The sequence below is a fragment of the Seonamhaeicola sp. genome, from assembly GCF_028281565.1.
Lineage (GTDB): Bacteria > Bacteroidota > Bacteroidia > Flavobacteriales > Flavobacteriaceae > Seonamhaeicola.
Genome location: NZ_JANQJQ010000020.1, coordinates 1 through 43,000, shown reverse-complemented (window position 1 = coordinate 43,000; position 43,000 = coordinate 1). Strand labels below are relative to the sequence as shown.

The 43,000-nt window shown below is 36.1% G+C and carries 41 protein-coding genes and 5 tRNA genes; 14 read left to right on the top strand and 32 right to left on the bottom strand.

Annotated features, from left to right (window positions below):
- Positions 1-87: 87 nt before the first annotated feature.
- From Q0983_RS09955 to recR, 9 genes are all read right to left on the bottom strand, one after another.
- Positions 88-1,341, bottom strand: coding sequence for a competence/damage-inducible protein A (locus Q0983_RS09955; protein WP_299552167.1), 1,254 nt, complete (start codon positions 1,339-1,341; stop codon positions 88-90).
- Positions 1,341-1,682 (bottom strand): Hpt domain-containing protein, encoded by a 342-nt coding sequence (locus Q0983_RS09950; RefSeq protein WP_299552164.1) that lies wholly within the window; start codon positions 1,680-1,682, stop codon positions 1,341-1,343. Before Q0983_RS09950 ends, Q0983_RS09955 begins: the two co-directional genes overlap by 1 nt.
- Positions 1,682-2,293, bottom strand: coding sequence for a fumarylacetoacetate hydrolase family protein (locus Q0983_RS09945; RefSeq protein WP_299552161.1), 612 nt, complete (start codon positions 2,291-2,293; stop codon positions 1,682-1,684). The genes Q0983_RS09950 and Q0983_RS09945 overlap by 1 nt, the downstream gene beginning before the upstream one ends.
- A gap of 92 nt (positions 2,294-2,385) precedes the next feature.
- The gene (locus Q0983_RS09940) at positions 2,386-3,162 is read right to left on the bottom strand and encodes a 3'-5' exonuclease (RefSeq protein WP_299552158.1); all 777 of its coding nucleotides are present in this window, start codon (positions 3,160-3,162) and stop codon (positions 2,386-2,388) included.
- A gap of 68 nt (positions 3,163-3,230) precedes the next feature.
- Positions 3,231-3,374: a hypothetical protein gene (locus tag Q0983_RS09935; RefSeq protein WP_299552155.1), complete on the bottom strand. Its 144-nt coding sequence runs from the start codon at positions 3,372-3,374 to the stop codon at positions 3,231-3,233.
- Between the two features lie 9 nt (positions 3,375-3,383).
- Positions 3,384-4,706, bottom strand: coding sequence for a dihydrolipoamide acetyltransferase family protein (locus Q0983_RS09930; RefSeq protein WP_299552152.1), 1,323 nt, complete (start codon positions 4,704-4,706; stop codon positions 3,384-3,386).
- 115 nt (positions 4,707-4,821) lie between these two features.
- Positions 4,822-5,433 (bottom strand): HAD family hydrolase, encoded by a 612-nt coding sequence (locus Q0983_RS09925; protein ID WP_299552148.1) that lies wholly within the window; start codon positions 5,431-5,433, stop codon positions 4,822-4,824.
- Entirely contained in the window at positions 5,408-6,010 is a 603-nt protein-coding gene (locus tag Q0983_RS09920) for a phosphoribosyltransferase family protein (RefSeq protein WP_299552145.1), read from the bottom strand. Before Q0983_RS09920 ends, Q0983_RS09925 begins: the two co-directional genes overlap by 26 nt.
- Positions 6,011-6,022: 12 nt before the next feature.
- Positions 6,023-6,640, bottom strand: coding sequence for a recombination mediator RecR (gene recR, locus Q0983_RS09915; RefSeq protein ID WP_299552142.1), 618 nt, complete (start codon positions 6,638-6,640; stop codon positions 6,023-6,025).
- A gap of 114 nt (positions 6,641-6,754) precedes the next feature.
- Here recR and Q0983_RS09910 point away from each other — a divergent pair, with 114 nt between their 5' ends.
- Positions 6,755-8,212 (top strand): sodium:solute symporter, encoded by a 1,458-nt coding sequence (locus Q0983_RS09910; protein ID WP_299552139.1) that lies wholly within the window; start codon positions 6,755-6,757, stop codon positions 8,210-8,212.
- On the opposite strand, the gene Q0983_RS09905 is transcribed toward Q0983_RS09910, so the two are convergent.
- Positions 8,189-8,551, bottom strand: a complete 363-nt coding sequence (locus Q0983_RS09905; RefSeq protein ID WP_299552137.1) for a CoA-binding protein — start codon at positions 8,549-8,551, stop codon at positions 8,189-8,191. The genes Q0983_RS09910 and Q0983_RS09905 overlap by 24 nt on opposite strands.
- 107 nt (positions 8,552-8,658) lie before the next feature.
- Here Q0983_RS09905 and Q0983_RS09900 point away from each other — a divergent pair, with 107 nt between their 5' ends.
- Positions 8,659-11,130 carry a TonB-dependent receptor gene (locus Q0983_RS09900; protein ID WP_299552133.1) on the top strand — a complete coding sequence of 824 codons (2,472 nt, stop codon included), beginning with the start codon at positions 8,659-8,661 and terminating at the stop codon, positions 11,128-11,130.
- A gap of 449 nt (positions 11,131-11,579) precedes the next feature.
- On the opposite strand, the gene Q0983_RS09895 is transcribed toward Q0983_RS09900, so the two are convergent.
- The gene (locus tag Q0983_RS09895; RefSeq protein ID WP_299552130.1) at positions 11,580-12,587 is read right to left on the bottom strand and encodes a beta-ketoacyl-ACP synthase III; all 1,008 of its coding nucleotides are present in this window, start codon (positions 12,585-12,587) and stop codon (positions 11,580-11,582) included.
- A 294-nt stretch (positions 12,588-12,881) separates the two neighbouring features.
- Here Q0983_RS09895 and htpG point away from each other — a divergent pair, with 294 nt between their 5' ends.
- From htpG to Q0983_RS09860, 7 genes are all read left to right on the top strand, one after another.
- Positions 12,882-14,795, top strand: a complete 1,914-nt coding sequence (gene htpG, locus Q0983_RS09890; RefSeq protein WP_299552127.1) for a molecular chaperone HtpG — start codon at positions 12,882-12,884, stop codon at positions 14,793-14,795.
- A gap of 183 nt (positions 14,796-14,978) precedes the next feature.
- Entirely contained in the window at positions 14,979-15,563 is a 585-nt protein-coding gene (locus tag Q0983_RS09885) for a Crp/Fnr family transcriptional regulator (protein ID WP_299552123.1), read from the top strand.
- A 471-nt stretch (positions 15,564-16,034) separates the two neighbouring features.
- The gene (locus tag Q0983_RS09880; RefSeq protein WP_299552120.1) at positions 16,035-16,412 is read left to right on the top strand and encodes a VOC family protein; all 378 of its coding nucleotides are present in this window, start codon (positions 16,035-16,037) and stop codon (positions 16,410-16,412) included.
- A 57-nt stretch (positions 16,413-16,469) separates the two neighbouring features.
- Positions 16,470-17,162 carry a YafY family protein gene (locus Q0983_RS09875; protein WP_299552117.1) on the top strand — a complete coding sequence of 231 codons (693 nt, stop codon included), beginning with the start codon at positions 16,470-16,472 and terminating at the stop codon, positions 17,160-17,162.
- A gap of 113 nt (positions 17,163-17,275) precedes the next feature.
- Positions 17,276-17,914: an MOSC domain-containing protein gene (locus Q0983_RS09870; protein WP_299552114.1), complete on the top strand. Its 639-nt coding sequence runs from the start codon at positions 17,276-17,278 to the stop codon at positions 17,912-17,914.
- A gap of 83 nt (positions 17,915-17,997) precedes the next feature.
- On the top strand, positions 17,998-19,716 hold the full coding sequence (locus Q0983_RS09865) for an OmpA family protein (RefSeq protein WP_299552111.1): 1,719 nt from the start codon (positions 17,998-18,000) through the stop codon (positions 19,714-19,716).
- A 92-nt stretch (positions 19,717-19,808) separates the two neighbouring features.
- A complete protein-coding gene (locus Q0983_RS09860; protein ID WP_299552108.1) occupies positions 19,809-20,312 on the top strand; it encodes a cupin domain-containing protein in 504 nt (167 codons plus the stop codon).
- Between the two features lie 2 nt (positions 20,313-20,314).
- Here the strand turns inward: Q0983_RS09860 and Q0983_RS09855 are convergent, their stop codons facing one another.
- Both Q0983_RS09855 and Q0983_RS09850 read right to left on the bottom strand, forming a co-directional pair.
- On the bottom strand, positions 20,315-20,725 hold the full coding sequence (locus Q0983_RS09855; RefSeq protein WP_299552105.1) for a hypothetical protein: 411 nt from the start codon (positions 20,723-20,725) through the stop codon (positions 20,315-20,317).
- A complete protein-coding gene (locus Q0983_RS09850) occupies positions 20,718-21,293 on the bottom strand; it encodes a sigma-70 family RNA polymerase sigma factor (RefSeq protein ID WP_299552102.1) in 576 nt (191 codons plus the stop codon). Before Q0983_RS09850 ends, Q0983_RS09855 begins: the two co-directional genes overlap by 8 nt.
- Before the next feature lie 134 nt (positions 21,294-21,427).
- Here Q0983_RS09850 and Q0983_RS09845 point away from each other — a divergent pair, with 134 nt between their 5' ends.
- Positions 21,428-21,772, top strand: a complete 345-nt coding sequence (locus Q0983_RS09845) for a DUF6249 domain-containing protein (protein WP_299552099.1) — start codon at positions 21,428-21,430, stop codon at positions 21,770-21,772.
- Between the two features lie 57 nt (positions 21,773-21,829).
- Here the strand turns inward: Q0983_RS09845 and Q0983_RS09840 are convergent, their stop codons facing one another.
- Positions 21,830-22,498 (bottom strand): M15 family metallopeptidase, encoded by a 669-nt coding sequence (locus Q0983_RS09840; RefSeq protein ID WP_299552096.1) that lies wholly within the window; start codon positions 22,496-22,498, stop codon positions 21,830-21,832.
- Between the two features lie 538 nt (positions 22,499-23,036).
- On the opposite strand from Q0983_RS09840, the gene Q0983_RS09835 reads away from it, so the two are divergent.
- Together Q0983_RS09835 and Q0983_RS09830 are read left to right on the top strand one after the other, a co-directional pair.
- Positions 23,037-24,305 (top strand): DUF819 family protein, encoded by a 1,269-nt coding sequence (locus tag Q0983_RS09835; protein ID WP_299552093.1) that lies wholly within the window; start codon positions 23,037-23,039, stop codon positions 24,303-24,305.
- 143 nt (positions 24,306-24,448) lie between these two features.
- A complete protein-coding gene (locus Q0983_RS09830) occupies positions 24,449-25,156 on the top strand; it encodes a DUF4369 domain-containing protein (RefSeq protein WP_299552090.1) in 708 nt (235 codons plus the stop codon).
- 162 nt (positions 25,157-25,318) lie between these two features.
- Here the strand turns inward: Q0983_RS09830 and Q0983_RS09825 are convergent.
- From Q0983_RS09825 to idi, 4 genes are all read right to left on the bottom strand, one after another.
- Positions 25,319-25,392: transfer RNA gene (locus Q0983_RS09825), tRNA-Thr, on the bottom strand.
- A 57-nt stretch (positions 25,393-25,449) separates the two neighbouring features.
- The gene (locus Q0983_RS09820) at positions 25,450-25,719 is read right to left on the bottom strand and encodes a hypothetical protein (RefSeq protein WP_299552087.1); all 270 of its coding nucleotides are present in this window, start codon (positions 25,717-25,719) and stop codon (positions 25,450-25,452) included.
- A 53-nt stretch (positions 25,720-25,772) separates the two neighbouring features.
- Positions 25,773-26,183: a 6-carboxytetrahydropterin synthase gene (locus tag Q0983_RS09815; RefSeq protein ID WP_299552085.1), complete on the bottom strand. Its 411-nt coding sequence runs from the start codon at positions 26,181-26,183 to the stop codon at positions 25,773-25,775.
- Positions 26,180-26,704 carry an isopentenyl-diphosphate Delta-isomerase gene (gene idi, locus Q0983_RS09810; protein WP_299552170.1) on the bottom strand — a complete coding sequence of 175 codons (525 nt, stop codon included), beginning with the start codon at positions 26,702-26,704 and terminating at the stop codon, positions 26,180-26,182. Before idi ends, Q0983_RS09815 begins: the two co-directional genes overlap by 4 nt.
- Positions 26,705-26,919: 215 nt before the next feature.
- On the opposite strand from idi, the gene Q0983_RS09805 reads away from it, so the two are divergent.
- Positions 26,920-28,509 carry a peptide chain release factor 3 gene (locus Q0983_RS09805; RefSeq protein ID WP_299552082.1) on the top strand — a complete coding sequence of 530 codons (1,590 nt, stop codon included), beginning with the start codon at positions 26,920-26,922 and terminating at the stop codon, positions 28,507-28,509.
- 111 nt (positions 28,510-28,620) lie between these two features.
- Entirely contained in the window at positions 28,621-28,854 is a 234-nt protein-coding gene (locus tag Q0983_RS09800) for a (4Fe-4S)-binding protein (protein ID WP_299552079.1), read from the top strand.
- 374 nt (positions 28,855-29,228) lie between these two features.
- Here Q0983_RS09800 and Q0983_RS09795 read toward each other — a convergent pair whose 3' ends face one another.
- The 14 genes from Q0983_RS09795 to Q0983_RS09730 form a co-directional block, all read right to left on the bottom strand.
- A complete protein-coding gene (locus tag Q0983_RS09795; RefSeq protein WP_299552076.1) occupies positions 29,229-29,546 on the bottom strand; it encodes a DUF3467 domain-containing protein in 318 nt (105 codons plus the stop codon).
- 95 nt (positions 29,547-29,641) lie between these two features.
- Complete coding sequence (gene rpoC, locus Q0983_RS09790) at positions 29,642-33,943, bottom strand: DNA-directed RNA polymerase subunit beta' (RefSeq protein ID WP_299552073.1); 4,302 nt, start codon at positions 33,941-33,943, stop codon at positions 29,642-29,644.
- Between the two features lie 31 nt (positions 33,944-33,974).
- Positions 33,975-37,787: a DNA-directed RNA polymerase subunit beta gene (gene rpoB / locus Q0983_RS09785; protein WP_299552070.1), complete on the bottom strand. Its 3,813-nt coding sequence runs from the start codon at positions 37,785-37,787 to the stop codon at positions 33,975-33,977.
- Positions 37,788-37,915: 128 nt separating this feature from the next.
- Positions 37,916-38,296 (bottom strand): 50S ribosomal protein L7/L12, encoded by a 381-nt coding sequence (gene rplL / locus Q0983_RS09780; protein WP_299552067.1) that lies wholly within the window; start codon positions 38,294-38,296, stop codon positions 37,916-37,918.
- A gap of 64 nt (positions 38,297-38,360) precedes the next feature.
- Complete coding sequence (gene rplJ, locus Q0983_RS09775) at positions 38,361-38,882, bottom strand: 50S ribosomal protein L10 (RefSeq protein ID WP_299552064.1); 522 nt, start codon at positions 38,880-38,882, stop codon at positions 38,361-38,363.
- A 24-nt stretch (positions 38,883-38,906) separates the two neighbouring features.
- Complete coding sequence (rplA, locus tag Q0983_RS09770; RefSeq protein ID WP_299552061.1) at positions 38,907-39,596, bottom strand: 50S ribosomal protein L1; 690 nt, start codon at positions 39,594-39,596, stop codon at positions 38,907-38,909.
- An 18-nt stretch (positions 39,597-39,614) separates the two neighbouring features.
- Entirely contained in the window at positions 39,615-40,052 is a 438-nt protein-coding gene (gene rplK, locus Q0983_RS09765) for a 50S ribosomal protein L11 (RefSeq protein WP_299552058.1), read from the bottom strand.
- Positions 40,053-40,128: 76 nt separating this feature from the next.
- The gene (gene nusG, locus Q0983_RS09760) at positions 40,129-40,683 is read right to left on the bottom strand and encodes a transcription termination/antitermination protein NusG (protein ID WP_299552055.1); all 555 of its coding nucleotides are present in this window, start codon (positions 40,681-40,683) and stop codon (positions 40,129-40,131) included.
- A gap of 9 nt (positions 40,684-40,692) precedes the next feature.
- Positions 40,693-40,887 carry a preprotein translocase subunit SecE gene (gene secE / locus Q0983_RS09755; protein ID WP_299552052.1) on the bottom strand — a complete coding sequence of 65 codons (195 nt, stop codon included), beginning with the start codon at positions 40,885-40,887 and terminating at the stop codon, positions 40,693-40,695.
- A gap of 80 nt (positions 40,888-40,967) precedes the next feature.
- Positions 40,968-41,040, bottom strand: a tRNA-Trp gene (locus Q0983_RS09750).
- A 63-nt stretch (positions 41,041-41,103) separates the two neighbouring features.
- The gene (tuf, locus tag Q0983_RS09745) at positions 41,104-42,291 is read right to left on the bottom strand and encodes an elongation factor Tu (RefSeq protein WP_299552049.1); all 1,188 of its coding nucleotides are present in this window, start codon (positions 42,289-42,291) and stop codon (positions 41,104-41,106) included.
- Between the two features lie 64 nt (positions 42,292-42,355).
- Positions 42,356-42,427 (bottom strand) — tRNA-Thr (locus Q0983_RS09740).
- A gap of 96 nt (positions 42,428-42,523) precedes the next feature.
- Positions 42,524-42,596: transfer RNA gene (locus Q0983_RS09735), tRNA-Gly, on the bottom strand.
- A 91-nt stretch (positions 42,597-42,687) separates the two neighbouring features.
- A tRNA-Tyr gene (locus Q0983_RS09730) sits at positions 42,688-42,770 on the bottom strand.
- Between the last annotated feature and the right edge of the window lie 230 nt (positions 42,771-43,000).

The window sequence follows — 43,000 nt, the reverse complement described above, 5'->3', positions numbered from 1 at the left end:
TCTTGACATTATATATAACTTTAAATTTTTGTTGCTTAAAATCGAGGTGCAAATATACAAATTCTTTAGATTATGACAATCTAATTTTTATCTATTTTTAAAAATTTCTTTTAGCAACATTTCCAGGGCTTTATTAACGCCTCTGTTAATTACTTTAATGCGATGGTTCCCTAAAGCGAATTTTTCTGAATACACGCCATATTTACTGGCAATGGCAATGAAAACGGTACCAATTTCCGCTTCGGATTCTCCTTTGGTTGGCCCCGCATTTCCAGTGGTAGCTACTGCGAAATCCGATTTGAATAATTTTAAGGCGTTGCTTGCCATAGCCTCAGCTACCGGACCACTTACAACCGAATTCGTTTCGATGACTTCTTTAGGTACGCCCAAAACATTCATTTTTGATTCCGTTGAATAGGTTACTACGCCCCCATTGAAATAGGCTGATGCTCCGGAGTGTTTTGTGAATTGCTCTGCCAAATTACCTCCGGTACAACTTTCGGCTATTGCTAAGGTTTTTCCTATTTTAGTTAACTGCTTTGCTATAATAATTTCGGCTGAACCTTCTTCATCTTCAAAACCAAAAAACTCGTCTTTTATTAAGGGTAATACTTTATCAATTTCAGCATCTACTCTATTTTTAAGTTCAGCTTCATCAAACCCTTTGGTAGACAACCGCAAGCGCATTTTACCTAAATTGGGCAAATAGGCCAATTTCATATCCTCCGGCAAGGCATCTTCCCAGGGTTCTATCCTGGCTGCCAAAGCACTTTCTCCTAAACCGTAAATCAATAAGGTTTTATGAATTATAAACGGGCAATTATACTTTTCTTTTAACTTAGGTATCACCTTATTTTCCATTAGGGTGACCATTTCATAAGGTACACCGGGAAGCGAAATAAAGGTTTTATCATCCTTGTCAAACCACATACCCGGAGCCGTACCTAGTTTATTCATGAGTACCGTAGCTTTTGAAGGCACCAAAGCCTGGTCTCTATTTACCTGAAGTATTTTATCGCTTATATGCTTCCGCCAAAGATGTTCTATATTTTCTAAAACTTCCTGGTCTCTAACAATGTTGTCGTTAAAATATTCGGCAATGGTCTTTTTGGTAATATCATCTTTTGTAGGACCTAAACCACCAGTTAAAATAATGATATCGGCATTGGCTTCGGCTTCTCTTAAAGCTTTAAGAATGTGACTTCTATCATCCTGAACGGAGGTTACCTGGTAAATGGAAACCCCAATTTTATTAAGTTGTCTTGCTATAAACGCAGAATTGGTATCAATTACCTGTCCGATTAAAAGTTCATCTCCAATGGTAATTATTTCTGCCTGCATTACAAATTAAAATCAGTCTTTATTTCAACCAAAGCATTTTCAACAGCCTCTGCAACTATGGCTAACTGAGGTTTGATATCTTCTCCCGTTTTAGTAAACTTACCCCAGTCCTGTACCTCAATTAAAGTATCTAAAACCCCAAGTTCAAACAGGTCGACTGTTGGTTTCATCTTATGAGCAGCCTGATAGGTATTGTGATAATCTTCTTCAGCCACGGCTTTTTTCAAGCGCTCCAAATCGGGTGCCATTTCTTCTATAAAAGCTTCTGCTAACGTTGCAATAAAATCTTCATCGTTATCTGCTAACTCACGTACGCGAAATAATTTGTAATGTTGTTCCATTATTTAACTGTTATTGAAAACATCTCAGTGTTTTCTATGTAACCTTTTAATTTATCATTAGCATTTACCCTGCCAACTCCTGCCGGAGTTCCGGTAAATATAATATCTCCAATCTTTAATGTAAAATATTTTGAAACATATTCTATGATTTCATCAATTTTCCATAACATGTGGCTTGTATTTCCTTTTTGAACAATTTTATCGTTCTTTTTTAAGGAAAACTCAACGGCATTAACATCATTTACTTGTGCTTTTGGTATCCATTTACCCACCACTGCAGATCCATCAAAGGCTTTTGCTTTTTCCCAGGGCAACCCTTTAGCTTTTAATTTGCTTTGCAGGTCTCTGGCTGTAAAGTCTATTCCCAAGCCAATTTCATTGTAATATTTATGGGCGAATTTTTTATCGATATACTTACCTATTCTATTGATCTTCACCAAAACCTCCACTTCATAATGAATATCATCTGAGAAATCGGGAATAAAAAACGGTTGTTTTTTCAGCAATATGGCAGAATCGGGTTTTTGAAAAATCACCGGTTCCGATGGCCTTTCATTTTCCAGTTCTTCTATGTGTTCGGTATAATTACGACCAATACAGATTAATTTCATTTTCTTTCCTGATAAAAGAGCAAAGACCGTTTCACTACAAGAAACAAGACACAAAATTTAGTCTCCTCCTCTTTATTCTTAACCCTTAAAAATTAAAACAATTTATTATTAAAGCCTCTAAGCTTTATATTGGTTAGTACCTTTTTAGTATACAATGGGAAATCTGCATTTAATACCCAGCCAAAATAGCCCGGTTCATCAGCTAAAACATCTTCAACCTTTTTTCCTTTGTGCTTGCCGAATGAAAAACACTCTTCACCTTTTTTATTATATGCTATGAACCCTGCAAAATCTGCAAATTGTTTTCGGGAGCTGAACTCTGCTAAAAACTTGGTATTGTTCTCAATGGTGTCGTACTTTTCTATCTGCGCCTTTAAAACTTCATAAGTAGCTTTGGTGTCAGCTTCCGCACTGTGGGCATCCTCCAAATTTTTATCGCAATAAAACTTATAAGCAGCGCTTAAGGTACGCTGTTCCATTTTATGAAAAATAGTTTGTACATCGATTGCTAACCTGTTTTTCATATCGAAATCTATATCCGCCCGTAACATTTCTTCGGCCAACAAAGGAATATCAAATCGGTTCGAGTTAAACCCACCTAAATCTGAATCCTTTATCATATTATAGATATCCTTTGCCAACACTTTGAATATGGGTTTATCAGCCACATCCTCATCAGAAATACCATGGATAGCTGTAACTTCTTTTGGAATTGGTATTTCCGGATTCACCAACCAGGTTTTACTTTCTTCCTTTCCGTTAGGATGAATTTTAAGTATGGATATTTCTACTATTCTGTCTTTTGAAATATTGACCCCCGTAGTTTCAAGGTCGAAAAAACAAATAGGTTTCGTGAGATTAAGTTGCATGCAATTATTTTTTAAACATCAAATATACTAAATTGATAAGGGGAGTTAATGAAATGACATATCAGAATTTAAATTATAGCCATTACTATTACAAAGATGATATAAAAGAATAGAAGAATAAGCAAAATACCAACGGTATGATAAAGTGCAATCTCTCCTAATTCCCTAAAAAAGGACACTATTTTGTCAATAACAGATTTATCCTTATCCATTGATAAACATTAAATTTCTCTGTTAACATCCCAGGCCTCCAGGTAATCTTTAACAGCTTTAACAAACATACCTCCCAAAGCGCCGTTTACCACTCTGTGGTCATAGGAATGAGATAAGAACATCTTATAACGAATGCCAATAAAATCACCTTCATCAGTTTCAATAACTGCCGGTACTTTTCTGATGGCTCCCAAAGCCAGAATACCTACCTGCGGTTGATTGATTATAGGGGTTCCCATGATACTTCCAAAAGAGCCTACGTTAGTTACGGTATACGTTCCATCCTGGATATCGTCCGGTTTTAACTGGTTATTACGGGCTCTGGCCGCTAAATCGTTAACCTGTTTCGCCATACCAACCAAATTAAGCTGGTCCGCATTTTTAATGACCGGCACTATTAAATTGCCGTCGGCTAAGGCTGTAGCCATACCTAGGTTGATATTTTTCTTTTTAATGATAGAGTCGCCCTGAACAGAAATGTTAATCATGGGAAAATCACGAATAGCTTTGGCCACTACTTCCATGAAAATAGGCGTGAACGTTAATTTTTCACCTTCACGCTTTTGGAAATCATTCTTAACTTTATTACGCCAATTCCATATTTTGGTAACATCAGCTTCAATAAAACTCTGAACATGGGCCGATGTCTGAATGGATTCTGTCATATGATGGGCAATGAGTTTACCCATGCGTGTCATTTCTATAATTTCGTCTTCTCCACTTGGAATTACAGGCGGAGCTGTCACGACTTTTGGAGTGTCTTCAACTTTATGTTGAACTACAGGAGCCGTTTCTTCTTTAACTTCCTGAGGTTGTGGTTTGCTACCTCTGTTCTCAACATAATTTAAAATATCATTTTTGGTAACTCTGCCATCTTTTCCTGTGCCAGAAATAGCATCTAATTCCTGCTGGGAAATACCTTCTTGCTTTGCTATATTCTTAACCAGGGGAGAATAAAACCGATTGCCACCAGAAATAATGGGAGCCACTGTTTCTTTAGCAACAGCAACGGTTTCTTCTACTTGCTCAATGACCTTTTCTTCTACCTCAACCTGATTATTTTCCGGTTCTGTATTTGGTTCGTCATCTCCTTCAGTTTCAATAACTGCAATAACCTGTCCAACCTGAACTACGTCATCAACATTAAAAAACCTTTCAACCAAAACACCATCAACTTCACTAGGCACTTCGCTATCTACCTTATCTGTAGCAATTTCTACTATGGGTTCATCCAACTCAATAGTTTCTCCAACTTCCTTTAACCAGGATGTTATGGTTGCTTCCGCAACACTTTCTCCCATTTTAGGTAATTTAAGCTCAAATTTTGCCATATCAATAACGTAATTGTTCTTTTCTAATTTGCGTTTGCAAAATTAATGAAAAAACAGGGATTTTTATTAATTATTCACATTAATTTAATTAAGATGGCATCACTTCTTAAAAAAGCTATTTAAGTATCTCAAAAGCAATTTGATTGTACTTCAATTCGTCCAATAATTTTGAATCAGGAGCAACAATAATAGTTTTTCTGGATTGCTTCATTAGGGGTAAATCGTCAATATGGTCTGTAACCAAGACATCTATTTCTCTAATACCCTTACTCAGCAGATAAGACATAACATGCTTCTTTTTAACTTCTCTAAAATTTTCAAAATCTTCACTAAACATTTCAGGAAGTTGTGTTGCAAAACAAACGTCAAACTGTTCGTTTTTGGCAATAATATCCGCATAGCATATGGGTGCTGCGGTAGCTAAAATTTTTATATCAAAAAATGTATCTAATACGGGGATTCTATTTCTTTTGAAAGCCAAAGAGTCAACAAACTTTTCAAAATCAATATCCTCTCTTTTTGAAATTAATTTAAGTATGACATACTTCATTTTAGCATGGGAACTAACTTTCAGTATTCTAAAAAAAAGGATGAAACCAAAACGCAAAAGAAAAACTAGTTTGAACTTCTTTACACCATTAAGGAAAAGAAACTTTAAAAAGTAATGAAACGTGTTAATTGAAAACAACGTACCGTCTAAATCAACTACTAAAACTGTTTTTTTCAAAATCTTTTCCTTTATAATCTTTAGACCATGGAAATCTTACAAGAATATTTTTATAAAGGTAATAATCTGGTTTTATAATAGAAGCGTCGATAGTCCATGAAATAACAGCCGTTTCTATTTTTGCCTTTGGAAAAAGTTTACTCAAGCTGTTTTTCGTTATATACATGGCTTTGCCGGTATCAATGGCATCATCAACAATTAAGACATATTTTGGTTCTATTATACCGGAAGCAGTATTTAAATCTAATGATATATCAGATAAATCTTTTAAATTGATTTTGTTTATAGTTTTTTTTGCATTTTCAGATTCAAAAACCCTGATACTATTGGAAATTCTATAAGGTAAACGCTTTAAAATAGACTTGACAATGATGTTATTTTTAAATTTACTGTCTCTTTGCTGTTTTACAGAATTAAAGGCAACCCCATTTAAATCGTTATGACCTTTTATGGCATTAAGAATATAACCTCCGCCGTTGAGGACTCCAACAATCAAATCCGGTTGTGTTTCAATTTTAGAAACCAACTCAGCACACTTCAGCTTAAAATCCTTATGATTTAAGGTTACGACCTCCATTCAGATAAAATATTATAATTTTAAAGAGGTTTCAAACGGAATCCTGTTAACAATACTTCTTCCGAGAGTAATTTCATCTGCATATTCAAGTTCGTCGCCAACCGAAATTCCTCTGGCTATAGTTGAAGTAATGACATCACAATCCTGAATTTGCTTAAAAATATAAAAATTAGTAGTATCTCCTTCCATGGTGGAGCTTAAAGCAAAAATGAGTTCTTTTACTTTTCCTTCTTTCACCTTTTTCACCAAAGAATCAATGTTTAGATCATGTGGCCCAATACCATCCATAGGCGATATTTTTCCCCCTAAAACATGATACAAACCTTTAAAAGAACTGGTATTTTCAATAGCCATCACATCTCTGATATCTTCAACCACACAGACAATTTCGGTATTTCTATTATGGCTTGAGCAAATTTCGCAAAGGGTATCATCACTAATATTGTGGCAGGATTCACAAAACTTCACCTCATTGCGCATGTTCAGTAAAGCTTCCGATAATGCTAACGTTTGCTCCTTGGGCTGGCGCAACATATGTAACACCAAACGCAATGCGGTACGTTTACCAACTCCGGGTAATTGTGACATCTCATTTACAGCGCGCTCCAGCAATTTTGAAGAAAATTCCATAACTGCAAATTTACTATATAATATTAATTTGGCTGGTATAGTTTCAGCTTCTTTTTTAGCCGAGTTAGCTTCTAAAGCTTTTTATTTGTATTTTGAAAACCAAACAAAATCTATATGAGCGCCACTCAAATCCTTCTGCTTATTGCTGCCTACTTTGGTGTGCTTTTAGTCATATCATATTTTACAGGAAAGAACGATAATAACGATGATTTCTTTAAAGCGGGGAAACAATCGCCCTGGTATTTGGTGGCCTTTGGAATGGTAGGAGCGTCTCTCTCCGGTGTAACATTTATTTCTGTTCCGGGATGGATTGAAGGCTCGCAATTCAGCTATTTTCAAGTGGTTTTAGGCTATATGTTTGGCTACTTTATAGTAGCTTATATTTTATTACCTATTTATTATAAACTGAATGTGACATCTATCTATGAGTATTTACTGGAACGCTTTGGGGTTGTAAGCCATAAAACAGGCGCTTTTTTCTTTTTTATTTCCAGGGTTTTAGGTGCTGCATTCAGGCTATTTTTAGTGGCTATTGTGCTACAACAATTTGTTTTTAATGCATGGGATGTGCCGTTTGAAATCACTGTTGTTATCTCCATATTACTTATTTGGATCTACACCAATAAAGGGGGGATTAAAACGATTGTCTGGACTGATACACTTCAAACATTATTTATGATCTTAGCCGTTATACTTTCCATTTATTTTATCAATGAGAGTTTAGGTTGGAGCTTTGGTGAATTTCTGGCTTCAAATGAACTAAAAACCTACAGTAAAGTATTTGTTACGGATAGTTTTTTAGAGCGAAGCCATTTTGTCAAATCGTTCTTAGGCGGTATGTTTATTACAATTTGTATGACCGGTTTAGACCAGGATATGATGCAAAAGAATTTAACCTGTAAATCGTTAAAGGATGCACAGAAAAACATGGTATCATTTAGCATTGTACTTGTTTTTGTAACCTTATTATTTATGTTCTTAGGCGCGCTTCTTTTCATTTATGCCAATAAGCATAATATAGCCATTCCATTGATGGATGGTAAACCCAAAACCGATTTATTATTTCCCGAAATTGCACTAAACAGCGGCTTGGGGATCACTTTAGCCATAACTTTTATGCTTGGCTTGATCGCTGCCGCTTATAGTAGTGCGGACAGTGCCTTAACGTCACTAACCACCTCATTTTGTGTAGACTTTTTGAGCATTGACAAAAAACCAAAAGAGCAGCAAAAAAGTGTTAGAAAAAAGGCGCATGTTGGCATGAGTGTTTTACTGGTGATAGTCATCATCATTTTTAAATATGTACTTAACAGTAATGTTATTGATAGTTTATTAACCGTTGCCGGTTATACCTACGGGCCTTTACTTGGATTATTTGCTTTTGGGATATTTACAAATTATCAGGTTAAGGACAAATACGTTTGGATTGTAGCTTTATGTTCAGTAATTCTCATAACCATTATTGGAAATATTCCGCCTGATAAATTAGGTGGTTATGTATTAGGTTATGAGTTACTCCCCATTAATGGTCTACTGACCTTCATTGGCTTAATACTGATTCGTAGCAAGTAACACCAGAGTACAAGCAGCTTCAAAAAAAATGTTGTTCGCCTTTAATATGGCGAACAGTTCCGGGTTCTCCGTTCCGGGATTAAAAATGACACGTTTCGGGTTTAGAGATACGATATAATCATAATAGCTTTTTTGCTTTTTAGGGCTTAGATACAACGTAACGGTATGAATACCTTTATAAGGCACTAATTCGGTGTCAATTTTTACGCCCGATATAGTTCCGCTCTTTAATCCAAATGCCACCGTATCAACATGGTTAGCTACCAATCGTTGAATAGCATAATTGGAATATCTGTTAGGTTTTAATGAGGCTCCAAGCACTAGGGTCTTTTTGTTCATTTGTTAAAATGGTGTTAAGTTTTAAAAAATCAGTAACATATTACATTTTTAGGCGTCTTAATCATAACTAAAACAGAAAAATCAATCAAAAAACAATCGAGAACAAAATGAAAAAACTTTTCTTTTTGTGCATTCTTTTATGTACTACAATTTCACAAGCAACCAATACTGATCCTGAAAATGCCGACGCCAAAGGTACCATATTCGGTAAGGTATTGGACGCTAAACTAAACCAGCCCTTACCATACGTAAATGTTGTTATTACAAATGCTAAAGGCGAAACACTAACCGGAGGTATTACTTCGGATGATGGTTCCTTCAAAATTGCCAAAATTTCAGAAGGCAATATAACTGTTAATATTCAATATATAGGATATAAAACTTACACCAAAAATATTACCATTGGCAAAGGCAGCTACAGAGTTAATCTAGGAAATATTTTATTAGAAGAAGAGGCCGAAAGCCTGGAGGCCGTTACCGTCGTTGCCGAAGTCTCCACCATACAGCAAAAGGTTGACCGAAAAGTAGTTAATGTTGGTAAAGATTTGGCAAATATGGGTACAGCAACAGATATTATGACGGCTGTACCGTCAATAAATGTGGATGCTCAGACCGGAGACATAAGCTTGCGAGGAAACCAAAACGTTACTGTGATGGTTGATGGAAAATTATCAAACATTCCAACAGCACAATTATTAAGGCAATTACCGTCAACATCCATAAAACAAATAGAATTGATAACTAATCCTTCAGCTAAATACAATCCTGAAGGTATGAGTGGACTTATAAATATCATTCTTCATAAAAACACCAATATTGGATTTAATGGTGGTTTAAGTACCGGCTTGCAATACCAAAGGGAAGCCAAATTCAATAGCTCTTTAAACATGAACTACCGCAACGGAAAGGTAAACGTATACGGAAGTTATGGGAATAACATCAGAAAAGGTGTGAATTTTGGTGAGATAAAACAAATTGAGAATAATTCCTTTCAAGCGATAGACCTGCGCAATAACAACAAGTCTCACCTATATAAAATTGGTATTGACTTTTATTTAAATGATAAAAACACGATCTCATTTTTCACAAACCAAAATACATTTGATGGAAAAAATGATGCCACCTCAGAGTTTATTTTTAATGATTTAATGGGAAATGATCAAAAGCAAGTGACTAACTCATTTAGTGAAAATAGTTCGTCTCAATACAACTTCAACTACAAACTGGATTTTAATAAAAGCGGACAACACCTGGAGTTGGAGGTTGATCATAATGATTTTGATAATACAACAGATACGGATAACGGTCAGATTGGGAACAGTTTGAGGCCCGACTTTATAGAGCTTACTGAAACAGATAGAAACAGAACCACTATAAATCTTGATTACGTTGACCCATTGTCTGAAAATGCAAAGTTAGAATTAGGTCTGCAAGCCAGGCTATTTGACAATAACATCTTTTATGAGTCTGATGCCAGGGTTAGAAATGAAAACGGCGATTATATTCCAACAACCACAGACTACGACTATAAGAGGGATATCTATTCGGCTTATATAAACTATAATAAAAAAATAGATAAATGGTCTTATCAGGTAGGTTTAAGAGCCGAAAATGTGACGGTAGATGCTGTTGCATCTGAAGTAGATCTGTCTTCAAACGAAACATTACTAATTCCATTTGAAAATGAATACTTCCAGGTATACCCGTCTGTATTTTTGACATATGCACCCTCTGAAAAGCATTCCTATCAATTAAGCTACAGTAGAAGAATTGACAGACCAAGTGTGGGGCAGGTTAACCCAATCCCTGAATGGAATACACCTTTGGTATCAAACTTTGGTAATCAGTCACTTGAACCACAATTCACAAACTCCATAGAGTTTAACTACACAAAAAATCTTAAAAGCGGTAGTATAACCGGAGGGGTGTTTTACAGGATCATTGAAGATGAAATAAACAGAGCGGTGAAGGTAGACAGATCTGATCTGCAATCTAACAGAATAATTTTAACCTTTGATAATTTTAGTAATACCACGGCTTATGGTTTCGAACTTTCAAGTAATTACAGGCCCACAAAATGGTGGAGTTTAAATGCCAGTTTTGACCTTTATTCTCAAACGCAAAAAGGCATTGCCGAAAGTATCGATCCTACGTTATCAAATCCAACCGAAAATGACATCATTGAAGAAACGGTGACGGTTGAAAATACCATATGGAACTTTAGAGTCTTTAATAACTTAAGAGTAAGCAAAAAATTAACATTTACAGCCTTTGGTATGTACAGAGGAAAAAATACCGGATTAAATTTTGAAGTGGATCCTATGTACTTTGTTAACCTGGGTATGAGATATTCCTTCCTGGATAACAAAGCCACCTTCGGATTAAGTTTTAACGATGTATTTAATACACAAAGGATTGCTATAGTTAGTGAAAGACCCTATCTGCAGACAGCCAATTTTTCTCCTGAATTCAGGACCTTTTCTGTAAACTTCAATTACAGGTTTGGTAAAAGCAAATACAGAGCAAAATCCAGAAAACGCCGGGATAATGATGAGAAGCAAGTTCAGGGCGGATTATAATAAATTTAGTAACCTGCATAATAGTTGATGGTTAGTGTTAAGCAAGGTTATTAGATAAGAAACCCCAGAGTTTTACAACTCTGGGGTTTTGCTTTCAAAAAAAAATTAAAAAAATTTTAATCCTCACACAATAAGCACCATAACTTTACGTTAAACGTAATATACAATCTAGCCAATAACGAAGAATAATTATTTAGAGTTAGTCGTCTTTCACATTAAATTTCGTAATCAGGATTAGTATATTTTCACTATAAAACTCGGAACATTAAGTTTCGAGTTTTTCTTATAGATTGTTAAAAAAAGTTAAATAACAGTACAGTGTGCAATAAATTTAACCTTTGCACGTCTAATAATTAAGATTCTTCACATTAGTGTTAGTTGGAGTTGATTAATAGCTGAAAAACCCAAAACTTAAAGTTTTGGGTTTTTATTTTTCATATATAGTTATTTTACCAATTGATAATAACACTTCCCCAGGTAAAACCACTCCCAAAGGCCGCTAATACTACCTTATCACCTTCTTTTATTTTGCCTTCTTCCCAAGCTTCGGTCAGGGCTATAACTACTGAAGCTGCCGTAGTATTACCATACTTTTGAATATTATTATACACCTGATCGTCTCTTAAACCAAATTTCCTTTGAATAAACTGTGAAATCCTCAAATTGGCTTGATGTGGTATTAGCATATCAATATCTTCCTTTTGCAAATTATTGGTCTGTAACCCTTCAATAATAGCTTCACTAAAACGCACCACAGCATGCTTAAACACAAACTGCCCGTTCATATAAGGATAGTAAGAGGTGTCATCAGGGTCGTTAGCCTCTAAAATTTCAGGCACCCAATGCTTAATACTTGGCCCTAGAACGGTTAACTCTTCGGCATACTTACCTTCCGAATGCAAATGGGATGATAAAACCCCTTTTGTATTATCTTCCGTTCTGCTTAAAACGGCCGCTCCCGCCCCATCACCAAAAATAACGGTTACATTTCTACCCCTGTCAGATTTTTCCAATCCCCCGGAATGGTATTCGGAACCAACAACCAACACATTCTTGTACATACCTGTTTTAATAAATTGGTCGGCTACGGCCACGGCATACACAAAACCGGTACATTGGTTTCTAATATCCAGAGCTCCAACGGTAGGCATTTCCAGCATATCCTGAATTTGAACACCACAACCTGGAAAATAATAGTCCGGACTCAAAGTTGCAAATACAATAAAATCTATATCGTCCTTAGTTAAACCGGCTCGTTCTATAGCTATTCTGGATGCTTTAGCCCCCATAACCGCAGATGTATCTTCACTTCCCTCTTTAATCCAGCGCCGTTCCTTTATCCCTGTTCGTTCCTGAATCCATTCATCATTTGTATCCATCATTGTTGACAGATCATCGTTGGTCACTACCTGATCCGGCAAATACTTTCCAAGGCCTGTTATTCTAGAATTATACATTATAAATCTTTTTTATCATTCCCTTGTAGAAGGGAAACTTTAATTTAAGAAATACAAATTACAATAACTCCTTTTAAAACCCAAATAACAAATTCCAAAAACAAGCATCAAATTCCAAGCACCAAAAACAAAATTCCAAATCGAAAAAGTTTGATTCTACAATTGAGATTTGGAAATTGGTCTTTAGATTTTGCTTTTTTGACAAAAAGCAGTCAGTTTGTCACTTTTTAAGACTTGGTATTTTTTTTGTCTAATACAGAAACGTAATAATAAATTGATAAAAACAGATATATCATGACAAAAGGAAATATTAATGTTTCGGTAGAGAATATCTTTCCTCTCATTAAAAAATTCTTATACAGTGACCACGAGATCTTTTTACGTGAGTTGATCAGTAATGCCACCGATGCTACTTTAAAGCTTAAACACCTGACAAACATTGGTGAAGCTAAAGTTGAATATGGTAACCCACAAATTGAAATTAAAATAGATAAAGATGCCAAAAAGCTTCATATTATAGACCAGGGCTTAGGTATGACAGCTGAGGAGGTTGAAAAATACATCAATGAAGTGGCTTTCTCTGGTGCTGAAGAGTTCCTGGACAAATACAAGGATGCTGCAAAAGATTCTGGTATCATCGGACACTTCGGTTTAGGGTTCTATTCAGCATTTATGGTAGCTGATAAAGTAGAGATCATCACCAAATCTTATAAAGACGAACCTGCTGCTCACTGGACTTGTGACGGATCACCCGAGTTTACTCTGGAAGCACATGATAAAACCGAAAGAGGAACTGAGATCATTCTTCATATTTCCGAAGACGAAGAAGAATTCCTGGAAGACGGAAGAATCAGAGAATTGTTAACCAAGTACAACAAGTTCATGCCCGTACCAATTAAATTTGGAACCAAGGAAATCAACGATCCGGAACACGAACCACAAACCATTACCGATAAAGACGGCAAAGAAACTAAAGAGCCTCACAGACAAATTACGGTTGATGACATTATCAATAACCCGGATCCGGCATGGACAAAACAGCCTTCTGACCTAAAAGATGAAGATTACAGCAACTTCTATCGTGAGTTGTATCCCATGCAGTTTGAGGAGCCGTTGTTCAACATCCACTTAAATGTGGATTATCCGTTCAACTTAACGGGAATTTTATACTTCCCAAAAATGACGAATGATCTGAACATTCAAAAAGATAGAATTCAATTATATCAAAACCAGGTGTTTGTAACCGATAATGTTGAAGGGATTGTGCCGGAATTCTTAACTATGTTGCGTGGTGTGATTGATTCACCGGATATTCCGTTAAACGTGTCACGTTCTTATTTACAGGCGGATGGTGCGGTTAAAAAGATATCATCTTATATCACCAGAAAGGTAGCTGACAAGTTAAAGTCCTTATTCAACAATAACCGTGAAGATTTTGAAGCCAAATGGAACGACATTAAAGTGGTGATTGAATACGGCATGCTATCTGAAGAAAAATTCTTTGAAAAAGCTGATGCCTTTGCCTTATACCCAACAGTGGATGGTACCTACTACACTTACGAAGAGTTATACAATAAGATCAAGGCCAACCAAACCGATAAAGATGACAAATTAGTAATTCTTTATGCCGCTGATAAAGATGAGCAACACAGCTACATTGAAGCCGCTAAAGCTAAAGGTTATGAGGTGTTATTGTTAGATTCTCCCATTGTTTCGCACTTAATCCAAAAGTTGGAAACCACTAAGGAAAAAGTATCGTTTGCACGTGTTGATGGCGATCATATTGATAATTTGATCAAGAAGGAGGATGCCACTATTTCTAAATTAGATGAGGACCAAAAGAAGTCTTTAGATGAGCTACTGAAAGAAGTGATTCCTTCTGAAAAATTTATGGTGCAGTTAGAAGCTATGGATAGTGAAGCCTCTCCGTTCATCATCACACAGCCGGAGTTCATGCGTAGAATGAAAGAAATGCAAGCTACTGGTGGTGGCGGTGGTATGTTTGGTATGGGTAACATGCCGGAGATGTACAACCTAGTGGTAAATACCAACCATGAATTGGTAAGTGAAATTCTAAATACCAAAACCCGCAAAAAACAAGAGCGTTTGATTAACCAAAGTTTAGATCTGGCGCGTTTGTCTCAAGGCCTGTTAAAAGGCGAAGAGCTTACTAACTTTATCAAGCGCAGCTATGATATGATTAAATAGATTTTGTCATGCTGAACTCGTTTCAGCATCTCATCATGTCATCATATATATCTAAAACCACCTTGTTAAAGCAAGGTGGTTTTTTGTAGTATTCCGGTTAACTAATTTTTAATGGAAATATCGGTTAGAATATGTACTTCTGAATAATTTTATGTAATTTAAGAAGACTAAATCAGCTTTAAAGTGAACCTGGATAATTCCATAAGTAAAGAAATTTTTAAAGACCTTTCTTTTTCAAAAGAGGAAATTGGAATTATTAACTCGGTTTTTTTTGTAGAAACTTATAAAAAAGGGACTCAATTACTTAAAGCTGGTGATAATGTTGACAGACAATATTACATTTTGGAAGGTTGTTTAAGGTCTTATTATATAGACGCTCAGGGGAGAGACTACACGGTTCAGTTTGGTATTAAAGATTGGTGGATGAGTGATTACACTGCTTTCTTTTCCGACTCAAAAGCCATTATGAATATTGAGGTGCTTCAAAATGCCACAGTGTATAGGATCTTAGATGAGCATAAAGAATATTTATATGACCGCATCCCAAAAATAGAATCCTTTTTCAGAAAAAAATTAGAAAGGGCGTTTGCCGCTTTTCAAAAAAGGATCTTATCAGAACTATCCTTGACTGCTTCCGAACGTTATATCAATTTTGTTAAATCCTACCCAAATATTGAGAAATCTATTAGGAATTATCATGTAGCTTCTTACTTAGGAATTGCCACGGAAAGCTTGAGCAGAATAAGAAAAGAACTTTCCAATAATTAAAGAATTTCTGTTTTTTTTCGAAAAAGTTAAAACGAAACGGGCAAATACCCTTATGGCAAAGCCTTCGTGGTAATTCGTTTCAAGAAATTCTTTAACTAGATTCCCGTTTTTACGGGAATGACAATTTCAACGGATGCCTCGACGATAGGCGTCGAGGAGTTCTTTTCGATTAAATTTATTAACATGCATCAATTTTTTTAAAGAACATCCAACATACCTTTGTCATCTCTTCAAGATAATATTGTAAATCTTGCGGATTAATAGCTAACAAAAGCGTATGCCAACCATACGCTTTTATTTTTTAAGCCCCCCTATTATCCCACTAAAGCAGGAATCCGAAATGCCAAAACTACTTTTCTAATCCAAGGTGGCTTTTTATTAAAAATTTCAAATAAAAAAACACCCCTGACATCATCCGTCACAAACACACATAACTTTGCATATAAGTTTAACATCAAAATCAAATTAAAAATGAAACATGCAATTAACTGGTTTGAAATTCCCGTAACAGATTACGAAAGAGCCAAACAATTTTACACCACAGTAATGGATTCTGAAATCACTGATTATCACATGCCTGAGCAAAATATGAAATACGGCATGTTTGCTCATGACAAAGATAATAATGGCGTGGGCGGTGGCCTTATTGAAGGCGAAGGGCAAACACCCACTTCGAATGGCCCTACACTTTATTTAAACGGTGGTGAAGACCTTAGCGTACCACTGGGAAAAGTAGAAAATGCCGGTGGTAAAGTGATCATGCCAAAAACAGATATTGGTGAAAACGGCTTTATGGCACAGTTCTTAGACACTGAAGGCAACCGTATCGCTTTACATTCTTTTATGTAATACATCAATCAAAAAACAAGATAGTGAGTTGCATAGCGGTTCACTATCTTTGCTATCATGTCGCAACTATCCAGACTCATATCCATTCTTACCCTGTTAAAATCCAAACGCCTTTTAACAGCCGGTGAACTTTCTAAAAAATATGATGTCAGTATCAGAACCATTTACCGGGACATAAGGAAATTAGAGGAAGCCGGTGTTCCTGTGACCACAATTGAAGGCCGTGGTTACAGTTTGATGGATCACTATACTGTGGCACCGGTTCAGTTCACCGAAAAGCAAGCTAATGCCTTAATAACAGCTCAACATATAGTAAACCAATCTAAGGATGTGTCGTTTGTCACAGATTTTAATGAAGCATTAGTTAAAATCAAGTCGGTTTTTAAAAGTTCGGTCCAGGAAAAGAGTGAGCTTCTAAATGATAAGATCCATGTTTTTAATTGGGAATATGAGGAGTTCTCAAGTGATGCTTTATCAGAAATTCAACTGGCTATCACAAATTTTAATTATATAGAGATCAACTACAAAAAACCTGATGACCCCAATATTACTTTCAGGAAGATTGAACCCTACGCCTTCTATTCTACCAACAATAAATGGATCTTAATTGCCTGGTGTTATTTACGGAATGATTATCGTGCCTTTAGAATTGACAGGATCCAACATTTTAAGATCTTAAATGAAACATTCCAAAACAGGGGCTTCAATCTGCAAGCATATTTTAGTGAATGTCCGTATGAAGATAAGTAAGGTTTTATGTATTTTTAATGCATGACATGAGTGTAGTTCAAATACTTCAATACAAACTTTAAGTGATTAACACACGAATGGCATTTGACCTCTAAAACAATAAAACTTAACAGATGAAAATAACCTCCACTAACATTGCAAAACCAACTACCTTTATCTGGAATGGTAAAGAAGTTACCACAGGTATTTATAAAACACCTACCAACAAACCTGTTTATTTAGGGAAAAACTTCGTAAAAGGTGATGAGGTGTCTGATAAAAAAGTACATGGTGGTGAATTTAAAGCGTGCTACCTGTTTTCTGAAAATCAATATGGTCATTGGAAAACCCTTTACCCGAATTTAGACTGGAATTGGGGTATGTTTGGAGAAAATTTAACGGTTTCCGGATTGTATGAAGATGCAATATCTATAGGGGACATCTATAAAGTGGGTAATGCTTTAGTACAGGTAACCCAGCCACGCGAGCCTTGTTTTAAGTTTGGTTTTAAATTTGGTTCTCAAAACGCCTTAAAACAATTTATTGACCATGGGTACCCGGGAACTTATGTTCGTGTTTTAGAAGAGGGTCTTGTGCAAACCGGTGATGCATTTAAGCTTATTGAACGCACTGAAAACAGTATAACCACGGCCCAACTTTTTAATTTATTATTTGCAAAAGACAAAGACAAAAACCTTATTGAATTGGCTATAACCAATGAGGCTTTACCACAAAGAAAAAGAGAAAAACTAAAAGCTTTTTTGAATAATTAATGTAAGTTTATTTTTTCAATATCTTAATGGCATAAAAATTGTTATTTTAACTTAAATTAATTTTTTCAGCTAAATAATCCCTCATGAAAACGCTTCTTCTACCCTTCTCTTTTTTAATGGTGTGTTTTTTCAGTACAACCATTTCGGCACAATGCTCAGATATTTACTTTTACAGAACAAACGGGTTTCAAAACAAAAAACCTGTTATGCTGTATAGCAATGAAAAAAAATTAGCAACCATAAACGCAGGAGAAAAATATGTGGCTACAGTATGTTCTGAAGATGCATTAGAATTTGTGGTTAGAACCAGTGAAAATGATATGGTTCCAAGTAGAGTTACATTAGATCCAAAAAATGCGGCAACCTACTATTTAAAAATTTCATGTGCAGTTGGTGTAGAAATAGCCTCCATAAAGATGCAGGCTCCCGGTAAGGGAAAAAAAGACATTGATAATGGGAAAAAGTTTATTAAGCCTCTTAAAAAATTATCCGTTCAAAACGAAACGGTTTCTCAAAATAAGAATGCCATTATTCCCGCTAATAACAACCAAACATTTGAAGCCACACAAACTGTTGATAATTTTAAATTTGAAATCACTAATGTCACTAAAGCCGGAGAACAATTAACTATAGACTATAAAATCACTAATCTGCATAGTGATGATAGACGATTTGAAACCTGTGCCAATATGATTTACTTTTATGATGACCTCGGTAATTTAAATTTTGCCAACAAAGCATGTGTGGCTAACTCGTGCTCCGGTATGCCTTCCTGGATTAAATCACCACAAGTTTCCGAAAAATATGCCTGCCATAGTCGAGTAAATTCCAATGCTATTTTACCTTCGGGGATTCCTTTAAAAGCAAGTATTACTATACCAAACATTAAAAAGTCTGCAACAAAATTTATAAAAGGGTCCTTATGGTTTAAGTCTGAAACGGCCTATAAAATGGATTTTTATAACTTAAAATTCCCTGAAATAGTTGATGCTGATAATCCGAACAAAATGAATTTTGGTAATCAATCTATTGAATTGATACATGCTGTTAATGATAGTAGTACTACCTATATTCATTTTAAACACTCAAATGCTGGTGTGGAACCCTATAATTTAAAAATCAAAAAAGGCGTTGCATATGACGATCAGGGAAATCAATATACCTTAAATGCCATATCTTTTTTTTCAAAAAACAAAAGAATTGAAAATCGCGGCTATTTCAGAGGCTGGGACCTAACAACCAACCCAAATAACCCTGCGAATATTTTTGCTTTTATTGATAACATGTCCGCTCAAGCAACTCAAATCAAACGCATTACTTTAAGTTTCGAAGGATTTAGTTTGTCATGGGACAATATAGATATTGTTGGGGCTACCGGTAAAAAAAATGAACCTCAGAGTTCTGAATATATTCAATACAGTGAATTTGAACAGAAAGTTAGAAACAAACACAACGTGTTAGGCACTAAGGTCATACTGAAAAAAATTCACTTTTCTTCCGGAAGTGCTATTATTTTAAAAGATTCCCATGCACAGTTGAATCAATTAGGGGATTTATTAAAGCTCAATCCCAACTTAAAAGTTGAGGTGTCCGGCCATACGGATAATGTGGGTGATGATGTATCCAATATGGTGCTCTCACAAAAAAGAGCGGATGCTATAAAATATTATTTAATTGGAAGATCTGTGTTACCAAACCGAATAATAAGTATTGGTAAAGGTAAAAACGAACCCATAAAGGATAATACTAGCGCCCAGGGCAGACAGGAAAACAGAAGGGTAGAAATCATGGTTATTGAATAATTCTTTTTGCTTTACACTGAAAACTAATACATGTTTACCAGTTTGATATTCTTTGTTTTTTTTAGCTTTAACCAAAATAATTTTCATGCATAATGAATCACATTCAAGACATTATAACCAAGTTAGAATTATTGCCACATCCTGAAGGCGGCTACTACAAAGAAACCTACCGAAGTGAAGGCTTCATTAGTGAGTATGATCTAGACGATGCTATTGAAGGAAAACGGAATTATTCCACAGCAATATATTTTCTTTTAACCTCCAATACCTTTTCGGCTTTCCATAGAATTAAACAAGACGAAATGTGGCATTTCTACAAGGGGTCCCCTTTAAAACTTCATATTATTTCAGACAGCGGCGAATATTCCAGTGTTATTATTGGTAATGCTATAGAAAAAGGCGAAGTACCCCAATTTACCGTTAGTGCCAGAGATTGGTTTGCTTCCGAAGTTACTGAAAACGGTGACTACACTTTAGTTGGATGTACCGTGTCTCCGGGTTTTGATTTTAGGGATTTTGAAATGCCTGAAAGGGACTTTTTAATTTCCAAGTTTCCGCAACATTCGGAAATCATTACAAAACTTACCAGGGTTTAATACTACTCGTATTGCTTGTTAAAATGGCTTTTCAAAAACGGGATTTGAATACTAAACATAAGTCCAAAAAGCACTACGGCATAAACAACCGTTTTAGATACCGGGAAGTTAGACACCGTATCAAACAATTTGTTTTCATATAAAACGCTAAAATCCAAGGCATTTAAAAAAGAAGAAGAACCGGTTGGATTACTTGTAAATAGGATATAAGCCACTAACACCAAAGACATCATGAGAATTAGTAGCCAGCCCCATTTTGTAATTAGTGGTTTATAGGTTGTAGTTGCTGATTTTAGCTCAGCTATTTGAGACATGACAGATGATGTAAAACCTACTGACGGACTTTCAACTGTGGTTTGATTAATGACTTTCTTAGTTAGGTCGTCTAAATATTTGTCTGTTTGATTATCCATAATGTTCAATAATTTCCGGTTCCAAATGACTCTTTAAAATTTTAGCGAGTTTTTTTCTACTCCTGAATAGTTTCACCTTAACATTATTAGGCGTTAAACCCATTGTTTTTGATATCTCTTCCAAAGACTGCTCTTCAAAGTAATATAAAGTTAATAAAAAACTATCATCACCCGGTAACAAATTAATACAGCGTTGTATGGCTTGTTCCCGTTCTTTATTTTCTAAAGTATCTAAAGCATTGTTAATTGTTTTTACCTGGTGTTGTGTAAATTCATCAATAGTAACATTGTTCAAATACTTTTTATTTTTTTTCAGTCGATCTAAACTTGTGTTATAAGCGACTTTATAAACCCAGGTTGAAAATTTGGAATCACCTTTAAACCGGTTTAACGATTTATAGACCTTTATAAAGGTATCCTGTGCCACTTCTTCGGCTTCCTCCCTATTCTTTAACATTCTCAACGCTAACGTATATACCATATCCTTATACCGATTGACCAATACGGCAAAAGCATTGGTATCGCCATTTAATACAAGGTTGATATCGTGTTGATCGTTAGTGGTCATTTTTATGGTAAGACGACACGAAATCCGTTTAGGTTACATGCAGAAAAAAAAATTCATAAAAGTGTAACCTAATTTCAAAACCTATCGTCCTAAGGATAAACACATTAAAATTAATCAATAAAAAACAAACAATTATGGAAGCAGTTATTGTATTTATAATCTTCGGAACAATCTTCGGAATGGTGTACTTATATTTCTCAACAAGAAACAAGGAACGTTTGGCACTGATTGAAAAAGGTGCTGATGCCAGTATTTTTGTAAAAGGAAAGCGAGAACACACGGCACCAATTTGGAAAGTCCTTATATTAAACTTGGCCCTGTTATTAATTGGTATTGGATTAGGCACTTTTATAGCTTCTATTCTCGAAAATTACACCACACTTGAAGAAGGCCCTCTATACGTCGGAACCATTTTCCTTATGGCAGGTTTAGGATTATTTGTCGGATTTAATATGACTAAAAACCTGGATAAAGAATAACAATCTTAATCAATCAAAAAACGCTGAAACCTGCTTTTCTTTATAGTGAAGCAGGTTTTATTTTATAGGGAAATCAAAATAGGTCTCCGGAAAAGGCTCCTCTTTAAGCGTGAAATGCCACCATTCTTTTGGGTAATTATTAAACCCGTATTTTGCCATAATGTCCTGTAAAAGCTGCCTGTTGGCTTTTTGCTCATCAGTGATGCCGTTGTAATTCACCCAGGATTGCATGCCAAAAAAATCATAAACGCTACCCATATCAATGGGCTGTCCTGAATTGGCATCAATTATAGTTAAATCAACAGTACTACCCCTACTATGTCCGGATCTGGCGGCAATGTATTCTTCTTTAAAAAGGTCTTCCTTTTTTACATCCGGATAAAATGTTGATTTATTAATAGTATCATTTAAGTTTTTTGCCCAACGCATAAAATGATTTACAGCGGTTTGCGGCCTATACCCGTCAAAAACTTTTAAACATAGATTTTTGCTCTGTAAATCCTCCTGGACTAATTTTAAGGCTTTTGCAGTTGGTCCGGTTAAAATGAGTTTATTGACATTATAACCATCAATACGCTTCCCAACAAAATTATTTTCGGTATAATATCTTAGTTCTATTTCTAAGTCCGGAATAATCTCATTTACGTAAACAAACCCTTCCGGTAATTGTCCAAAAGAAGAAACACAAAACAGGAATAAACAAAGTCTTATTATTACTTTAATCATAGCGCTAATTTAGATAAAATAATCCTTGAGAAAATATTAAGTACAAAAAAACCGAGTTCCCTCAAACTCGGTTCCTTTTCAATTTGCTTTTTTATTACGAAGTAGATTTAGGGTCTCTATATCAACAACATAATGCAAATATTAATTAATTAATCCATTGAACTAAAAAGTGTGTTATTTAGTACACTTCAAAAGTAAAATTATATTTCAATTGAAACGATAAAAAACATAAATAATCGATGAAATACACATAATTTTAACATTTATAGATGAAATTAAGATATTTATCGATGAAATGTATCATTAGATTTCGTATTTAAAACATTATAAATAAAAAAAAGCATCTAAAAACAGATGCTTTTTTTACTAACTAACCAACCAAAAATATGAATTACAATTACTAAGTTTAAAGTAACCACTCAATAAACTTTTTAATAATTGAATATATTTATTATATCACAATCATCGTGCCAAACTACAAAATCGCTTGCTTTTATTTTATTTATATTGCAGCGATTTAATCTAAAATTATTATTGCATGGAGCACTCACCAATATTTACAGATGATACTATAGTATTTGGCCTATTAATGTTAATGCTGGCTTTAGTATTTTACACATCTTCAAAGAAAACCGGATTTTGGGCCAAGTTTTACGGCATTATTCCTGCACTTTTAATGTGTTATCTGTTACCGGCGGTATTAAATTCTATCGGACTGATTTCTCCGGAGACTTCCAAAGTTTATGATATCTCTAAAAACTATTTATTGCCTGCAGCCATCGTATTAATGACCCTTAGCTTAGACCTTAAATCTGTTTTCAACCTGGGTCCTAAAGCATTAATCATGTTTTTTACGGGAACTATTGGGATTATTATTGGTGGGCCGCTGGCCATTCTTTTAGTCTCCATTTTTAGTCCTGAAACCGTTGGAGGTGCGGGACCCGATGCTGTTTGGAGGGGGTTATCCACCGTAGCGGGAAGTTGGATCGGTGGCGGCGCAAACCAGACAGCTATGTATGAAATTTTCAAATATAATCCGCAAAAATTTGGAGCTATGATCCTGGTGGATATTGTGGTGGCTCAAATATGGATGGCGTTTTTACTTTTTGGAATAGGCAAAAAACATAAAATAGATCGTTGGCTTAAAGCCGATAATACGGCTATCGAAGCATTAAAACAAAAAGTAATTAATTACGAAAAAAGTGTGATGAAGATTCCCAACCTAACCGATTATATTATCATGTTAGGGATTGCCTTTATAACCGTTGGGGTTTCACATTTAGGTTCAAACAATATTTCAAAATTCTTAACAACAAACTTTGATGTTTTCAATGATAAAACCTCTGCTTTAGCGTCCTTTACTTCTACGTTCTTCTGGATGATAACCATTGCAACGGTCATTGGAATTATACTCTCTTTTACAAAAGCCAAAAGATATGAAGGCGCCGGAGCCAGTAAAATTGGTAGTATCTTCATATATATATTAGTGGCGAGTATTGGTATGAAAATGGATTTAGCTTCCGTTTTTGAAAACCCGGGATTACTGATTGTAGGGCTTATTTGGATGGCCATTCATGTCATACTATTAATAATTGTTGCTAAAATCATTAAGGCGCCTTATTTCTTTTTAGCCGTTGGCAGTAAAGCTAATGTTGGAGGTGCTGCATCAGCGCCGGTTGTTGCGGCCGCTTTTCATCCTTCATTAGCAACCGTTGGGGTTTTACTGGCTGTGGTTGGGTACGCCATCGGAACGTTTTCTGCCTTATTTTGTGCCAGCCTTATGGAATTAGTATCTCCTTCCTTATAACTTTTAAATAATATTTTAAGATATTTGCGCTCAAACAAAATTTCTAAATGAAACCGCCATGGTTAAAATAATCTTTAGATTAAGAAAGATTATTTTAATTATATAAGGTTACATGTGCCCATTGAAAAAAATAAAATAAACACATGAAAAAAATCGCATTCTTCGTTATAGCACTTGTTATTATTTCTTGCGGAAAAGAAAAACACGATCTTGTTGTTAAAACACATGTTAAAGGGTTAAAAAAGGGTATTGTTTACCTTAAAAAAGCTGTAGACACCAATTTGGTTACTGTTGATTCTGTCATTGTGAACGGAAATCCTCAATTTGAATTATATAGTGCCCTTGAATCTCCTGAAGTTTTCTATTTATACCTGGACAAAAACAGTAAAGAAGAAGACAGGATTACATTTTTTGCGGACAAAGGTATCACAGAAATAAACACCACGCTTAAAAATTTTGCCTTTGATGCTAAAATCAATGGAAGCGAACAACAGAAAGTGTTAGAAGAATATTTAACCGTTATTTCAAAATTAAACAACAAAGATCTGGATCTGATAAAGGAGAATTTTGAAGCTCAAAAAGAAGGGGATACTGCCAAATTAAATGCTATTCAAAAGCATTATAATAACTCGCTCAGGCGCAAATATCTGTTCACCGTGAACTTTGCAATTAACAATAAAGACAGTGAGGTGGCTCCTTATCTGGCCTTAACCGAGATTTACAATGCCCAACTTAACTTTTTAGACACTATAAATAAGTCGCTTACCCCTAAAGTAAAAGCCTCTAAATATGGTAAAGCTTTAGAGGAGTTTATTCAGAAAATAGAAGCGCAGGAAGGGCAACCTGAATAAAAAATTTTAACATAAGCAAAACGCCTTTCATTTCTGAAAGGCGTTTTTTTATCTCAGAGCCGATAGAGGGACTTCCTTCGTCCGCGCTCAGGATAAACTTCTCGTCCCAAAATCCCAACATAAAACAAAAACGCCCATGAAGGCGTTTTTTTATTCTCTCTGAGCCGATAGAGGGACTCGAACCCACGACCTGCTGATTACAAATCAGCTGCTCTAGCCAGCTGAGCTATATCGGCATTTTTACGGGTGCAAATATAAAAGCAAAATTATAATTTGTAACTACTCAGTTAAAATTATTTTAGCTTATTAACTTTATCAATCAGGGCGTTTGCTTTTGCTTCTAATTCAGTATTAATTGCCTTAAAATGAGCTTTGGAGTCATCAACGTCTTTCGCGTTAACTTTGGCAATTAAATCATCAAAAGTTTCGATAACTTCATCAATAATAGCTTGACTTTTTTTGGTGTCTTTATCGGTGTTTTCTAATTCCCAATCACATACTGCTCCAATAACATCTCCTAATACATTATTGATGTCTTTTTTAAGATTTTTTACACTTGCCATAATAAAGAATTTTAAGTTTAAATAAATATATAATAGGTAATAATTCCATAAAATTAATTACCGGAATAGGTTACAAAGTTTCTCGGTGTTTCAAAAAGGGTGATTTCAAGGTCTAAATGCGGTTTGATTCTGGGTCTCATTTTATTATAAATTACCACGGAAATATTTTCAGCTGTTGGGTTTAAATCTTTAAACTCAGGCACCTCAATATTTAAGTTTTTATGATCGAAAGCATCCTCAACTTCTTCTTTCATGATCTCCTTTAAGGTTTTAATATCAATTACATAACCCGTTTCCTGATCAATCTCACCGGTAACACTCACTATTAACTCATAATTATGCCCGTGAAAATTAGGATTGCTACATTTATCAAAAACCAACTGGTTCTTATCATCACTCCAATCTTTCCGGTATAGTCTGTGCGCGGCATTAAAATGTCCTTTTCTACTAACTGTTACTCTCATAAGGCCACATTTATATATTCGTAGAATTTATCAAAAATCACTTTAAACCACTCAGTATATATGTGTGGGTTTAAGTTAATATCAACTTTTACAGCCTCTAACGGCATCCATTTCCACCCGGCTACTTCGTCTTTATTTATGGATGGTTCGCCTTCATATTTCCCTAATAGCACATGATCATATTCATGCTCGGTTAAACCGTTATCAAAAGGTGCTTTATAGATGAAAGAAATAGATTCTTCCAATTCAGTAACAAAGCCCATTTCTTCCTGTAAACGGCGTTTTCCCGCTTCAATATTAGTTTCTCCATCACGCTGATGGCTACAGCATGTATTGGTCCAAAGCCCTGGAGAATGATATTTATCCATAGCCCGTTGCTGTAGCATTAATTCGTTTTTATCATTAAAAATAAAGACTGAAAATGCACGGTGCAGCACCGCCTTTTCATGAGCTTCCATTTTAGGCATTAAGCCAATCTGCTCATCTTTTTCATTTACAAGAATTACTTTTTCTTCTTCCATAATAGTCAACTGCCTCAAAATACTAGTTAACACGGTATCCCTTTGAATTTAATTTTTGACTTTAAACCTCTTTCAGAATACCAAATCCCGCTTAGTGGGTAAACAAAAATACCAGTTTCATATCAATAAATACAATCTAATACAGAAAAACTAAAATTGGGGATTATGAAATCGTAAATTATGGAGTATCTTTGCAGCCATTCAAGAATATCAACATGAGCTTTTTAAAAGAAATTGAACGCAGACGAACCTTCGGAATCATCTCTCACCCGGATGCCGGTAAAACCACTTTAACGGAAAAGTTATTACTTTTTGGTGGGGCTATTCAAGAGGCCGGTGCGGTAAAAAGTAATAAAATTAAGAAAGGTGCCACCAGTGATTTTATGGAGATTGAACGCCAGCGCGGTATTTCTGTGGCCACATCGGTTTTGGCCTTTGAATACAATGCCATTAAAATTAATATTCTTGATACCCCGGGTCATAAAGACTTTGCCGAAGATACGTTTAGAACCCTGACTGCTGTTGATAGTGTGATTGTAGTTATTGATGTTGCCAAAGGTGTTGAGGAACAAACGGAAAAACTGGTGGAAGTTTGTAGAATGCGCAACATCCCCATGATTGTATTCATCAATAAACTGGACAGAGAAGGTAAGGACGCTTTTGATCTGCTTGATGAAGTGGAACAAAAACTTGGACTGAAAGTAACCCCGTTGAGTTTCCCCATTGGTATGGGTTACGAGTTTAAGGGGATCTATAATATTTGGGAAAAGAATATCAATTTATTTAGCGGAGACAGTAGAAAAGACATTGAAGAAACTATTGAAATCTCTGATTTGGCATCATCTGAATTAGATAGTTTGGTTGGAGAAAATGCCGCCAATACTTTAAGAGATGAAATTGAATTGGTGGAAGGTATTTACCCGGAATTTGATAAAGAAGTTTACCGAAATGGTGATTTACAACCTGTATTTTTTGGCTCGGCTTTAAACAACTTTGGTGTAAGAGAATTACTGGATTGTTTTGTAGAAATAGCTCCTAAACCTAGGCCTAAGCAAAGTGATACGCGCCTGGTAAATCCGGAGGAAGACAAATTTACAGGTTTTGTTTTTAAAATTCATGCCAATATGGATCCTAACCACAGGAACCGGTTGGCATTTGTGAAAATTGTATCGGGAGAGTTTAAACGCAATACACCTTACTTACACGTAAGACATAATAAAAAGCTAAAATTTTCAAGTCCAAATGCCTTTTTTGCCGAAAAAAAAGAAATAGTAGACATTTCATATCCGGGTGATATTGTAGGTTTACAGGATACAGGAAGTTTTAAAATTGGTGATACACTTACGGAAGGTGAAACTTTACAATACAAAGGGATCCCTAGTTTTTCACCAGAGCATTTCAGATATATTAATAATGCTGATCCGTTAAAATCCAAGCAATTAGCTAAAGGCATTGACCAGCTAATGGATGAAGGTGTGGCCCAATTATTTACCCTGGAGTTGAACGGAAGAAAGGTTATTGGTACGGTAGGTGCTTTACAATATGAAGTTATTCAATACAGGCTGGAACATGAATACGGTGCTAAATGTACGTATGAAAACCTGAACGTTTCAAAAGCATGCTGGGTGGACCCTGAAGATGAAAAAAATGATGAGTTTAAGGAATTTATGCAAGTAAAGCAACGTTTTCTTGCCAAAGACAAGCAAAATCAATTGGTATTCTTAGCAGATTCATTGTTTTCTCTGCAGATGACACAGCAAAAATACCCAAGTATTAAGTTCCATTTTACTTCTGAATTCGATTAAATCAAACATGCATTTCATCGAATAATTGTTAAAAATTTTGTTTTTTATCGATGTTTTTATACATTTAGTCGATTTAATTTAGTTAATCAACCCCAAATTAATGACCTACTTATGGAAATTGAAGCTAACCAATTCAGTAATAAAGATATTACTGTAACCTACGATCCGTGTAAATGTATTTTATCCGGAATCTGCGCTAAAGAACTGTCTGAAGTATTCAGCAATTCCATCATTCCCTGGGTGAATTTAGACAATACGGAGACTAAAAGAATCATTGAACAAGTAAAAAGATGTCCTTCGGGCGCCTTAAATTATTTTAAAAACAGTAGTATGCAAGCCTCTTAGAATACGAGTTTCTTAAAAAAGCCTTGAACTTTTAAAAGTTCAAGGCTTTTTTTATTCTATGCTTGTCCTGTAGGCCCAAAATTCAAAGGTATTGGAGGCTGCTCATTAAAAAATTTCGAGCAACACTAGATAAAACATTTTTCAGATTACTTTCTTACTAATTATCAAGCCTGACCTGTTGGCCCAAAATTTAAAGGTATAGGTGGTTGCTCAGTGAAAAATTTCGAGCAACACTCCACAAAACATTTTTCAGATTTTCTTACTAATTATCAAGCCTGACCTGTTGGCCCAAAATTTAAAAGTATAGGCGGTTGCTCAGTGAAAAATTTCGAGCAACACTCCACAAAACATTTTTCAGATTTTCTTACTAATTATCAAGCCTGACCTGTTGGCCCAAAATTCAGAGGTATAGGCGGTTGCTCGTAATCTTTAATTTCACCATGAGCGCTTTCAAATCTGTTTATATTATCGGCCAGTGCTTTTAATAATCGTTTGGCATGCTGTGGCGTTAATATAATTCTGGACTTCACCTTATTTTTTGGAACCCCGGGCATAATATTTACAAAATCAACAACAAACTCTGATACGGAATGGTTAATAATAGCCAGGTTGGAATAAGTTCCTTCAGCTACTTTTTCATCTAACTCAATATTTATCTGTCCTTGTTTTGGTTTATCTTTTTCGTCTGCCATAATTTTTTAATGTTTTATTAAATTAAAAAGCCTTCAAGTTAATCACATGAAGGCTTTTGTTTTATAGATTCCCGCCTTCGCGGGAATGCCAAATATTAGTTGTAATTTAACTCTTGCTTTACTTGCATCATTTCGTCAAACTCTTCTTTAGAACCTACAATGATATCAGAATAATTTCTCATACCTGTACCCGCCGGAATTCTGTGACCAACAATTACATTTTCTTTAAGTCCTTCCAAAGTATCCACTTTACCTGCTACAGCTGCTTCGTTAAGAACCTTAGTAGTTTCCTGGAACGATGCCGCAGAGATAAACGATTTAGTTTGAAGCGATGCCCTGGTAATACCTTGTAATATTGGCGTAGCTGTTGCCGGTTTGGCATCTCTGGCCTCAACAAGTTTCTTATCTTCTCTTCTCAAAATAGAGTTTTCATCTCTTAATTCACGTGGTGTTACTATCTGACCCGCTTTAAGGTTAGTAGAATCACCAGCTTCTTCAATTACTTTCATTCCGAAGATATCATCATTTTCTTTAATGAAATCTGCTTTATGAACTAATTGGTCTTCCAAGAAGATTGTATCACCGGAATCAATGATTCTTACTTTACGCATCATCTGTCTAACAACAACTTCGAAGTGCTTATCATTAATCTTCACACCTTGTAAACGGTAAACTTCCTGTACTTCGTTTACCAAGTATTGCTGTACAGCTGAAGGGCCTTTGATATTCAAGATATCGTTAGGCGTTACAGAACCATCCGATAATGGCATACCCGCTTTTACATAATCGTTTTCCTGAACAAGAATTTGATTAGATAATTTAACCAGGTATTTCTTGATTTCACCTGTCTTAGATTCTACGATGATCTCACGGTTACCACGCTTGATCTTGCCAAAAGAAACAACACCGTCAATCTCACTAACTACTGCCGGGTTAGATGGGTTACGAGCCTCGAACAACTCGGTAACACGAGGTAAACCACCGGTAATATCACCAGCTTTGGCAGACTTACGTGGTATTTTCACCAACACCTTACCTACACTGATTTTCTCTCCATCATCTATCATTAAGTGTGCTCCAACCGGTAAGTTGTATGAACGAATAGTTTCACCCTTACCATCCTCAATATGGATTGTTGGAATTAACTTTTTGTTTCTGGACTCAGAAATTACTTTTTCCTGGAATCCGGTTTGCTCATCAATTTCTACCTGATATGTAACACCCTGCTCGATGTTTTCGTATTTAATTTTTCCGGCAAATTCCGAAATAATAACACCGTTATAAGGATCCCAGGTACAAACTACATCATCTTTGCTAAGTTTTTGTCCGTTCTTGATCATTAAATTAGATCCGTAAGGAATATTATTAGTACTTAATGTAATTCCTGTTTTCTCATCAACTAATTTAATTTCAGACGTACGAGAGATAACAATATCAACCTGGTTACCTTCGCTATCCTCTCCCTTAACAGTCTTTAAATCTTCTATTTCAGCAATACCATCAAATTTAACAGCAAGCTTATTATCTTCAGAAATGTTACCTGCAATACCTCCTACGTGGAATGTACGAAGTGTTAGCTGCGTACCGGGCTCACCAATGGACTGTGCCGCAACCACACCAACAGCTTCTCCACGTTGTACCATTTTACCGGTAGCTAAGTTACGTCCGTAACATTTAGCACAAATACCCTGTAAAGCTTCACAGGTTAGGGCTGAACGTACTTCAATACTTTCTATTGGAGAATCTTCTATGGCCTTAGCAATATTATCTTCAATCAGTTGACCAGCAGATACCAATAGTTCATCGGTTAACGGATCATGTACATCATTTAGAGATACACGGCCAACGATTCTTTCTTCTAAAGTCTCAACAACTTCATCATTTTTCTTTAATGGCTCAACTTCAACACCTCTTAATGTACCACAATCTTCAATATTAATGATAACATCCTGAGAGACATCAACTAAACGGCGCGTTAAGTAACCCGCATCTGCTGTTTTAAGTGCGGTATCTGCAAGACCTTTACGGGCACCGTGCGTAGAGATAAAATATTCTAAAATTGAAAGTCCCTCTTTAAAGTTAGAAAGAATCGGGTTTTCAATAATCTCACCACCACCGGCATTCGATTTTTTAGGTTTCGCCATTAATCCACGCATACCTGTAAGCTGACGAATCTGTTCTTTAGATCCACGAGCTCCGGAATCAAGCATCATAAATACCGAGTTAAACCCTTGCTGATCCTCTCGGATACGCTTCATGGATAACTCCGTTAACTGTGCGTTTGTAGAAGTCCAGATATCAATAACTTTATTATATCTTTCATTGTTGGTAATAAGTCCCATATTATAGTTCCCTATAGCAACATCAACTTCCTTATTGGCAGCAGCTATCATATCATGCTTCTCTTGTGGAATAATGATATCTCCCAAACTGAAAGATAAACCTCCCTGGAAAGCGAAATTAAATCCTAAAGTTCTGATTTCATCCAAGAATTCAGCTGTTTCGGGAACAGATGTTACTTTAAGGATGTTCCCGATAATATCTCTTAACGATTTTTTAGTTAATACCTGATTAATGTATCCGGCAGCCTGAGGCACTTTTTGATTGAAAAGTACACGTCCAACAGTAGTTTCAACAATCATTGGTGCCAACTTACCGTCTTCATTAATATCTATAGTTCTTACCTTAATACCGGCATTAAGATCTACTTTCTTCTCATTAAAAGCGATTTCAACTTCTTCAGGTGAATAGAAAGTCAATCCTTCTCCTTTAATTTCCAATTCAGGAGTAGACTTGCGTTCTTTGGTCATATAATAAAGACCAAGAACCATATCTTGTGATGGTACTGTTACCGGAGATCCGTTAGCAGGGTTTAAGATATTATGAGATGCCAACATCAATAACTGACATTCTAAAATAGCTTCCGGTCCTAATGGTAAGTGTACCGCCATTTGGTCACCGTCAAAATCCGCGTTAAATGCCGTACACACTAACGGGTGTAACTGGATTGCTTTCCCCTCAATTAACTTTGGCTGGAATGCCTGAATACCCAAACGGTGTAATGTAGGAGCACGGTTTAGCAATACCGGATGCCCTTTAAGAACATTTTCCAGGATATCCCAAACCACAGGCTCTCTTTTATCTATAATTTTCTTTGCAGATTTTACAGTTTTTACAATACCTCTTTCAATTAATTTTCTAATAACGAAAGGCTTGTAAAGCTCTGCTGCCATATTTTTTGGCAATCCACATTCGTATAATTTTAATTCAGGACCAACAACAATTACCGAACGTGCCGAATAATCAACACGTTTACCAAGTAAGTTTTGACGGAAACGCCCTTGCTTACCTTTTAAGGAGTCCGATAACGATTTTAATGGTCTGTTAGAATCTGTTTTTACTGCAGACGATTTACGTGTGTTATCAAATAACGAATCGACCGATTCCTGTAACATACGCTTTTCATTACGTAAAATCACCTCAGGCGCTTTAATTTCAACCAAACGCTTTAAACGATTATTTCTGATGATAACTCTTCGGTATAAATCATTTAAATCTGATGTTGCAAAACGACCTCCATCTAATGGTACCAACGGACGTAACTCCGGTGGGATCACAGGAATAACCTTCATGATCATCCATTCCGGACGATTCTCACGATTATTGTTTGATTCACGTAAAGATTCTACAACTTGTAAACGCTTTAAAGCCTCTGTTTTACGTTGTTTAGACGTTTCCGTATTTGCTTTATGGCGCAACTCGTATGATAAAGACTCTAAATCGATTCTTGCTAAAAGTTCAATTAAACACTCAGCTCCCATTTTAGCAATGAACTTTTCCGGATCTGAATCGTCTAAATATTGATTTTCCTGCGGAAGTGCTTCAAGAATATTTAAGTATTCTTCTTCCGTTAAGAAATCCATTTTTTGTAATGGTTCTCCTTCTTCATTCTTAGCACCACCCGGTTGAATTACTACATAGCGCTCGTAGTAAATGATCATATCTAATTTCTTAGACGGCAATCCTAATAAATAGCCTATTTTGTTTGGTAAAGAACGGAAATACCAAATATGAGCTACAGGAACTACTAAGTTAATATGACCTACTCTGTCTCTACGTACTTTTTTCTCAGTAACTTCAACACCACAACGATCACAAACAATGCCTTTATAACGAATACGCTTATATTTACCACAGGCACACTCATAATCCTTTACAGGACCAAAGATACGCTCACAAAATAGCCCATCGCGCTCTGGCTTATGCGTACGGTAATTAATAGTTTCAGGTTTTAAAACTTCACCCCGGGATTCTGCTAAAATAGACTCCGGTGACGCTAAACCAATTGAGATCTTATTAAATCTCTTAACTGTATTTTTATCTTGTTTTCTTGCCATAATATATGGATGAAATAATTTTATTAAATAATTACTCTTCTAATCTGATATCTAATCCTAAACCTTTTAATTCATGCATTAATACATTGAATGATTCCGGTAATCCAGGATCTGGCATTGGCTCACCTTTAACTATACTTTCGTAAGTCTTAGCTCTACCAATAACGTCATCAGATTTTACAGTTAATATTTCACGTAAAGTACTCGATGCTCCATAAGCTTCAAGTGCCCAAACTTCCATTTCACCAAAACGCTGACCACCAAATTGTGCTTTACCACCTAATGGTTGTTGCGTAATTAATGAGTAAGGTCCAATAGAACGTGCATGCATCTTATCATCAACCATGTGTCCTAATTTCAACATGTAGATCACACCAACGGTTGCTGCCTGGTCAAAACGCTCTCCGGTACCTCCATCATATAAGTGTGTATGACCATATTGAGGTACTCCGGCTTCATCAGTCAATTCATTTATTTGCTCTAATGTAGCGCCATCAAAAATAGGCGTTGCAAATTTGCGACCTAATTTCTGACCGGCCCAACCAAGAACCGTTTCATAAATCTGACCAATATTCATACGAGATGGTACCCCAAGTGGATTCAATACAATATCAACCGGTGTTCCATCTTCCAGGAAAGGCATATCTTCCTGACGAACAATACGGGCCACAATACCTTTATTACCGTGACGTCCCGCCATCTTATCACCTACTTTAAGTTTACGTTTCTTAGCGATGTAAACTTTAGCAAGTTTGATGATTCCCGCCGGTAATTCATCTCCAACAGAAATGGTGAACTTCTCACGTCTTAAAGCACCTTGAAGGTCATTCTCTTTAATTTTATAGTTGTGAATTAAATCCGCCACTAATTTGTTGGTATGCTCATCGGTTGTCCATTTACCTGACACTAAGTGTGCATAATCATCAACCGCATTTAACATCTTTAAAGTGAACTTTTTACCTTTTGGTAAAACTTCTTCACCTAAGTCATTAAAAATACCCTGAGCCGTTTTACCATTTACAATAGCGAATAACTTATCTACTAAAATAGCTTTCAAGTCATCAAACTTTCTATCATATTCAGCTTCTAATGCTAAGATATCGTCTTTATCCTGTGCTCTCTTACGCTTGTCTTTTACGGCTCTTGCAAATAATTTTTTATCAATGACCACCCCGTTTAATGATGGCGATGCTTTTAAGGAGGCATCTTTTACATCACCGGCTTTATCACCAAAGATAGCACGTAATAATTTCTCTTCAGGTGTTGGATCTGATTCTCCTTTTGGTGTAATCTTACCTATTAAGATATCACCAGGTTTCACTTCTGCTCCTACACGGATCATTCCATGCTCATCCAAATCTTTAGTCGCTTCTTCAGAAACGTTAGGAATGTCGTTGGTCAACTCTTCGTTACCTAATTTAGTATCCCTAACTTCTAATGAATACTCATCAATATGGATCGATGTAAAAATATCTTCGCGAACTACTTTTTCAGAAATTACAATCGCATCCTCAAAGTTATATCCTTTCCAGGGCATAAAGGCCACTTTCATATTTCTACCAAGTGCCAATTCTCCTTTTTGGGTCGCATAACCTTCACATAAAACCTGACCTTTAGTTACTTTATCACCTTTAACAACAATGGGCTTAAGGTTGATAGAAGTTCCCTGGTTTGTTTTTCTGAATTTAACTAACTCATAAGTTTTAAGATCACTGTCAAAGCTTACTTTAGCTTCATCTTCGGTACGCTCGTAACGAATTCTAATTTCGTTTGAGTCAACATATTCAACAACACCATCGCCTTCTGCATTAACCAGTACTCTGGAATCCGAAGCAACCTGACGTTCTAAACCTGTACCAACAATTGGAGATTCAGGACGTAATAAAGGTACTGCCTGGCGCATCATGTTTGATCCCATCAATGCACGGTTAGCGTCATCATGTTCCAGGAATGGAATTAACGATGCCGAAATAGACGAGATCTGGTTTGGTGCCACATCAGTATAATGAATTGAGGTAGGCTCTGTCACCGGAAAATCACCTTCCATTCTGGCAATTACCTTATCATGTAAAATCTTACCTGCATCATCAACCTGAACAGTTGCCTGGGCAATTAGTTTTTCTTCCTCCTCTTCGGCACTTAAGTAAACCGGATCTCCTTTAATGTCTACAACGCCGTTTTCAACCGGACGGTAAGGTGTTTCAATGAATCCCATGGAGTTCACTTTTGCGTACACTGAAAGCGACGATATTAATCCAATATTCGGTCCCTCAGGCGTTTCAATCGGACAAAGTCTTCCGTAATGGGTATAGTGAACGTCACGAACCTCAAAACCTGCTCTTTCTCTCGACAGACCTCCAGGTCCTAAAGCTGATAAACGACGCTTATGTGTGATCTCCGCTAATGGATTGGTTTGATCCATGAACTGAGATAACTGGTTAGTACCAAAGAACGAATTAATTACAGATGATAAGGTCTTCGCATTAATCAAATCAATCGGTGTAAATACCTCATTGTCACGAACATTCATACGTTCACGAATAGTACGTGCCATACGAGCTAAACCAACACCAAACTGCGACGATAACTGCTCACCAACGGTACGTACACGACGGTTAGATAAGTGATCAATATCATCAATCTCTGCTTTAGAGTTGATAAGCTCAATTAAATATTTTATGATGGTAATGATATCTTCTTTGGTAAGCACCTGCTTATCCATACCAATATCAAGACCTAATTTTTTATTCATTCTGTAACGCCCGACTTCACCTAAAGAGTAACGTTGGTCTGAGAAGAATAATTTATCAATGATACCCCGGGCTGTTTCTTCATCCGGCGGTTCTGCATTACGTAACTGACGGTAAATATGCTCAACCGCTTCTTTTTCAGAATTTGTCGGGTCTTTTTGAAGCGTGTTATGAATAATAGCATAATCACCTTGTTCAGACGTTTCCTTGTGTAAAAGAATAGTCTTCACTTCAGCACCTAAAATATCTTCAATATTTTCTTTATCAAGAACCGTATCACGATCAAGTACAATCTCGTTACGCTCAATAGATACTACTTCTCCGGTATCCTCATCAACAAAATCTTCATGCCATGTGTTAAGTACACGTGCGGCTAATTTTCTTCCTAAATACTTTTTTAATCCCGTTTTTGATACTTTAACTTCTTCAGCTAAATCAAAAATCTCTAAAATATCTTTATCACGCTCAAAGCCTATAGCTCTGAATAGCGTTGTTACAGGTAACTTTTTCTTTCTGTCAATGTAAGCGTACATTACCTGATTGATGTCTGTAGCAAATTCAATCCAAGAGCCTTTGAAAGGAATCACTCTTGCCGAATATAATTTTGTTCCGTTAGCATGGAATGACTGACCAAAGAATACTCCGGGAGAACGGTGTAACTGAGATACCACTACACGTTCCGCACCGTTGATAACAAACGTACCACTTGGCGTCATGTAAGGAATAGTTCCTAAGTACACATCCTGGACAATGGTTTCAAAATCTTCATGTTCAGGGTCTGTACAGTACAACTTTAACCTTGCTTTTAAAGGCACACTGTATGTTAGTCCTCTTTCAATACACTCGTCAATAGCGTACCTTGGTGGATCTATGAAGTAATCTAAGAATTCTAAAACAAATTGATTACGAGAGTCCGTGATTGGAAAGTTTTCCATGAAGGTATTATAAAGGCCTTCGTCACCTCGTTCTTCAGACTTTGTTTCTAATTGGAAAAAATCCTGGAAGGATTTAATTTGAATATCCAGGAAATCCGGATATTCTGTTCTATTTACAATAGACGAGAAATTTAATCTTTCAGCTTGTGTTGACAACATCAATGAACGGAATTTTGATTAAAAAAAATAGTGATAGCGTATGTACTCTTTATATACGCAAAATGGTTTAGGTCTTATCCCGCCTTTGCGGGACAGCCCTAAACCTTTGTGTTTTTAGGATGCTAAGCTTATTTAAGCTCAACCTCAGCTCCAGCCTCTTCTAATGAAGCTTTTAAGCCTTCTGCTTCGTCTTTAGAAACACCTTCTTTAATAGCGCTTGGTGCCTCATCAACTAATCCTTTAGCTTCTTTAAGACCTAAACCGGTAAGTTCTTTAACTAACTTAACTACAGCTAACTTAGATCCACCTGGTGCTTTAAGGATTACATCAAACTCAGTTTTTTCTTCTGCAGCTTCTCCTCCAGCAGCAGCACCGCCACCAGCAGCAACAGCAACAGCTGCAGCAGCAGGCTCGATACCATACTCATCTTTTAATATAGTAGCTAACTCATTAACTTCCTTTACTGTTAAGTTAACTAATTGTTCTGCGAAATCTTTTAAATCTGCCATTTTTCTATCGTTTTAATAAATTTTTAATTTTAATATAATTGTAATAAGTGCGTACTTTTTAATACTATCCTTCTTTTTCAGATAGTGTTTTAATAATACCAGCCAGTTTTCCTCCACCGGATTGAAGTGCAGAAACAACGTTTTTAGCAGGCGATTGTAATAATGTCACAATCTCACCAATCAATTCTTCTCTAGACTTGATATCTACTAACACATCTAACTGCTCGTCACCAATGTAGATAGCTTCCTCAATAAACGCTCCTTTTAATAAAGGTTTCTCTGATTTTTTACGGAAGTTCTTAATTAACTTGGCTGGGGCATTACCGGTTTCCGAATACATCACAGATGTATTTCCTTTTAAAACGGTTGGAAGGTCACCAAAATCTTTTTCAGAGGCTTCCATCGCTTTTTCCAGCAATGTATTTTTAACTACGGCCAATTTTACGTTTGCTTTAAAACAAGCACGACGTAAAGCTGAGGTTGTTCCTGCGTTTAACCCTGAAATATCTGTTAAATAGATATTTGTGTTATTAGCTAATTCGCCAGTTAACTCCTCAATTACTTGTGATTTTTCTTCTCTTGTCATAATAAAAGTTTTTAACTAGGTTAATTAACCAATCTTAGGATCAATAGCAACACTGGGACTCATAGTAGAAGACATAAAAATGCTTTTCACATAAGTTCCTTTTGCCGCAGTTGGCTTAAGTTTTATTAATGTTTGTATTAATTCATTTGCATTACCAGCAATTTTATCAGCACTAAATGATGCTTTACCAATAGCAGCGTGCACAATACCGGTTTTATCAACTTTAAAGTCAATTTTACCAGCCTTTACTTCGCTTACTGCTTTAGCAACATCCATAGTTACCGTACCGGTTTTTGGGTTTGGCATTAAACCGCGAGGCCCTAATACACGTCCTAACGGACCTAATTTCCCCATAACACTTGGCATGGTAATAATAACGTCAACGTCAGTCCATCCCCCTTTGATTTTATCAAGGTATTCCTGTAAACCAACATAATCAGCACCTGCTTCTTTAGCTTCGGCTTCTTTATCCGGCGTTACTAATGCTAATACTTTCATATCTTTACCAGTACCGTGTGGAAGTGATACAACACCTCTTACCATTTGATTTGCTTTTCTGGGATCAACTCCTAAACGTACAGCAAGATCAACGGATGCGTCAAACTTGGTATTGGTAATTTCTTTAATTAATGCTGAAGCTTCATCTAGTGAATAAAGTCTTCCTTTTTCAATTTTCGCTACAGCTTCTTTTTGCTTTTTTGTTAATCTTGCCATCTTTTAATGTTTTAAAGATTAATTAGGGAACTTCCCTGTTACAGTGATTCCCATAGATCTTGCCGTACCAGCAACCATTTTCATAGCAGACTCTACAGTAAATGCATTTAAATCTACCATTTTGTCTTCTGCAATGGTTTTAACCTGATCCCAAGAAACTTTAGCTACTTTTTTACGGTTTGGTTCTCCCGAACCTTTCTTCACCTTGGCCGCTTCTAATAATTGTACTGCAGCTGGAGGCGTTTTAATAACAAAGTCAAAAGACTTGTCTTTATAAACAGAGATAACAACCGGTAATACTTTACCTGCTTTATCCTGGGTTCTGGCATTAAATTGCTTACAGAACTCCATTATGTTAACCCCAGCAGCACCTAGAGCGGGTCCAACCGGTGGCGAAGGATTCGCTGCACCTCCCCTAACTTGTAGCTTAACTACTTTACTTAACTCTTTTGCCATTTTTAATAATTTAATTTGATACGATTCTTTAAAATTGGAAGCAAAAGAACGTATCCTTTATATAGTGTAACAATTATTATACTTTTTCAACTTGCATATAACTTAATTCCAATGGTGTTTTTCTTCCGAAAATCTTAACCATCACTTCAAGCTTACGCTTCTCTTCATTTATTTTTTCGATAGTTCCGTCAAATCCGTTAAACGGCCCATCAATTACTTTAACCGTTTCTCCTTTAGTAAACGGTATCGCAACATTTGCTGTTTCTTCAACAGACAATTCATCAACCTTACCTAACATTCTGTTTACTTCAGATTGTCTTAATGGCACCGGGTCACCGCCTTTTGTTTCACCTAAAAAACCAATCACGTTTGTAACTGATCTGATGATATGCGGAACCTCTCCTGATAAATTGGCCTGAATCATTATATAACCCGGGAAATAAACTTTTTCTTTACTGATCTTTTTCCCGTTTCTTATCTGAATTACTTTTTCCGTTGGTACCAATACCTGGTCAACATAATCCTGTAAACCTAAACGAGCAATTTCATTCTCTATATAGGTTTTGATCTTGTTTTCCTGACCACTTACGGCCCTAACAACGTACCATTTTTTTTCGCTTACTTCAGACATAATATTCTTTTAACTAATTAAATCAAAGTAATAACCAATAACCTTGGCAAAAACTGAATCCACTCCCCATATGGCTAATGAGAAAATAATTGAAAATACAGCTACAAGCACCGTTAAGTTTTGAGCCTCAGCCCAAGTAGGCCAACTTACGTTAGTTTTAAGTTCGTTAAATGATTCCTTTATATAATTTACAAATCCTGCCATTTATAATTCTATTAGCACACTTTGCTTTGACTACGCCAAGTGTAAACTTGTTGAGAGACTAAAGTCTCAAATTCATTTAGCACGGGTTGCGAGACTCGAACTCACGACACCTGGTTTTGGAGACCAGTGCTCTACCAACTGAGCTAAACCCGTAAATATAAGTCAAGGTATTCCGAAAAAACGGAATACCTTAAACTTACACTATATTTAACTGTATTAGTCTAAAATTTCAGTTACCTGACCGGCTCCAACAGTTCTACCACCTTCACGGATAGCAAAACGTAAACCAATATTCATGGCGATTGCTTGGATTAACTCAACAGTAATAGTTAAGTTATCACCAGGCATAACCATCTCAACGCCATCAGGTAAAGCAATGTTACCAGTTACGTCAGTTGTACGTACGTAAAACTGAGGACGGTAGTTGTTGTGGAATGGCGTGTGACGTCCACCTTCTTCTTTCTTAAGGATATAAACCTCAGCTTTAAATTTAGCATGTGGTGTTACAGAACCTGGTTTACAGATTACCATACCTCTTGAGATTTGAGTTTTCTCAATACCTCTTAATAAGATACCTGCGTTATCTCCAGCTTCACCTCTATCCAATATTTGACGGAACATCTCAATACCAGTAATAGTAGAAGTTAACTTCTCAGCACCCATACCAATAATCTCTACAGGATCACCCGTGTTAGCAATACCAGTTTCAATTCTACCGGTTGCTACAGTACCACGACCAGTAATAGAGAATACATCTTCGATTGGCATTAAGAAATCTTTATCAATCTCTCTTAATGGCTCTTCGATCCAAGTATCACAAGCTTCCATTAATTCTAATACGGTATCTACCCATTTTTGCTCACCGTTAAGTGCACCTAAAGCAGAACCAGAAATTACAGGACCGTTATCTCCGTCATACTCGTAGAAGTTTAATAAGTCTCTAACTTCCATATCAACAAGCTCTAAAAGCTCTTCATCGTCAACCATATCAACTTTGTTTAAGAAAACAACGATACGAGGAATACCTACCTGACGACCTAATAAGATGTGCTCACGAGTTTGTGGCATCGGACCATCTGTTGCAGCAACCACTAAGATAGCACCATCCATTTGAGCAGCACCCGTTACCATGTTCTTTACATAATCGGCGTGACCTGGACAGTCTACGTGTGCATAGTGACGGTTAGCTGTCTGATACTCTACGTGAGATGTATTAATTGTAATACCTCTTTCTTTTTCTTCTGGAGCGTTATCGATCTGATCGAAGTCTTTAGCTTCAGATAAACCTGCATCAGCTAATACTTTAGTAATAGCAGCTGTTAAAGTTGTTTTACCGTGATCTACGTGTCCAATAGTACCTATATTTAAATGTGGTTTTGAACGATCAAAAGTTCCTTTTGCCATGTTAAAATAATTTAATCTTAGTTATATAATAATATTAGTGTATTCTAATTCTTTTTTTAAATTGAGCCAACGACGGGATTTGAACCCGTGGCCTCTTCCTTACCAAGGAAACGCTCTACCCCTGAGCTACGCCGGCATTTGGTGCGTTCCAGGTTTTAGCGTTTAAAGTTGCAAGTTTAGCTCAATGAACCTGAAACTTTTACAACTTGAAACCTTAAACCCCAAGTAATTGAGCGGGAGACCGGGTTCGAACCGGCGACATTCAGCTTGGAAGGCTGACGCTCTACCAACTGAGCTACTCCCGCATTTTGATTTTTGATTGACGATTTACAATATTCGATATTCACTTAATGATAAAAATCTACAATCGTAATTCTAAAATCTAAAATTCAATTGTGGGAAGAGCAGGATTCGAACCTGCGAAGGTAAAAACCAACAGATTTACAGTCTGTCCTCGTTGGCCGCTTGAGTATCTTCCCAATTAATTTTACAATATTTTAAAAGAGCCTGTCTTTCTTACGTTTTAGAGCCGATAGAGGGACTCCCTTCGACTACGCTCAGGATGAACTTCTCACCCCAGATTATCCTTGTGTTTACCTTACACTTACCTAATCTCCTGATAACGTTTTTCAAAATTTCAAGAGCCGATAGAGGGACTCGAACCCACGACCTGCTGATTACAAATCAGCTGCTCTAGCCAGCTGAGCTA

Excerpts from the sequence above, each read along its gene's own strand:
- Q0983_RS09820 (WP_299552087.1), bottom strand. The coding sequence starts at position 25,719 with ATGGCAAGTGTAAAAAATCTTAAAAAAGACATCAATAATGTATTAGGA.
- Q0983_RS09955 (WP_299552167.1), bottom strand. The coding sequence starts at position 1,341 with ATGCAGGCAGAAATAATTACCATTGGAGATGAACTTTTAATCGGACAG.
- Q0983_RS09805 (WP_299552082.1), top strand. The coding sequence starts at position 26,920 with ATGAGCTTTTTAAAAGAAATTGAACGCAGACGAACCTTCGGAATCATC.
- Q0983_RS09830 (WP_299552090.1), top strand. The coding sequence starts at position 24,449 with ATGAAAAAAATCGCATTCTTCGTTATAGCACTTGTTATTATTTCTTGC.
- idi (WP_299552170.1), bottom strand. The coding sequence starts at position 26,704 with ATGGAAGAAGAAAAAGTAATTCTTGTAAATGAAAAAGATGAGCAGATT.
- Q0983_RS09855 (WP_299552105.1), bottom strand. The coding sequence starts at position 20,725 with ATGGATAATCAAACAGACAAATATTTAGACGACCTAACTAAGAAAGTC.
- Q0983_RS09950 (WP_299552164.1), bottom strand. The coding sequence starts at position 1,682 with ATGGAACAACATTACAAATTATTTCGCGTACGTGAGTTAGCAGATAAC.
- tuf (WP_299552049.1), bottom strand. The coding sequence starts at position 42,291 with ATGGCAAAAGGAACTTTTGATCGTTCAAAACCACATTTAAATATAGGT.
- Q0983_RS09800 (WP_299552079.1), top strand. The coding sequence starts at position 28,621 with ATGGAAATTGAAGCTAACCAATTCAGTAATAAAGATATTACTGTAACC.
- nusG (WP_299552055.1), bottom strand. The coding sequence starts at position 40,683 with ATGTCTGAAGTAAGCGAAAAAAAATGGTACGTTGTTAGGGCCGTAAGT.
- Q0983_RS09840 (WP_299552096.1), bottom strand. The coding sequence starts at position 22,498 with ATGATTAAAGTAATAATAAGACTTTGTTTATTCCTGTTTTGTGTTTCT.
- htpG (WP_299552127.1), top strand. The coding sequence starts at position 12,882 with ATGACAAAAGGAAATATTAATGTTTCGGTAGAGAATATCTTTCCTCTC.
- rplJ (WP_299552064.1), bottom strand. The coding sequence starts at position 38,882 with ATGACAAGAGAAGAAAAATCACAAGTAATTGAGGAGTTAACTGGCGAA.
- Q0983_RS09815 (WP_299552085.1), bottom strand. The coding sequence starts at position 26,183 with ATGAGAGTAACAGTTAGTAGAAAAGGACATTTTAATGCCGCGCACAGA.
- Q0983_RS09930 (WP_299552152.1), bottom strand. The coding sequence starts at position 4,706 with ATGGCAAAATTTGAGCTTAAATTACCTAAAATGGGAGAAAGTGTTGCG.
- Q0983_RS09945 (WP_299552161.1), bottom strand. The coding sequence starts at position 2,293 with ATGAAATTAATCTGTATTGGTCGTAATTATACCGAACACATAGAAGAA.
- Q0983_RS09850 (WP_299552102.1), bottom strand. The coding sequence starts at position 21,293 with ATGACCACTAACGATCAACACGATATCAACCTTGTATTAAATGGCGAT.
- Q0983_RS09870 (WP_299552114.1), top strand. The coding sequence starts at position 17,276 with ATGAAAATAACCTCCACTAACATTGCAAAACCAACTACCTTTATCTGG.
- secE (WP_299552052.1), bottom strand. The coding sequence starts at position 40,887 with ATGGCAGGATTTGTAAATTATATAAAGGAATCATTTAACGAACTTAAA.
- Q0983_RS09845 (WP_299552099.1), top strand. The coding sequence starts at position 21,428 with ATGGAAGCAGTTATTGTATTTATAATCTTCGGAACAATCTTCGGAATG.
- Q0983_RS09910 (WP_299552139.1), top strand. The coding sequence starts at position 6,755 with ATGAGCGCCACTCAAATCCTTCTGCTTATTGCTGCCTACTTTGGTGTG.
- Q0983_RS09875 (WP_299552117.1), top strand. The coding sequence starts at position 16,470 with ATGTCGCAACTATCCAGACTCATATCCATTCTTACCCTGTTAAAATCC.
- Q0983_RS09795 (WP_299552076.1), bottom strand. The coding sequence starts at position 29,546 with ATGGCAGACGAAAAAGATAAACCAAAACAAGGACAGATAAATATTGAG.
- Q0983_RS09835 (WP_299552093.1), top strand. The coding sequence starts at position 23,037 with ATGGAGCACTCACCAATATTTACAGATGATACTATAGTATTTGGCCTA.
- rplK (WP_299552058.1), bottom strand. The coding sequence starts at position 40,052 with ATGGCAAAAGAGTTAAGTAAAGTAGTTAAGCTACAAGTTAGGGGAGGT.
- Q0983_RS09865 (WP_299552111.1), top strand. The coding sequence starts at position 17,998 with ATGAAAACGCTTCTTCTACCCTTCTCTTTTTTAATGGTGTGTTTTTTC.
- rplL (WP_299552067.1), bottom strand. The coding sequence starts at position 38,296 with ATGGCAGATTTAAAAGATTTCGCAGAACAATTAGTTAACTTAACAGTA.
- Q0983_RS09860 (WP_299552108.1), top strand. The coding sequence starts at position 19,809 with ATGAATCACATTCAAGACATTATAACCAAGTTAGAATTATTGCCACAT.
- Q0983_RS09940 (WP_299552158.1), bottom strand. The coding sequence starts at position 3,162 with ATGCAACTTAATCTCACGAAACCTATTTGTTTTTTCGACCTTGAAACT.
- rplA (WP_299552061.1), bottom strand. The coding sequence starts at position 39,596 with ATGGCAAGATTAACAAAAAAGCAAAAAGAAGCTGTAGCGAAAATTGAA.
- rpoB (WP_299552070.1), bottom strand. The coding sequence starts at position 37,787 with ATGTTGTCAACACAAGCTGAAAGATTAAATTTCTCGTCTATTGTAAAT.
- Q0983_RS09920 (WP_299552145.1), bottom strand. The coding sequence starts at position 6,010 with ATGGAGGTCGTAACCTTAAATCATAAGGATTTTAAGCTGAAGTGTGCT.
- rpoC (WP_299552073.1), bottom strand. The coding sequence starts at position 33,943 with ATGGCAAGAAAACAAGATAAAAATACAGTTAAGAGATTTAATAAGATC.
- Q0983_RS09900 (WP_299552133.1), top strand. The coding sequence starts at position 8,659 with ATGAAAAAACTTTTCTTTTTGTGCATTCTTTTATGTACTACAATTTCA.
- Q0983_RS09880 (WP_299552120.1), top strand. The coding sequence starts at position 16,035 with ATGAAACATGCAATTAACTGGTTTGAAATTCCCGTAACAGATTACGAA.
- Q0983_RS09905 (WP_299552137.1), bottom strand. The coding sequence starts at position 8,551 with ATGAACAAAAAGACCCTAGTGCTTGGAGCCTCATTAAAACCTAACAGA.
- Q0983_RS09935 (WP_299552155.1), bottom strand. The coding sequence starts at position 3,374 with ATGGATAAGGATAAATCTGTTATTGACAAAATAGTGTCCTTTTTTAGG.
- recR (WP_299552142.1), bottom strand. The coding sequence starts at position 6,640 with ATGGAATTTTCTTCAAAATTGCTGGAGCGCGCTGTAAATGAGATGTCA.
- Q0983_RS09895 (WP_299552130.1), bottom strand. The coding sequence starts at position 12,587 with ATGTATAATTCTAGAATAACAGGCCTTGGAAAGTATTTGCCGGATCAG.